This window comes from Domibacillus epiphyticus, assembly GCF_001975785.1.
Classification (GTDB): Bacteria; Bacillota; Bacilli; order Bacillales; family Domibacillaceae; genus Domibacillus; species Domibacillus epiphyticus.
Genome location: NZ_MSFI01000014.1, coordinates 1 through 57,671 on the forward strand (window position 1 = coordinate 1; position 57,671 = coordinate 57,671).

Below are 57,671 nucleotides of genomic sequence, written 5' to 3' on the forward strand. Positions count from 1 at the left end.
AAAAACGATTAGGGATTTAAAAACGTAAGTTTTTCAGTGCCCTCTGCATTGCGCTGTCTCTTTCTTTTTGATTAAAAAAGGCAAGATACCGACATGAAGAAAAAAAGTTTTTATCGAATGTTCCGTATAAGAGAACTCAAAAAACAGACAGGGTTATTCCCCTTTTATAATGTGTTTATAACAAAAACATAATTATATAGTGATGAAGGAGTGGGTGTTATGTTAAAGAAAGAGGATAATGAAAAGCTTTGCCGGACTGATGCGGGGACACCAATGGGGGGAGTGTTCAGACGTTACTGGATTCCAGCATTATTGTCAGAAGAGGTGCCTGAAAAAGATTGCCCCCCTATAAACGTGAAATTGTTAGGCGAAGAGCTGGTAGCTTTCCGCGATTCAGAAGGAAAAGTAGCCATTATAGATGCTTATTGCCCCCACAGACGGGCCAAGTTATTTTGGGGTCGTAATGAAGAATGTGGTCTAAGATGTGTATATCACGGATGGAAGTTTGACCGGGATGGTAAATGTGTTGACATGCCGAATGAGCCGGAGGAAAGCAGATTTAAACATAAAGTACAATTGACAGCTTATCCAACATGGGAGAAATCAGGGATTGTGTGGACGTATATGGGACCGAAAGAGGAACAGCCGAGCATTCCGGACTATGAATGGCTGCGTGCACCTGAAACTCACTTTCAAGTCTCTAAAACTTATGAAGGATGCAATTGGCTGCAAGCATTAGAAGGTGGTATTGACACGTCACACTCATCGTTTGCCCATAACAACAATATTCAAGATAAAAACTCAATGAGGAGCCGGGCGACAAATCCAAAATTGGAAGTAGATAAAACTGAATACGGTTTCAAATATGTAGGAATTCGTGATTTAAAGGAAGACGGAAATTATATAAGAGCTTACCAGTTTATTATGCCGGCTCAGCAAATGCGCGGGCAAATGATGAAATGGCATGATGGGAGCCGGGAGGAATATCCGACAATCAGAGGCCATTTCTGGGTCCCTATTGATGATGAAAGTGTGTGGGTATGGAATTTTAAATATACAAGTGAACCATCAATTCCACTGGATCCTGAGTTTTCCATGCAGCAGGAAATTCTTTTCGGACGTGGTCCAGATGATATGCTGCCCGGATATCGTCTGAAGCGGAATCCATCAAATGACTTTTTAATCGATCGAGAGCTTCAACGAACGAAGACGTTTACGGGTATTTCAGGCATCAATACGCAAGATTATGCACTTCAGGAAACGATGGAAAAACCATTTCCAGACCGCACGAAAGAACGGTTAGGAACAGCTGACTTAGCCATCATTGCCGCCCGGCAAATGCTGCTGGAAGCCACAAGGGATATCGAAGCGGGTCGTAAATTAAAAGGATCAGATCCGGAAGCGTATCGGAATGTACGGGCTTGCGATCAATTTCTCCCGAAAGGCGTGGATTGGAGAGAAGGATTAAAGGATGAGATGCTGGCAAAATTTTAAGATAGAATTGTAATGCATCCCTTTATGTATAGAACTGTAAAAACGCAATTCGTTAACCAAAAGAGGTGGAATGTGTGGCGATTTGGGATGAAATATTGGGTGAAGAAGATAAAAAAAGATTTCTGAAGTCTAACATGGGTGGAACAAGGGGCTTTGGGAAAGCACCAGCACTGTTAATTGTGGATATGACGTATGGCTTTACCGATAGCAAATTTCGTCTAGGTCATTCAGAAAGCGGATATCCGGCCGTAGAAGCTACTTCTCGCCTTTTGGAAAGATCAAGGAGAAAAATGATTCCTATCTTTTTCACCATTCCATTTTCTGAATCCCATCCGTCAGGAATTGGACTGTGGAAAGGCGGGGAGAGAAAAACAGATGAAGAAAATACAATTGTTACCCAACTTAAACCACGTGACAATGAGGTCGTCTTACAGAAAAGAAGACCAAGCGCATTTTTTGGAACAAGCCTGGTTGATATGCTTATTTTCCATGGTATTGACAGCTTAATCATTACTGGTTTAACAACAAGCGGATGTGTTCGTGCCAGTGTTGTGGATGCATTTTCTTATAATTATAAAGTGATTGTTCCAGAAGAATGTGTTGGAGACCGCAGTCAGATTTCTCATAAAACTAGTTTAATGGATATTCACATGAAATACGGCGACGTAATAAAAATGGATGACATAATGGAATGGATGGATCAAAACCTTTTGTAATATAACAATGATTTCAAACCAATGAGAGTCTGAGATTACTTCAGAAAGTGGGAGGATTAAAGGATGGACTTTCTAAAGTATGGTCTTTTATGGAAAGGTTTTGCTGCCAGTTTATTGTTCGTAATCCTGATTGGCCTCATGGGCTGTACACAACAAGCAGATGTTTCGACATCGGAAAGTGAAGTCAGTAAAAACGCAGGGAAAAAAATGCCCGCTGAAATAGAACAAGTGCATATAGGTTTACCATCAAAGCAAAACATGAGCTATATTCCTTTTCTTGTAGCTGATAAGAAAGGGATTTATAAAAAATATAATTTGGATGTGAAATTTACGTACGTCCAAGGTGGTGTCCTTGCGTTGAGGGGCTTGCAAACGGGTGATTTTGACCTCATTTCCTCTCTTCCGGAATCTGTCATTACAGGCGTGGCAGAAGGAGCCAACGTAAAAATTATCGGTACATTGGATAACCAATCCATGTATTCGATATACGTTTCCAAAGATATTCAGAAGATTAGTGATTTAAAGGGAAATAATGCTGCTGGAATGGTAACGGGGAACGGAACGAATATTCAATTGGAGTATTGGTTGAAGAAAAAGGGATTTGTACCAAACAAAGATGTTAGAATTGTCAATGCCGGTGATAATGCTGAACGGCTCCTGGCGCTTCAGCAAGGTCAGGCATCGGTAACTATTCTAAGTCCTCCGACTGATTTAAAAGCGGATGAGTTAGGGCTTAAACGTTATCTAATGAGGGATGAACTTAAAACATATAACCATAATATGATTTCCGCTAATGGGAACTTAATTAAAACAAAACCTGAGGTTATTTACGCATTTATGTCTGCACATTCTGAAGCGGTGAAGTATGTAAAAAATGAAACAAACCGGGATGAAATCATCAGCATAATCATGAATGACATGCAAATGAGCAAATCTAATGCTGAAAAGTCTTTCGATTTTGTACTGCCAGCATTGGCTGATAAAGGAAAGATGAACATAGAAGGTGTTGAGTGGGCGATCGATACAGTAAAAGAAGCGGAAATATCAGACAAAGATGTAACGATCGATCAATTGATAGATGAAAGGTTTTATGCCGAATAACGAAGCAAAAAGGATTAATAGCGCATTTAGACCTTTGCGGGTATGCCGACGCAAAGGTTATTTTTTTATAAAGTAACGGACTGTTGTTCTGTATAAAAGAACGAAATGGACTACTATCCTATATAAGTATGTAAAATAAAATCAATAAACGTTGACTTGATCAAATTCAGGTATTTTAACAGGGAGGTAATGGTACATGATGCCATCAAAGCTACAAGTTCCAGATTATTTATACGGGAAAACTATCGCCATTTTAGGCTATAGCAGTGAAGGGAAGGAATACGCCCGATTGCTTCGTGAACAACAAATTCCGGTTGTGATCGGTTTAAGACCTGTCGACGATACATGGACGGAGGCTGAGCGGGATGGATTTGAAGTGAAAACGCTGTGGGAAGCAGTAGAATCGGCTAGTATTATTCAAGTTTGGTAAAGGTGAATACCTAAAATGGGAGAATTATACGCATTGTTGGCCGCTTTCTCTTTTGCTTGTGCGAATGTGATGGTGAAAAAAGGAGCAAAGTCCAAAACGGATGATAATGGTGCTTTTTTATCCGTCTTGATCACCCTGTTTCTTGCTGGATTTTTCGTTATCTGGAGAGGGTTATTTCATGGCTGGGTACCCTTAAATATAGAAGGAATATGGTGGTTTGTATTAGCTGGTATTTTGACTGCTTTTATGGGACGAACGCTTTTATATACATCTATCCAGCATTTAGGTTCTGTTAGGGCATCGGCCATCAAACGTTTAAACCCTCTTTTTGCTGTTATTTTAGGGATATTATTTCTTCACGAGTCATTAAACATTTGGATTATCGCCGGGATTGTATTAATCTTTTGCAGTTCAGCTGTTCTAATGTATGAATCCTTGTTGGCAGCTAAAAGAAAGAAAAAAGAGACTGATGATTTACAGATCCCGGCTCTTCAAGAGGCTGCATTAGATGAGGCAGATCAAAAACAACATAAATGGTTCGAAAAGATAAAGATACTCGCGGGTTTTGGATATTTGTATGGGATCATTTCGGCACTGTCCTATGCAGTTGGATATGTAGTCAGAAAAGAAGGGCTGGAGGAAATACCTGACCCTTATATTGGGACATTGATCGGCGCGTTTGTCGGAATGATTGTATTTTTTATTCTTTCCTTATTTCAGAAGAGGTACAGGCGGTCAATACAGTCAACATTTAAACGTTTTCGCCCGTGGCTGTTTGGTGCAGGAATAGCCACTTCATTCGGCCAAATTCTTTATTTTGCTGCATTAACGCAGAGTGGAGTTTCTCAAGTCGCCGTGATTGCTTCAACCGATGTCATCTTTACATTGTTTTTGTCGTCTATCGTCTTCAAAACACAGGAAGGTGTTACCAGTACTGTCATTTTTGCGTCTATAGCAGCGATGGCAGGGGCAGGGTTAATCGCAATAGGTTAAAAAAAGCATAAGCAGGGGGAAGAATATGCACGATCAGTCTCTTAAGACGTTGAAGAAACAGCTGGCCGCAGCCATCCGAATGATGGAAAAAGAAAAACATATTGATTTTAATGGACACATGAGCGCGAGAGTACCAAAAACGGATTTCATTCTTATTAATTCCGCTTCAGCGAGTCGGAGCTCGTTAACAGAAGAAGATATTATTATGACTGATTTAAAGGGGGCAGTTGTTGAAGGTGAAGGGAGGCCGCCTAATGAAATTCCACTTCATACAAGAATTTACAATCAGAGAACAGATGTTCAATCCATTGCTCATACACATCCACGCTGGTCTACATTGTTTACGATCGCAAACATTCCGTTGCGTCCCGTTATTATGCAGGGGGCTGTACTTGGAGAAATCCCTGTATTTTCTAAATCTAAGTCGATAAGTGATCATACGATCGCTGATGAGTTGGCTGAAAAGCTATCAGAACACCACATCATTTTATTGAAAGCACATGGAGCCGTTATTACCGGCAGTACAATTGTGGAAACCTTTGTCAAAAGTATATTTTTAGAAGAAAATGCGAACAGGCAATATATGGCCAGTCAAATGGGGTATGCACAGTCTCTGGAAATAGAAGAAATACACCATTCAGCACAGTTTATTTGGAAGTCTAACAATATACAAAAAGTATGGGATTATTATTATAGTCATTTGTCTTTGACTTGATGATTAATAGCTTCAGATAAAAGTACCTCACTCTTTCTTTTCAATTCAGGCGGTTTGCTCAATGCAGGCTGCTTTTTCTGCATGTTATAATAAATGAGATATAGATGTATGAACACTATTCGTGGAGATGAAATTGTGTATTTATAATCCAAATAAGGGACGCGTGATCTTTCATATAGATGCGAATGCTTTTTTTGCGAGTGTAGAAATGGCAGAAGATCCATCACTCCAGAATAAGCCTGTTATTGTCGCTGGTAATCCTGCTGAAAGGAAGGGGATTGTGGTCGCAGCAAATTATTTATGCAAAAAACGCGGCGTATATACGACGATGCCTTTATGGAAAGCCCTAAAAATCGTACCGGAAGCCATTGTAAAAAAGCCAAATCACAAATTGTACAAAGCATATTCAGTAAAAATTTTTGATTTTTTGACAGCTATCTCTCCAATCATTGAGGTTGCGTCCATTGATGAAGCCTATGTAGATGTTACTCACTGCCAGTATTTAGGTTCACCAATCCACATAGCTCAATCCATTCAAAGGGACATTTTACATTTGTTTAACATCCCCGTATCGATCGGGATTGCACCCAATAAGTTTTTAGCAAAAATGGCAAGTGATATGCAAAAGCCCCTTGGAATAACCGTATTACGAAAACGTGACATTGAACGTGTTTTGTGGGACAAACCGGTTCAGGATACGTACGGCATCGGAAAAAAAACCGCAGAAAAACTGCATGAACATGGCATTGCCACGATCGGGGATCTGGCCAAAGCAGATGTGAAATGGGTGGAAAGTATTCTTGGATTCAGAGGCATTCATCTTCACGGCTGCGTAAATGGAACAGACGGCAGACCTGTAAATCCGGATGCGAATACTTCTTATAAAAGCATCGGAAACTCCACAACGTTTCCGGAAAATATTACAGCTCCAAGTACGATTTCAGACAAAATGAAACTCCTTTCCAGCATGGTCAGTGAGAGAATGAAACAGAAGAAAGTCGTCTCGCGTACAATTCAGATAATGATTCGATACGGCAATTTCAAAACGATTACGAGAAGCCAGACGATAGAGAAAGATATTTGGAACGAGGAAGACATTCTTTATCACGCTGAAAAGCTGTTTTATAAACATTGGAATGGAGATCCTGTCAGACTTATTGGCATTACAGCGCAAAACGTTATAAAAAAAAATGAAATGACGACTCAGTTAGACATTTTTTCATTTGCGGAAGAAGCGGGTAAAGTTGAACCTTTGATGACCGCCGTAGATGAGCTAAAACGAAAATTTGGCGAATCGATAATAAAAAAAGGGTCAGAATTGTGATTAATAGTGGAAAAAGTAAAAAGTCGTTTTAGCATTTGATGACAATTTACGCTTATCATGTCAACTTCTTGTTAATGGATCTGTTACTGTTCGTCCATTTATGACAACTGAAATCGCTGGGTTAAAGCCGGTCCGAGACCGGAAAATTAATTTGACGGGTTTGTTTCCTTTTAGGGAATTTATTGAAGGCTGCTTTCTCAATTATTTCTAAATGTAAATACGTTTTCTTAAAGGCTTCGGGTTTTCTCTCGGGGCTATTTGGCATTTGCATTTTTTTGATAGTGAAATTGTAATGAAACGTACACTTAGATGGGAGGCTGTAAATCGAAAAATTTCCAATCAATTATTGAGGTTTATTTTATCCCTTTTCAGTATAATGAGAGCAGGATGTTAAAGATTTGAAAGAAAATGAGGGCGTGAATAGAGATGAATTCAATTGAAACAGTAGCTGCATATTTAATAGAAAACGCTGAATCATTAGCTGGCCAAATCGTTGATGATATATTGTCTAAATTTCAATTTGATGTGCCGAAAGGGGAAATTGAGCAAGCAGTCACTGTTTATACTGAGTTTATTGAATACTTAGGAGAGGCGATTACAAGCGAGGATGAAAAAGTACCAAAAGGGCTTCTTGAATGGAGCAAAAAAAACGGTGAACGAGAAGCATCATTAATGGGAAGAATTTCAAGCGTTATTGAGCGCTATCCTGAAACCCGTCTTGTTTTTATAAAACGTATGACAGCGGTCACTATGGAGCATGGACTTGCTACAGGGGAAGTAGCAATGGTGAATAGACGCGCGAATTACATGCTTGATATTAGTATTACCGAGACAGTTCGTGCATTTGAACGATACACAGCAAACATCATAAAAGAAAGGCAGCGCGAAATAAATGAACTGTCAGCTCCCATTGTGCCAATCCAAGATGGGATTGCAGTTTTACCTTTGATTGGATCGATTGATTCAGACAGAGCGGATCACCTTTTAAATCATGTCGTTCCAAGGATCTCAGAACTGAAAATAGAATGTCTGATCATGGATTTTTCGGGGATCGTCACAATTGATACAGAGGTTGCTTCTCATCTTTTTGCCATCCATGACATTTTAGGTTTATTAGGCATAAACATTATTGCGACAGGTATCCGGCCTGATTTAGCATCACGGGTTGTAAGGGAAGGCATTGACTTTTCTACAGTCCAAACTTTTGCCACTGTAAAGCAAGCAATAGAAAACATGGCATGATTAATCGGTTAGAAAACAAATAAAAAGTATACAAATAGAATCGTATATATACAAATGCAGCCACTTGGCTGGTTTTCGTACTAAGAAGAATAGAAAACACCGATCGTCTTTAGATCGGTGTTTTCAGTATTATAAACATTAATCCATGACCAATCCGCCATCCACAACCAAATTTTGACCAGTAACGGCTCTGCTCCATGGGGAAGCAAAGAACAAAATAGAATACGCAACATCCTCAGGAGAAGTGACTTTCTGAAGGGGCGTACTTTCTTTAATAATCGAGAAAACAGCATCAGGTGTCGCCGCACTGGCATCTGTTTTTTCCAGTAGACCGCCCGATACCATATTTACTGTAATCCCATCTGCACCAAGCTCTTTTGCCATATTTCTTGTCAGCCCAAGAAGTGCGGCTTTGCTCGTATTGTAATCGTGGTATGCAACGACTGGATTTTGAAATAGGTTGGTGCCAATGTTAATAATTTTTCCGAAATGCGCCTCAGCCATGTCGTGTCTCCCAGCCTTTAGCGTGTTCAACGCACCTAAAATACTGCCTTCAAACTGGGTTTGGAAATCTGACCATTCAATAGTATCCAAATTCTTTTTCTGATCTCCATTAAACGTAAAATCAATTAGCGCATTGTTAACAATTGTCGTAATGGGCTGACCGAAATGTGCTCTTGCATGTTCAAACATCCTTTTCACTTCTTTTTCATTCCGCACATCGGCACGAATTGCAATCGATCTGTCCTTGCCGATACTTGAAACGACTTCATTTGCTTTCACTTCATTATTGACGTAGTTCACAACAACTTTCGCTCCCTCACGTCCAAATACTTTTGCTGTCGCTGCACCAAGTCCCCGGCTCGCTCCAGTTACCAATACAACTTGATCACGAATATCCATTATTAACATCTCCTTTATGCAGGGTAAACAAGATAACTATCGTATTTTTGAAGTATCCTGCGGGTTTTTCTATAAATGTTTTTGTTAATGAACTGAATGGAAGACATGGAATTGTTCTTGCCAATTTTATCATAATGAAATAAAAGCAAAAAGAAAATACACTGCCCATTCTGTAAAGCAAATTTGGAAGTTGAGACTAAGTTTACATTTTTAACCTTCGATCCATTTAGGCAAGCGCAAAACACGATATTTTAAAAAGCGGATTACCGCAGATTTATAGGTTTTTAAAAGGAGAAAAGTGATTACAGGTGCAGCATACATTCAGGTAATGCGGGATTTACAGTTCTTAAGCAGTTTTATTCGCCAATTAAAAATATAAAAATAACTGATTTAATTGACTCGGCCGCATACGGATTGGAACCGCTGAAAAGAAAGCTTCTCTCATTTCGTATTTTCCATACATTTGCTGAACTAATTCACCATTTATTAAAAAATGAAGCTTATTGTACCATTAATTGATAAAATGATTGAGATAACACCCTGAACATTAAGTTTATAAATAGAAGGGTGTTGACAGTATCATTTATATCCGTTATATTTAATCATGCGATGAGCTCGTTTGCGTAAGTCGGACGGACATTCCTTTTTGAGGAACATGTTGTGGAGCATGGTCTGGACGCCGCAAATTTCGAGAAAACACTCTGTCTTTGGGCAGAGTGTTTTTTATTTATCAGAAAAAATCCCCTGTGATCCAGGGGATTTTTTGTTTTGTCATACGTCCGTTTATTTCTGCATATCGTGGATTAAACGGACAAGCAATTCATTAATGAACTTCACGGTAAACGCCAATGACTTTTCCTAAAATGATCACGTTTGGAAGCAAAATCGGTTCCATTGAAGAGTTTTCGGGCTGCAGGCGAATGTGATCTGCTTCTTTAAAGAAACGTTTGACCGTCGCTTCATCATCTTCAGTCATCGCTACAACAATATCACCATTTTTTGCTGTTTGCTGCTGTCGTACCACGACATAGTCACCATTTAGGATGCCTGCTTCTCTCATACTTTCACCCACAATCTCGAGCATAAATACATGCTCATCAGGGGGGGCAAGGCGCTCAGGGAGAGGGAAGTACTCTTCAACGTTTTCAATGGCCGTAATCGGCAATCCCGCTGTAACCTTGCCGACAACCGGCACATTAACAGGATGCTGTTTTGGGACAGAACTGTCTGTGTCCAGGATTTCGATCGCGCGCGGTTTTGTTGGATCACGGCGAATGTAGTTTTTGCTTTCGAGTCTAGCAAGATGACCGTGTACTGTGGAACTTGAAGCGAGTCCAACGGCTTCACCTATTTCACGAACGGAAGGTGGATACCCTTTTCTGCGCACTTCTTCTTTAATGAAATCAAGAATGTCTTGCTGCCGTTTTGATAGTTTTGTCACATTCTACACCTCTCTTATTTTTTATTTACCTATAGTATAACATGTGTTCTAAATCTTAACAAACGTAAGTTCGAATTTTCTCTTGACTGAAACGAGCGTTCGCATTACAATGATAGTGTAACACGAACGAGTATTCGAGGAAAGGGTGTTCTTAGTGGAAAAAGCAAAAAATTATTCTTTTATCTTAACATTAGCGTTGTTGATATTATCAGCTTCCTTTTATTTTATTTTTAATGGCGTTAAAGAACCTTCGTACTATGAAATCAGTGTATCAAAAGGAGATACCCTATGGAGTTTGGCAGAAGAATATAAAGAACTCCACGATATGGACGAAATAGAGTTTATTAAGTGGGTACAGGATGAAAATGAATTGATTACAACGAAAATTTTGCCGGGTGAACAGCTCGTGATTCCTGTCCAGGCAATGAAACATGACAGCGGGCTTCAGCTTGCAGATGGAGATTGATAATTATGAAGAAAGCTGTTATTTACTGCCGCGTGAGTACGGAAAAAGAAGCACAGGAAACGTCGTTGGAGAGACAGGAAGACGAATTGCGCGATCTGGCAAAAGCAAGAGGATTCGAGACTGCAGCTGTTATTCGGGATAGAGCAAGTGGATATGATCTGGACAGACCCGGTATGCTTGAGCTTCTCGATATCGTAAAAAGCGAGGAAATAAGTGCAGTTTTAATTCAAGATGAAACGAGAATCGGCCGCGGGAATGCAAAGATTGCCCTCATTCATTGTTTATTTAAAGAAGGGGTATCTGTGTACAGTATTGCTGATGACGGGGAGCTGCAGATGTCAGAATCAGATTCTATGGTGCTTCAAATTGTCAGCATGGTAGAAGAATACCAGAGAAAGATTCATAATTTAAAGATAAAACGAGGAATGAAGCGCGCTGTAGAAAAAGGGTACCGACCTGAGAAAAATTTATCAAATCACGGCAATGAAAATGGACGGATACGGAAGGAAATCCCGATCAATGAAATTGTACGGCTTCGTGAAAATGGCTTAACTTATGATGAAATTGCAGCAACGTTACGTGGGTTTGGTTATGATATTTCCCGGGCAACCGTCCATCGCCGGTTCATGGAGTACATAGAAAAATAACATCAGACACATTCTTAATCAAACAGTGGCCGTTAAGGTTTATTAGCGAAGATATTTTACTTGTCATGATACTTTCTGTTGTGTACGATGACGGTAACTGTACAAATAGAGAGGAGCAATACATGATGTTATCATCTGAAAAGATTGCACGTATAAATGAATTGGCAAAAAAAGCGAAAGAAACATCTTTAACGGACGCTGAATTGAAAGAGCAGGCTGCACTTCGAAAGGAATATTTAGCAACATTTCGCTCATCCATGCGCCAAACGGTTGAATCTGTTCGGATTTTTGATCCGAACGGGGATGAAGTGACGCCGAAAAAAGTGCGTGATATTCAAAAGCGGAAAAAACTAAATTAAAGAATTGTGAGAAAAGAGACATTATGTAGATTGTCTCTTTTTTCACATTGTTCTGTATTTTTGTTGTATATTACGCAAAAGACATTTAATATAGAGTGGTAAATCCCCTTTTGAAAGGATGAATCTCATGTTTGACAAAACAGATCAGCTCGCGGTTACAACGATCCGCACGCTATCCATTGATGCAATTGAAAAAGCGAATTCCGGCCATCCGGGTTTGCCGATGGGTGCTGCTCCAATGGCTTATGCACTCTGGACGAAAGTAATGAACCACAATCCGAAAAATCCACAATGGTTTAACCGGGATCGATTCGTATTGTCTGCAGGTCACGGTTCCATGCTATTATATAGCTTGCTTCACCTTGCAGGATACAATCTGCCTCTGGATGAAATCAAAAATTTCCGTCAGTGGGGAAGCAAAACGCCAGGTCATCCGGAGTATAAACATACAGAAGGTGTAGAGGCGACAACTGGACCACTTGGGCAGGGTATCGCTATGGCTGTTGGAATGGCAATGGCAGAACGTCACCTTGCATCAGTATACAATAAAAATGGTCATGAAATTATTGGTCATCATACATATGCACTATGTGGTGATGGTGATTTAATGGAAGGTGTTGCTTCCGAAGCAGCGTCACTTGCGGCTCATTTGAAACTGAACCGTCTTGTCGTGTTGTATGATTCAAATGATATCTCACTTGATGGCGACCTTGACAAATCATTCTCTGAAAGTGTGGAAGGCCGCTTTAAAGCATATGGATGGAATTACATCCGCGTAGAAAATGGCAATGATCTTGAAGAAGTAACAAAAGCACTTGAAGAAGCGAAATCTGAAAACGACCGCCCGACAATCATTGAAGTAAAAACAGTGATTGGTTACGGTTCGCCAAACAAATCAGGAAAAGCTGCTTCACACGGGGCACCACTTGGCGAGGATGAAATGAAATTAACGAAAGAATACTACAAGTGGACGTTTGATCAAGATTTCCATGTGCCGGATCAAGTATATAGCCGATTTGAGGAAGCAACTGTCAATCGCGGTGCACAGGCACAGGCGGAGTGGGACAAAATGTTCGCTTCCTACAAGGAAAGTCATCCCGAACTCGCAGCTCAGTTGGAAAAAGCCATAAATGGTGAGCTTCCTGAGGGCTGGGAAGCAGAACTTCCTGTCTATGAAGAAGGAACAGCAGATGCGACCCGTAACACTTCAGGTGAAACATTAAATGCGATCGCAAAAGCGGTGCCGACTTTTATTGGCGGTTCTGCCGATCTTGCGGGTTCAAACAAAACAACTATTAAAAATACCGGTGATTTTATGCCGGGTAGTTATGAAGGACGCAACATCTGGTTTGGTGTACGCGAATTTGCAATGGGCGCAGCGATGAATGGTATGGCGCTTCATGGTGGTATGCAAGTATTTGGCGGAACATTTTTCGTCTTCTCGGATTACTTGCGCCCGGCAATTCGTTTAGCTGCATTAATGGGGCTGCCTGTGACTTACGTGTTTACACACGACAGTATTGCTGTAGGAGAAGATGGACCGACACATGAACCTGTTGAGCAATTGTCTTCCTTCCGTTCTATGCCGAACTTGTCTGTCATTCGCCCGGCTGATGGAAATGAAACAGCTGCAGCCTGGAAACTTGCTCTATCCAGCAAATCAACTCCGACAGCACTCGTCTTGACACGTCAAAATTTAGCGGTTCTTCCAGGTTCAAAAGAACTTGCCCATAAAGGTGTTGAAAAAGGTGCATACACAGTTGTGAAAGCAGAAAAAACACCGGATGTTCTTTTGCTTGCGAGCGGTTCTGAAGTAGGCCTTGCAGTGGAGGCACAAAAAGCGCTTCTAGCTGAAGGGATTCATGCAAATGTTGTCAGCATGCCATCATTTGACCGGTTTGAACAGCAGGATGCAGCGTATAAAGAATCTGTGCTCCCTAAAACAGTTAAGAAACGTTTTGCAATTGAAATGGGTTCTTCATTCGGTTGGCATCGTTATACAGGAGATGAAGGCGACATTCTGGCAATCGATCAGTTCGGTGCTTCTGCTCCAGGAGAAATTGTCATGAAAGAATACGGATTTACAGCAGAAAATGTTGTAGCGCGTGTAAAAGCTCTTCTTGAGAAATAATGAAAACAAAAAAGTCCGGAACGAAGTGTTCCGGACTTTTTTCGGTATGTTTCAACAAAAAGTTGCTTGCCCTTATTGTATATTTGAAGCCGGTTTAGTAAACTTTGTATAGAGAACTTGAAGGAGGAACACGTTTATGTTTTGGTATGTGCTTACGGCTGTACTGGCACTCGCTGCCGGCGTTGCCATCGGATTTTTCATCGCACGCCGTTACATGATGGATTATTTGAAAAAAAATCCACCAATTAACGAGCAAATGCTGCGTATGATGATGATGCAAATGGGAATGAAACCATCACAAAAGAAAATTAATCAAATGATGGCACAAATGAACAAAATGGAGAAGAAGTAATTTGTCTTTAAACCTTGATGTATCAAGGGTTTAAGCCATATTACAGAAAAATTATCTGCTTATATTGCAGTTGAAATTATAAAATAGATGAATTTTTCTTATCCATAATCACTGCATATTTGGTTAATTTTTTATAAAACAAGAAAACCGCCTTTTTCTATTGAAAAATTCAGTAGAGAGGGCGGTTTTTTTGTGTTCCTAGAGGATGTTTTTAAGGAGTATGACTTTCACTGTGTTGCTAAGGGTTATTCACCTAAAACCATGAAGAATAAGCGCCAAGAGTATAAACAGGTGCTTTTGTTTCTGAAAACAAAGCGTGGTATTGACCAACTAGAAAGTGTTCATACGGATGATTTGAGGGCTTATATCCGATACAAACAACAAAGGGGGCTTATGCCGCAGTCAATTCAAACGATGGCAAAAGCAATAATGGCATTCTTCAACTGGTGCGTTCAAGAAGAATATTTGAAGGAAAGTCCAATGAAGAAAGTTGAGTTGCCAAAAGTGCCTATGAAGGTTCTAGAAGGATTTAATGAAAATGAGGTCTATAAGATGATAAACGCCTTTGATTATTCTTCCTACAATGAAGCAAGAAATAAAGCGATTATTGCAATGATGGCTGATTGCGGGCTTAGAGCAATGGAGATACGTACATTGCCTTTCAAAAATGTAGGAGAGACAACAATTTTAATTCATGGTAAAGGGAGCAAAGATCGTGTTGCCTTCATCAGTCCGGCATTGAAGAAGATACTCATCAAATATGAGCGGATTAGAAAGGAATTTGTAGAAAACAAGTTGCTTAGCGAGGACACATATTTTCTTTCTTATAAATTGCAGGGGTTGGCACATTTGTCACTAGACAATATTGTTAAAGAAGCAGGCAAGAGAGCAGACGTGAATAAAAAAAGGATAAGTCCTCATATGTTCCGCCATTACTTTGCTTTAACTACACTGTTAAATGGATGCGATATTTACTCACTATCACGTTTACTAGGGCATTCTTCACTCACGGTCACCCAAACGTATTTGCAGTCGCTGACAGACGAAAAATTAGGGGAACAAGCGAAGATAAACAGCCCCTTAATGAACATAAACAAAAAAAGAGTATAAAAAAAGAAGGATGATGCGCTAACATCATCCCTTCCGGTTTTATTTAGCCATAGCCATACAACTAAATAATGAAATACCTTGTGTCCCCATTATAAAATTTTTAAAAATATAATGCAAGGGGCTTAGTTTCCTATTGTCTTTTTTAGTGATTTTGATGTATTTTGTAAAATCATCCCCTTTGAACCATTGGTGTATAAGGGTTTTTCCTTAATACAATAGGAAGGGTATTTCAGTCGAGGTTGCCGATAAATCGACTATAAATAAACATCGTCAGGTAATGACCCTGCCAACGCAAATAAAAGGGGATAGGATACAGACGGACTTTCCTTGTTTAGTCCAGTATCTGAATGGAGAGGGCTGCCATTAAGTGCTGATCGAAGGAAGGATAGGAGTAGATATACTCACAAGCCAATTCGCATACCACTGTTCAGGGCTATCTGAAAACAGTAGGATTGGTGGGAAGAATATTCCCCGACAAACAAGGGCTATACAATACGGATTCCATAGACCGATATACAATAGTATCGTTGCCTACTGTCATTTGATTGTTTTTTTTTATTCATCTGACAATAGGCAACAACTATGCAACCAAGCCGTTGTCCATGACGCTCAACCAATAGTGAAGGGCGTAAAACATAAAGTCAAGGGAATTGGATAATAAAATGTTCGATATTCTCGGTTGTCGAAGAGTAGCAATAAACGTTGAGGATAAAGCATTTTAAGGTCACTTCAAAATTTACTAGTTATAGATAATTGTTTGAAATAGAAATCCATGCTACCTAAATAGAAACCCTTGATAACACTAGACATACCAACACTTCTGATACTTTGGCTTTCTGCTTGTTGTTAATGGTAGAGAGTAAAAAACGTGGACAATTGAACCATTCCTAAACCCTTAATACATAAGCATTTTTTAAAAATAGGACTACTGAAAAATATCAGAAACCTTGATATATCAACGTTTTCAGGACTTTTTATGGTTGATTGCTTAATGTCCTCTAAAGGAAGAAAAACTAATTTACAAGTATAAAGAGTTGATTAATATACCTATATAGGGTATGTAATTGTTGCTACCAAAATAAAGTGGCTTCAACCCGCATTCCAATAAGGTCAAGCCGATATTTGAAAGTCGTTTTTTGCTGTCATTCCAAAATGTGAATGTTGAATAGGTTGGTACTATTGGGTTTTAGAGGTGCAGGGGGTATACGAAAAAAGACGTTTGCTCGATCACCGTTAAAGGAAGAAAAAGAAAAAAATCGCAAAAATTCCGCATAAGTGTATAAATTGAAATTTATTTTAGAGAATAAACGTTGATTTATCAATGGTTTGGAGAATTGAGATAATCGTCTATTAGGGAAGGGCAATATCTAACCATTTAGAACTTATTTATCAGAATAGAATAACCCTGTCATTTCAATCGCTATGGCTGCACAATTATCTAAAATAAAAAAACGTCCATTTTGAACAAATTCTTGTCAGAAAAAGTGGATTTAAGCCTGTCAGATCAACGTTTAAATTGTTCCCAATAGGGAGGGCGAAAATGTCCACATGGTTTAGGATGATATTTATCAGTATGAGTAACACTAGGCATATCAACAACAAAATACCTATATAGGGTATATTAAGAAGGTAACAAAATTAAAACTGTTTTCGCCTTGATACTATTAAGTTTTATAATAATAGAACGAATTTAGGGACAAGAAACAATGACCTTAAACGTTGGTATAATAAGGTTTAGGGGTATATGGGAAAGGTCAATTTCTTAATATCCTCTAAAGGAAGAATAGAAATGTCCAAGTTTAGAAAAACGCTGTAACCCTTGACACATAAGGGTTTGTAGCGATTCTGTTTCTGCTTGTTGTTAATGGTAGAGAAATGGTAGCGAAAATTAAATCGTTTTAACGTTGATTTAATAAGGTTTTGATAATTACAGAATTACATCACGCCTTAGAAACCTTGCTATAACAACGTTTGTATCACTTTTCATGGATTCTCTACAAAGGAAGAAAATGTGGACAAATGGTATTTATCAGTATGGATAACGCTAGGTACAGAAATGTCCAAGTTTTAATACGTCTTCAACACTTGATACAAGTACATTGACTCAATATTTGAAATTACTGATAATCGTCAAAACACTATTATATCAACGTTTATAGGTACTTTTTGATGAAAAAGTTGGATAACCGTTAAAGGAAGAAAGCATAGAGGAATGTAAACATTTTTAAAACGGCTGAAACCCTTGATACGCAAGGGTTTGTGGCAATTCCGATTATGTTTGTTGTTAATGGTAGAAGAGTGAACGTGTATAAATAGAAAATGGTTTTAACGTTGATTTAATAAGGTTTTAATGATTACAGATTTACATCACGCCTTAGAAACCTTGCTATAACAACGTTTGTATCACTTTTCATGGATTCTCTACAAAGGAAGAAAAGCAAAATGTTAAGGGTTTAGGGGTTTATTTATCAGTATGGATAAAACCATACATAGTAAGCATTCGTGAGTGATGATTTTTCTGAGTTGAAATACTACCGTTTCGAAAAACGCTGAAACCATTGCTACATCAACGTTTTCAGCACGTTGGGTCTAAAATTATATATGGAAGAAGAAATGATAATTTTCATTGAGCGCCTATCACAGGATAGACATTGAATGAAGGTTCTCATAATACCTTCAAACTCCAATAATAATTTTTAGTTATAATTGTGTTAATCAGGCGTACTACACTATTACGCTTGCTAGTATTAAAACTCCAATTGAAGTCAATCACAATTGACTTCCACATTTTATCGGGCGGGTTCTATGCTCACTCTATTTTTTTATTCATAATTTGTAGGTAATAAAATTGAACAGATAGGAGGTCTAAGAATGGACTTCACACAGATACCGCCTGAAATGTGGGCGCAGCCAGCCATATTTATTGTGCTGTTTGTATACTTGTTAAGGTATGTGATGACTGAAAGTAAAGAGCGTGAAAATCGTTTAATGGTTCAAATTGAGAAACAGAATGAGACAAATGAAAAGATTGTATCATCGTTACAGTCACTTGAAAAAGACATTGCTGAGATCAAGGCCAAAGGGGAATAGTTTATGTCCGTTTTTATATTCATTTTTCTAAGCAATTAGCCATGTACAGTAAATTCTAATTGAAAGAAGGGGATAACACTTGAACCAAATTTCAATCCTGTATTTATGATTACTACAATAGAAAAATCGACTAAAAACGATGAATGGCGTATAAGCCCTCTAATGGCTCGAATAAGCGTAATTAACAAAGAGGGTTACAAAGGTATGACCATAATATTAGAAAGCAAGCAAACGCCTATAAAATGTGGGTGTTTTTATTTTGCTTAAATACCTGCCGGTAGATTGAACGAATTAAGTTTCGAGTTTATCGGCAGGCAAAAATTCTAAAGGAGGGACATTTATATGTCACAGGAAAATCAAGAAGTTGTTCAGGAAGAAGTAACAGAAACAGTAGCAAAAGCCGATTATGATTCTTTGGTGGCTGAATTGGAAGAAGTGAAAGGTAAACTTCCTGTTGAAAAATCAGAGTCAGAAGTAGCAAATGAAGCAAAAGCACAGGAACTTTTTCAGAAAGAAATTAGTTTAACTTTACGTGAAAATGGACTTGAAGCATTTACTGATGTAATTAGTGTTAAGGATAGTACTGATCTTAGTACTAAGATTGACACTCTAAACAAAATTGTAAATGAGATTAAGGTCAATATGGGCTACGTACCAGCAGATAATACCAAGCAAGACGAGTACTCGATTGCTGAATCAAAGAAAGACACGAAAGCCATGATCTCAACAAAGTTAGCCAATTTATTTAAGTAATAACCGGAATACATAAAAACTAAAAAATTATAAAGGGGATAAATAATAATGTTTAAATCAAATACTTTTACAACTACTGAACAAATTTCACTATCGAAAGAGATCGCTCTTGTAGGCATCGAATCAACTCCGTTTACATCTATGCTTATGGCAAAAGGTAATATCGAAAAGGCACTTAGCACTGTATATACTTGGAAAGCAAAGACGCTTAATACACTAGATGACATTTCTGCGGTAGAAGGTTCAGATGATATTACTTTCTTTGAATCTGCTCGTGCTGAATTATCAAATATTTTGGAAATCTTCAAAGTTGGTGTTTCAATTTCAGGTACAGCAGAAGCAATGAAATCTACACAATTTGCCGCAGAGGTAAATGACCGTCTATTGGAACTAAAAGTGAATATGGAGAAGAAGTTCTTGCTTGGTACTAAAGCAGACGGCTCTACTACTCCTTTCAAACGTCAAATGGCAGGTTTGATTAACCAAGCAGACGCAGCCAATGCTGTTGGTGGTGCTGTATCAGAAACACTAATCAAACAAGCAATGCGTAACCTATGGAATCAGAATCTATCCGAGGGTACTGTATATTGTTTCGTAAATGCAGATGTTAAAGAAGCAATTGACGGAATCTATGCAGATAAATACGGCTACCAGCACGTTACAACTGATTTCGGTCTATTAGTTGATTCAATCAACACTAACTATGGACGTGTAAACTTCGTGCTGTCTAAGCATGTACCGGCTGATAAAGCGATTTTCTTTAATGATGCTTATGTGGATCTTGCTTACTTACGTGCGCCACACTTTGAACCACTTGCTAAATCTGGTGATTCAACTAAAGGACAAATTGTTGCTGAAGCAACTCTTAAAGTAGGTACACCTAAAGCAGTAGCAGTATTAACAGTGCCACAAGCATAATCAATGAATGAGAGAGGGACAGAAATGTCCTTCTCTTTTTTATTCATATTTTGTAACAAGGAGGATTCAAATGAATAGTCAGAAACAAGAATATTTCTTACTACGTAGACAAAAGAAAATTCGTATGATTGACCTTGCAAAATATATAGGTTGTTCACAATCTTTAATCAGCAAGTATGAGACAGGCGTTGCAATTATGTCAGAGAAAAAGATACAGAAGTATAGAGAATACATAGAGAAAAATTAAATTCAAAAATAAAATGTGGAGGTGAATTGTGAGGGTGTTTGGATTCGTTTACACCACTTCTTCCTTGTAGCGATGTGGACAGTAGGTTGATTTTAAAAATAAGGAAACTGAAATCAACTGAAAAATATTCCATGTGGTTTTAACAAGGAGGAAAGTGGTCAACTGTATGTTTGTTGATCGTTGCAAGTAGGATTTTTGAAAGGTGTTTCAAAGGAAGATTAGTGGGAGAGTTACAACTTTCACTAAAATTATGAAGAAAGAATTAAAAGAGAAATTCCCTAAATGGTGTGCAGATATGGAGCAGTATAAAAATACAACAATTTTACAAGGTGATTTGGATTCACTTCTGGGATGTGCTATTGAAAAGTTTGTTAAAGGTAATGAAATCAATTACTTTTACGATTTCAATAAATTATACGTGGCAGATCGTACTAATGAGAAGAAAGCCATTGGTATTGACCTTGCATTACATAAAGGTTCATCTTGGTGCAATCACGTTATCAGAATTAATCCTGATGACTATGTGAATCCTAAGACTGCAAATATTAATGCAATCAATAACATTTCTAGTAGAAATTATTTTGACAAGTATGCTGGAAGTACAGCATTGATGATGTGGTCATATTATGGTTTAAAATTACCTGATACAGAAGAAGGGAAAATGTTACTACTGTGCATTGATTCAGGGTTTCTTGGTCATTACGATTCAAGATTTAAAAGAGTACATAATAAATATCTTAAAGAAATGGGCTTTGAGGAGTTAATTGATTTATTGGAACACAAACAGAAATCTGATTTTGTGAAACTCCAACAGGACTATAAGACAAAAACAAATATTGTTGTGAATAATGAAGGTTATCTTACAACGTTACTGCCACTAGATAAATTATCGGTGGCTTTTGGTATTCCATTGGAATTGCCTACACAGAAATTCACATTAAAAAATAAATTTGAATCCGGTAAAGGCCATGTGGCTCATACAAAGTCGAAAGGTGAAATTGATGGACTTATTAGTTTTGCCCTGACCGGAAAATACGAATTCAAGTATACAGCAGTAAATTAAATAAGGAGGTACAGTACTATGACTGATAAAGATTTCTTCTTCGTGTACAACTATAAACTTTCAGCATTTCTGAAATATAAAGGAATTAGTTACATCACGAAAGCCATTAACCCACAGAACAATAAAATGTTTACGATGTACGTTAAATCTGATGAATTACAATCAGCAATTAACGAATATAAAGCAGCAAAACAAGAGGGCTAATTTTAGTCCTCTTTTTCTATTCCATGAAAATCTAAATGAAAATCAAAGGAGAAAATCTAAATGAAAAATATCAAACAATTTCTTAACTACAATGACCGAGAAAGTAAAATCTTTATGCCTAATGAAATCTTTACGGATATTCGAGACGAACGTATTAAGAAGGGTCATCGTCCATTCACTTTCTCATACTATTACTTAATCAATTATCTTTATAGAAATGCAAAATACGGTGATATGAAAACGAATATTACCACAAAAGATATGGTAGACGTATTAGGATTTTCACCTGAAAACAGACGATTAAGTTACATCATGAAAGATAACGGTGTACTTGACCAAATGAAATATACAGAAACGACACGGGATATTCCTGTATTGGCAGGTAACTTTAAAGATATGTATGGTCATCAAGAAGGGCTGGACTTTGAATACTATGAATATTACCCTGATATGGCTGACTACGTAAAAGGTTTTGCTAACTCCTACAAAATTAAAAAGCCTGTCCTTGCCTTTAATCGGCATATTAAAGACCCTGAATGGATTGAAACTTATCAGGAAGAAGATTATCGAGATGGCACATTCTATGAGGTTGAGAACACGACACTCATTCCTTTTGAAGTGTTTTTATTTTGCATGGAACACAAAGATATTGAATGTGATGGATTCTATCTATACTCCTATTTGAAAATGATGAATGACCGTTTTCCTAATGGATATAGAGTGGCATTAACACAATTATGTAATGACTTAGGTTTTAGCCGTGGGAATCTTGTCAATACACTAGATGCTTTAAAAAGACACAGAATGATTCAAGTTATCCATAATCAAAGTTTCTTTGCTGTTGGATTGAAGGAGGAAGACAGGATGCCAAACTCTTACATAATAAATGATTGGGAATACTTCAATGATAATGGAGATACCGAGTACGAAAAAATTAAATATATTGACCGGAAAAAGTATGAGGAAATCTTAGAGAAAGAAAAGAAGGAACAGGAAGAAAAGAATAAGAAAAAGAAAGCGTATGTTGCTTTGGAGGACTTACCTTATTAATAAATCCAATATGTTACCTATATGACTAATCTATAAGACAGTCATACCTATGACGAATCTTAGAAATTTCAATATGTTACTTATATGACTAATCTTTAATACGTATTATTTATACGGTTAATTATTCATTTATTAATATTAATCAATTGTATCTATAACTGTATTAAAGAATGGTCAAATAGGTTACATATTGGATTTTTCAAAAAATTAAAATCAAAGGGGATATTCAGATGTTAAATCTAAGCGAAAATATTAAATCAATTCAGGAATCACAACAGAAAGTACATGACAGTTTGGTGATTATGAAATATTTGAATGAGCGTAAACAGGAAAATCTTGACCGTATGAATGAGATTATTCAAAGAATGTTAGAACTCGATGAAGAACGTAAACGATTAATTGGAGGTGCTGAAAATGACAATCTATGAAGCATTAAGAAATATTCACTGGAAGAAGGCAGAATACTTTAAGTTTAAGTTTCCTGATGTCCGATACGACCAATCTGTACCAGTTAAATCAGAAGATGAATTAATGAAATCTTGTCATTTGAAAAGTATGAATAGTTTCTATGCTTGGGAGCGTACTGATGAATATAAATCACTTCTCATGTTGTACATGGCAAGTAAAGTATCAGATGACTTCATGGAAATTTACAATATTGTCATTGAGCAAGCCAAACAGGGTGATGATAAAGCGATTAAAACTTTCTTATCATTGCAGAAAGAAATTCGTGACAATGCAAAAGTGGCAGAAGGAGCATTAGGTAGCAAGAAGAAAAAGAAACAAGTCGAGGTCACTGAAAAAGAAGATGAACCTGATGAATTTGATGACTTGGATTTATCGTGAGGTGTTAGGCTATGGCAGTTAAAACGAAACAATCAGCATTGGATAAGGTTTTGGGTGATTTCCGATTATTTGCAAAGAATTTTGTTAAGATTATCGACAATAACGGTGATACTGTACCTTTTGTGTTAAATCATGAACAAGAAAATTTCACTAAGAATATGGGGAAATATAATATCATCTTAAAAGGCAGACAGATCGGCTTTACTACTTGGTCATTGGCTTATATGTTGTATTCAGCCGTAACAAAACCGGATACAAACTATTTGATAATGACACATCATAACAAGGTAACGCAGCAACTATTGAAAAGAATTAAGAAGATGTACAAGTCATTGCCACATGAAAGGTATCCTAACCTGTTTCCTAAGTTAGAAATGAATAATCGTGACGGATTGTATATGAGCAATGGAAGTGGGATTCAAGTTGCAACAGCCGGTGGAGAGGATTCAATTTCAGGTAATACTTTTGAGTTAATTCATTTATCAGAGATGGCAAAATATCCTGATGAAGCCCAAGATGAAATTATTGCCACGGCTATTCCTGCATTGGCTAAGAATCCAAACAGTAAAATTATTATCGAATCAACGGCAATGGGAATCAACTTGTATCAAGATATTTTTATGAAGGCATACCGAGGACAATCAACATGGAAACCCTTCTTCTATTCATGGCTGGCTAAGGCATATGCAAAGCAATTCCGTCACTCATTTGATGAAGCAGAAACTCATTTCAAATTACATAATAAAGGCGATAGGATGCAGCCTAAACATTTAGAAAAGGATGAAATAGAGTTAAGGGACAAATACGGTGCTAATTATCGTCAGTTAATGTTCAGACGGTATTACATAGAAACAAACAGTTTAGAGAAGTTTCAGCGTGAATTTCCTACTACACCTGATGAAGCCTTCCTTACCACAAATAAATCTGTATTTGATACACGCATGATTGTTGAACGATTGAATCATATTGTGCAGCCTTTACCTTATACAGAGGTTCAGGATGAACTACCGTCTACATTACATAAATACTTAAACAAGTCATTATTCATTTATCACTTACCTAAAAAGGGCGTTAAACATTACGGTGGCGTGGACGTTTCCAGTGGTTCAGGTGGAGATAATGATAATAGTACAATTGCAATTTACAATAAGGAAGGCCAGCAAATGGCATCCTTTTATAGTAATGAGATACCTGTCTATGAATTTGCCAGTGTGGTGAATGATTTAGGCAGGTTTTTTAATTATGCGTACATTTGCGTTGAGCGTAATAGTTACGGTACTCCATTACTGGAACGATTGAGGAAAGAATATGGCTATTTGAATTTATTGAAGCAGAAGATATTCGATCAAAAAGGAAAAAAGAAATTGCAATTGGGCTTCATGACCACTAATCAAACGAAAAGTATCATCGTATCTGATATGAAGGAAAACTTTGAGTGTGGGCTGATTAATATAGAGTGCTTCCAAACGTTAGAAGAAATGAAAATCTTTCAGGAGCAGAACGGCAAAACAGGTAATAAGCGTGGGAAAGGTATGCACGATGATTTAGTTATTGCAACGGCTATGGCAGTCCAGGCAATGAAGCAATGTAAATACTATGTTGATATTTAATGAAAGGGGATTTAATATGAATAAATTAGAGAAATACATTAAAGATAAATACGATGGTGCGCCTTATTGGTTTATTGAATACGTTCAGGAAGTACATAACCAAACAAAGGTAAATGAAATCTATGAGTTAAAGAATTACCTTGAAGGTCATCATAAGATATTACAACGGCAGTCGTATAAATATAATGGCAAAGATTTTACCCCACGTAAGATTGTATTGCAATATGCTAAGACATTGTTGTCATTCCAGAAGGCATATCTATTACAGAACCCTGTCACATTAACAGGTAATCAGCGTGTAGTAAAGGAATACCAAAAGGTACAGCGTAAAGCAAAGTATGACCGAATGAACATGAAGATTATTGACCGTCTGTTGAAGTACGGTGAAGTGTATGAGTATGTGTACGTGGACGCTGGACAGGTTAAGAGTAAGTTGATTGAAGGGGATCAGGGCTTTCCTTTATATAATGAAGAAGGAGATATGATTGCTTTTGTTCAGGCATTCGTTAGTGACGGCATTGAATACTATACAGTATTTGAGGATGATGTTGTAACTAAGTATGACAATGCAGGTGGAGAGATGAGAATGATTAGCCGTCATGCTAACCTTAGTGGCTTGCCTGTTGCTTATGTTAATGCAGGTGAATGGTCAGAGTTAGAAGGACGCAGTGAGTTACAGGATTGGATAGGACTACTGGACAACATGGAAGATTTATTAAGTAAGTTTACGGACAGTTTTTATAAACATCATAATCCTATTCCAGTCATTGTTGGTCAACAGTTAAAAGGTGAGGGATTACCTAAAGATGTAGTAGGTGGTGGCTTACAGTTAGATGATGGCAATGATTTTAAAATGGTCAGCAATCAATTGGATTATCAGTCATTTGAATCGGTGTATAAGACATTGCAGCAAGCATTATTGGATATTTCAAGTACGCCTGCCGTATCAATGAATAAGACGGACATTAGCAACTTGTCAGAGGTCAGTATTAAGTTACTGTATCAGTTGGCTTCGATTAAAGCAGGTATCAATGAACAATATGTGCGTGAAGGTATGGAGCAACGTTTTGAGAAAATCAGAACATTGTTAGAGTATAAGGGAATTAAGTTGAGCGATGATGAATTTGATACGTTGGATGTAACGTTCCAGTATGCGATGCCAAGTAATGATAAAGAGATTATTGAGAATCTGAAAACGTTGAAGGAAATTGGAAGTGTATCATTGGAAACTGTGCTTGAAAATAGTCCATATGTGAGTGATGTTCGGATGGAGATGGATAGATTGAGTGGGGATAATGTGAGAAATAGTGAGAAACAGGAAACAAGTGAGAATGCAATACTTTAACACTTTAGTGAGGTAAAGGATAATTCGGGATGAACCGTTGATATATATGGGATGATACTTGTTGATAATATATCAAAGTTTTCGCACCTGTTATATATGGACGGTCATTCATTTTTAAATTAGTGGTCTAAACGTTGTCCGTGGTAGACAGTAGCGTATCATATTTGGAATTCCTGTCCGTATGAAGCGTCAATCTACCAGTTATCGTTTATGCAGTCATTCAGATAAAAACTCGATTTTATTCCAATTTATGAATGACTGACTGCATTTTAATTCACAATCAATATACATTGGTAAATGGCTATATATCAATGTTATTAAGTTATATTGCATAAAGTTTGTGAAAAATATAGGTGGTCGGGTAATTATCATAAGTCGATGAATAGGCGATAAACGCTTATATATCAAGGGATCATGATCATTATAAGTTTACATAATGTATGTTCTAGGAAGTCGATTGATATGTACATGTGAATATATTATACAGAATAATGAATGATACAGAGCGATACGATACCCCTAATTGGAAAATAGATCACCTAACATCTCATTTTACACACCCACGAAAAAAATTAGTCATTATCGTACTCATCAATGATGGCTTCATAATAATTGCTGATGTGCTTTATTTTCTCTTCCTCTTTTTCTATTTTATTGGAAGTATAAACAGTGGGAGAAAATACGCGCCAACTAATTCGTGATCTTAATGTATCTGATACAATTCCTAAATAATCACTATCGGCTGTAAAGTGTTCTACCTCTTCCAAAGTAAGTTTGTAAATACAATCAGCAATAGAGGTCAACTCATTATTGAATCCTAAAGATGGTCTTGAAATCTTTAAGATTTTAACCACTAGGCCAGATTCAATATGTGGCTGCAATGCTGAATGAACTGTTTGTTCATAGTCGTGATAATCAACTTCTACTTTTACTGAAAAGACACCGGCTATTTCAATCATTTCCAATTCCCCCTCTTATTAATTATATTGTATAATTATAGAAAATGAAAGAGAGATGGATATGGAGAAATTAGATAAATTAGTATTTTCACGAGAGGAAACTTTAAATGAGCGATGAAACAGAAATATTTTCTGATACTGCTGAGATACTTAAACAAATTCAAGCGACAAGCGACCTGTTAGATAGTGCATTAAATCAACTTATTAAACCGATAGAAATCCAAACGACAATTGACCTCGTAGACAGTGCATTAAATCAATTCATTAAACCAATAGAAATTTTAGAGGAATATGACAATATACAAAGAAGTATAGCAGAAACAGAGGAAGACTTAAGAGTTTTTAAAGTGGAAATGGTTAAGATGAATTATCCCCCTCATACTTCCCTTAGTATAAAACAAATGAGAATGATTGCTCAACAATGTCGAAGTGACCGTACAGTAGTAGAAGAGTATATAAATGAATTTATGGTTAGATTCTATGACAGTAAAAGGATTCAAGAGATGGGAGTGGAGTGGGAGGAAAGAATATTCTTACAGGATCGTCTCCCTACACTGAGAAATGTAATCAAAGCATATAATCTGGGCATGTATGAGGTTATCCCAGCAGTAATTTTAGGACAATCCGAAGGTGTTCTTGCCGATGGTTTTGGTTACAGAGGACAAACAAGTGGGATAGTAAATGAAATCTTTTTAAAAAATTTGTTGAATAGAGAAACATCAAATTTCTCTTTTGACGATCAAATATACAAATACTACGATACAGTAGTTTTAGTTAAATTTGCGCATGGTAGAAAGATTGAAACAGATGTAAGTAGACATGGATTTGCACATGGAGGATATAAAGGGCCTGTTAGCCAAGAAGCAGCATTGAAATCTATCTTGCTCTTTGATTACATTTCTTACAGAATTGAAAAAATCAAAGAAGAACAGAAAGAAAAAGCAAATCTAGAAATTAAAAAAGTATTTGAAAGAAGACAAGCGAAAAAAGTGAATAATAAAAGGAGATAATTTCATTATTTGAAGGATTCCCTTTCCTTGTATCGAAAATAGTAGACAAAAGGAGGGGAATTAATGTTAAAGAGATCAATATCATATCTACTGCTGTCCTCCCTATCTTTAATTGGCTGCTCAAATGATAAAGCAATTGAAGTAGAAAGTAAGGAACAAGTTGAAGAAAATGATATTTCAACTGAAACAGAAGTTTTTAAAGAAGAATTGGAATTACAAGAATTAAGGGAGCAACCCGATGTAGTTATTCCAGAAGGAATAACTCTTGCTGAAACACAGTACAATATAATTAAGGTTATTGAAGAAAACAATTATACCGTTGAAGTATTATCAAATTTAGAAGGACTAAAAAAAGGGGATTATGAAACGAATTTTATACAAGAATTTGAAGAAAAAGAAATCCCATATAAATTTCTATGCAGTGAAGCGCCAGCAGATAAATATGATACATCTACTCCGTGTCACTTTATTGGCTATGCAAATGGCTTAATCCTTTTAAATGATTACTTGAAAATACATGAAGTCATCTACATTAAAGATTCAGAGGGAAATACAGTAAATCCTTCTGAATTGGAATATCTACAACAAGAAGTTGATAGAATTTCAGAAATTAAAACTGCTATTGCAGAAGATCGGTTTAAAAAAATGCAAGAAGAATGGAAGATAGAAGAAACTGAAAAAGAAATTACGGAACAGGAAGCAAAGAAAGTTTATATAGGCATGACACAAGCCGAAGTTTTAGAAAGATGGGGCAAACCTAAAGATATTAACCGAACAGTTTCCGCAAACGGTACTGGAGAACAGTGGGTATATCCTAATTATCAATATTTGTATTTTGAAGATGGAATATTAGTGACCATTCAAAATTGATAGAAATAACTATCATTTTTAGAAGGATTATCCTTTTCTGTGTCGAATTGAGTAGGCATAAGGGAGGTGGAAAAAATGAAACAAATTCAAGGAAGTCATGAATGTTTTAATTGTGACTCATTAATTAGATGGAACGGGAATATTTTTAATGGAAATCCACCAAGTGTGAGATTTACTGATATGAAAGAAATAAAAGTTTCTTTCGTTGATAAGGGTTTAATAGAAGCGACAGTTAATTGTCCAAAGTGTAAAAACAATAATACTTTTAGACACGAACTTTAACACCCTTCAATTGAGGGTGTATTTTTTATGCTCAAATTTAGAAAGGAATGATTTAATTGAACAATATACAACGCATAGAACTGGAAACGAAAGGTATCATCTTATCACAAAATGAACTATCTATTTACCTTGAAGAAGTGGGGCTGAATCCTACTGTTGAATATATGCCTTATAATGAATCAAATAAAGTTCAAATTTATCAAGCAGCATTATCTATATTAGAATCCGTTGCCAATAATCCAACGCTCATGAAATCAGTCAAATTAGATGATATGACGGTGTCAGATTTTGCTGACAGTATTCAGTCACGTATTGACCAGTTGGAACGGAAAGTAAGAACGATGAAACAAAATATCCAATCGGCTAATGAATCAAGTGTGTTCATGCTATTTGATAACTAAGGAGGTGCAGCAATGCAATTTGATACGACATTTTTATTTGAGGGCTTATCTGATACAATTCAGGTTAATGGAATAGATCAACGTGCCATTATTACGAATCCTCCATTATCCGAAAATGAAGAACGTCATTTACATACTGAATTTCTTGTGTCACAAGGGGATTTAATTATTTATGAGCAGGGGTCATATTTGTCTTTAACTGAAACAAATATTAAACGTCATTGTAAATATAAGACGCTTATTCGTCACTGTAATTTTATGATTGAAGTGGCAGGAGAAACTATAACTAGGCAAAAATTAGATGCAAGCGGGAACCCAATGTATGACGAAGACGGTAGGCCAGTTATGGAAACTGTTATAGGTGAACCTATTTTTATTCCGGCTATCATTGACAATAAGAAATCATCTATTGATGACGGTACACAGTTACGTGTACTGGATAATGAAATTTATGTAACTGTGCAGGATAATGAAGTAAACCGTGAAAAGTTTATTCTCAATGCTGAAATCAGCCCAACAGGCGATACATACAAAATAAACAATGTGAATAACACAAAGAGGGGCTTATTAATCCTTACGGCTGAACGTGTAGCAAGTTAGGAAATTTAATCACTTTTGAAGAGAATTAACTATTAATTGTTTACATGGATGCTAAACTCATGGTATATTTTCCAATAATAGAATAAGGCATTTTCTTAGATGGCTAAACCTCACTGTATCAATGCTGCGTATGATGATGATGCAAATGGGAATGAAACCATCACAAAAGAAAATTAATCAAATGATGGCACAAATGAACAAGCAGCAGGATAAATAAGTCCCTGCTGCGTAAGGGTTTGAACGGAATTTTTGCTGTTTTAATCTATTCTTCATTTGTTTAGATATCGTATAAGGTTAAACATTCATCACTATTTTCATGTCAGTCTGGTTTATTTCTTATGAAAATAACAACAACCACCTTTTCTTGTTGAAAAATGAACAAGGGAGGTGGTTTTTATTTTGACAATCGAATTAATATTTCAACGATTTAGTAAAACTAAAATCAGGAAGATTAACAATTTATTAGCATTAAATGAGTTAGATGTTTTATTTATCTGGTGGATTGGTTAAACTCCTCATAATATTTTTCTATCTGGACACTCTATAGAAAAAATAAACTCTTAAAGAATAAAGTCAGAGGGGAGGCGGGCTTAATGAAGGTTTTATCAATGATTCAGCCTTGGGCAAGCCTTTTTGTCCATAGGGAGGCCAAATATGAGACAAGATCATGGAGAACAAGTTATAGAGGGACACTGGCGATTCACACGAGTAAAAAAATGGATAAGGAGGCTAGCAGCCATGATACCATCCAGCTGCTGCTCGGTAAACATGGATACTCAAAGGAAAAACTTCCTACTGGCTTGATCATTGCAATATGTAATCTTGAAAATTGTTTAAAGGTAATGGAAAACAGTGGAACGTCAGCAATACTGGAAGATGGGCAAGTCGTATCAGGCAATGATTATTATTTAGGTGACTTTCGAGTCGGCGGCTATGCTTGGGAAGTGAAGGATATGCGATTGCTGGATGAATTTATTCCAGCGAAGGGAAAGCTTGGTTTATGGGAGCACGATGATTTATAAACATATGTGTAGTGTCCTAAAGGGTATGGGCGGAATGATTATGGTATATACGGTGTTTAGTAAACCGTATTACTAGTTAAAATTGCGTACATTTGTAGTACAGTAGTTGAAGTGAATGTCCTCGATATACATAAAGTCTAAAATATAAGACTAAACATTATGATATAAAATCCGATATAATAACAGAAAAGATTGGCATATATTCCTGTTTTGGACGGGTTTGTATGAAATTCAGCAAACAAGAAGGGTGTGATTGTATGGTAGTTAGATTTGGCGGGATTGCTTCTGGTATGGATACAGAGAGCATTGTTAAATCGTTAATGGATGCTGAACGTCTTCCATTAATGAAAATGGAAAGACAAAAGCAAGCATTAGAGTGGAAACAAGAAGATTACCGTGAAATGAACATGAAATTGAAGAATCTTTTCGATAGTGTGGATCCTCTTAGATTACAGGGTACTTTTAAAACTGGATCAGCTGAAGAAATAGAGGGAACAATTGATAAAATCAAGAAGTTTGTGGATACATATAACGAAGTAACCGCTGCGATCCATGGAGAATTAAACGAAGATCGTTTTCGTGATTATCAACCGCTTTCGAATGATCAAAGAGATGCCATGAGTGACAAACAAGCAGAACGCTGGGATGAGAAAGCGAGAAGCGGGATGCTGAAAAATGACCCTATATTACGCGGTATAGTGAATGAGATGCGTTCTGAGCTGACAGGCCCTCTCGAAGGAGCTTCAAATGCAAACTTCGATACTTTATCTAAAATTGGCATTTCGGTCAAAGGTTCATATCATGAAAACGGGAAACTAACACTAGATGTAGACAAGCTTCGTAGCGTACTGGGCACGACCGAGGGTGCAGACGCAGTAAAAGAGTTGTTTACAAAGGCCGATACGGGATTTGCTAAACAGGTTCTAGACACTGTGAATGATGGCATGAAAAAAATAAGTCAAACGGCGGGAAGTGCAGGTAGCCTTTCATTTAACAACACGATCGGCAAAGAAATGATCCGTTTGTCTAAGCAAATGGAAAAATTTAATGAACGCCTAGTTGGGATTGAAAATCGTTACTGGAGTCAATTTACTGCAATGGAAAAAGCAATGAGTCAAATGAATTCACAAAGTGCATGGCTGTATCAGCAATTCAGCAGGTAAACAAGAGTGGGGCTTATTTAAGGCCCCGCTTTTTTATAGTTCATATTTGAACTAAATGAGCGAGTTTATTTAGTTTGATAAATTTTCTGAAGTGGATTGTTTGTTCGGATCCGTACATATCAATAAAGACGGCCTCAGTAAGCTGAGACCGTCTTTTTATTTCAATTGAGCATTTTTTTGTTTTCGAATATGAAGTTCCTCATATAGATTTAATAGACGGTCCAGTTCCTGGCTGTACTTGATCGCAAGCTGTGAATTGAGTCCGTTGTCAAACGCAATGGCAAGAAGTTCAGTCCGCTTTTCTTCAATCGCGGACAACAGCGTTTCTTTATTCATAGCGGACCTTCCTTTCTACTCTGTAATACCTCTCTAATTTTAGTATACCCAATCATTTACTTATTTTCAAAAAATATTTGTCGATTTATGGACTTTTTCTGTTCACAGTATTTTCAGAATACGAATAATAGTCTTGTCTGTTACAATGAGTAAGGAAAGGATGTTGAAGATGACGGATGTAAATATTTTTCTGGCATTTGGCGCAGGATTCCTCAGCTTTATATCACCGTGCTGTCTGCCGCTCTATCCTGCCTTTTTATCGTATATTACCGGTATGAGTGTGAATGAACTGAAACATGACAATGCAATGCTGCAGCGGCGAAGCATGCTGCATACTCTTTTCTTCTTACTTGGTTTTTCACTTGTTTTTATCCTTCTCGGGTTTGGGTCATCCTTTATTGGACAACTATTAAAAGAGTGGGACGATCTCATACGGCAACTCGGTGCAATTTTTATTATTTTCTTCGGTCTTGTAGTTACAGGTATTTTGCAGCCGAGGTTTATGATGTCGGAAAAACGGGTGGAGTTTAAAAATCGTCCAAGTGGTTATCTTGGTTCCTCATTAATAGGTCTTGCTTTTGCGGCTGGCTGGACACCATGCACCGGCCCCATTTTGCTGGCGGTTATGAGTTTAGCTAGTACGAACCCTGATTCGGCAATGATATATATGATTGCTTATACGCTAGGATTTGCCATTCCGTTTTTTGTTTTGTCGTTCTTCATAGGACGGATGAAATGGATTCGTTCAAATAGTGCTAAGATTGTAAAAATCGGCGGTTATGTTATGATTATTATGGGTATAATCCTCTTTTTTGATTGGATGACGAAGATCATTATGATCTTAACGCCATTATTTGGAGGATTCACCGGTTTTTAACACGTTTGAAGGAATGATAAGAATGGATTGGATGGTTGCGGCATCATCAGTGGCTGCTGTTTTTATGGGCATCGGCGCACTAATTGTCAGAATGCGGGCAGCGAGAAAGCCAACATCAGCGAAGAAAATCATTATGCCGCCGCTATTTATGAGTACAGGTGCCCTTATGTTCTTATTTCCGGCATTTCGGGTCACGGGACTTGAATTATTGGAAGCAACAGCTGTTGGAATGATATTTTCCCTTTTATTAATTAAAACGTCTAATTTCGAAATTCGTCATGAATCGATTTATTTAAAACGTTCTAAAGCATTTCCGATCATTTTATTGTCATTGCTGATCATCCGCATTTTAGGCAAACTTGTATTGTCGACCACAATTGATATTGGTGAACTGGGGGGCATGTTTTTTATTTTAGCTTTTGCGATGATTGTCCCTTGGCGCATTGCGATGTACCGCCAATATACAAAATTAAAAAGACAGCTGCCTAACAAGACAACCGCTGCAGCACAATTAAAAACTCCGCTCACTTGAGCGGAGTTTTTTGAAATAAGTGGCTATATGGGGCTACATCAATGTTCATTTCATCAAGTTTTTTGCGTAAAAATTTATGATCGCGTTTCGGTGTGGCTAAAATATAACCGCGGATAATGAGATCAATTGAGATTCGGCGTGATTTCTCATTAAGCGCAAGTTCACCAATTTTCCCTGCAATTTTATGGCGTGCGACATCACGGAAAAGTTCTGGAACCGGGCTGACAAGCTCCTCTAACATCTCTTTTTCGTCTTTACCCCACAATTTCCGGGTTCGATCTACGTAATATTCTTCCCAATCCATATCAGATCTACCATCTTGCTTTGGCATTTTTTTTAAAAACTTGCGGAACATAAAAAAACCGCCGATCGCAAATAACGAAACGAGGACAACGGTCCAGACAACAATAAAATAAGAAAACCAGCCTTCAAGCATACTTCAAACCCCCGTAAGATTTTCTTCTATAAAAATAGTATAACAGAAAAGATCATCTGTTCATCCCTTTTCATTTCCTAAACGTTCCGTTATGATAAGAACGTATATACGAAAAGAGGTGGAAGATATGAAATTTATTCATACGGCCGACTGGCATCTTGGAAAAATCGTACACGGTGTTTCAATGATAGAAGACCAGCGTTTCGTTTTGAAAAAATTGATTAAGATTATTGAAATTGAAAAACCTGACGCCCTTGTCATTGCGGGAGATTTATATGATCGGTCCGTGCCGCCTGCTTCCGCTATCAATCTATTAAATCAAGTCCTATTTACTATAAATGTTGAAATGAACGTACCGGTTATCGCTATTTCAGGGAATCATGACAGCGCTGACCGTCTTGCGTTCGGTTCGACTTGGTTCAGGCAGAGCCATTTTTATCTGGCAGGAAAACTCGAAAAAGAAATGTATTGTCCTGTCATTAACGGGGTTCATTTCCACTGTCTTCCGTACGCAGAACCAGGTGTGGTCCGTCATTTATATGAAGATGAATCCATCCAATCACATCACGATGCAATGAAAGTTCTGACAGGAAGGCTAAGTGAGCAAATGGATCCTAACGCTTTTCACGTTGCAGTCGGCCATTCGTTTGTGACCGGTGGTGAAACTAGTGATTCAGAACGAATATTATCTGTCGGTGGTACAGGGAATGTGGGCGCAGAGTTGTTTAGTCCATTTCATTATACTGCTCTTGGCCACCTTCACAATCCGAATGCAATACGCCATGAAAAAGTACAGTACTCTGGATCGTTATTAAAGTATTCTTTTTCTGAAGCATCCCATACGAAAAGTATCTCTATTATCGAATTGGACGAGAAAGGGCAGCTGTCTGTTACGCAGGAACCGTTGACGCCTCTTCGTGATATGAAAGAAATAAAAGGCTTTTTTGATGAAATAATGGAGATGGATGAAGTGGATGACTATATAAAAGTAACATTGAAAGATGAAGGCGCAATCCTTGATCCAATGGCAAAATTAAAAATGAAGTTCCCAAATATTTTGCATCTTGAGAGGGCAGCATTAAAAGCGGGTTCTACTATTTCAGCGGCCGAGCTTAAGAAACAAAAAAATGAACTAGAATTGTTTGGCGAGTTTTACGAAGTGATGACCGGCCTTTCCTTTTCAGCAGAAAAAGAAGCATATATTGCTTCTGTTATGGATGATGTAAAAAAAGGTCGTGAGTACGCATGAAACCGGTCAAATTAACAATGACTGCATTTGGTCCATATGCAGGACGCCAGGAAATCGATTTTTCCCTGTTAGAAAATCGAAAAATGTTTGTGATCTCCGGGAAAACGGGTTCCGGGAAAACCACGATTTTTGATGCCATTAGCTTTGCCATGTACGGAAAACCGAGCGGCGATAATCGAAGCGCAGGGGACATGAGAAGCCAGTTTGCTGACCCAAAACAGGCAACGAAGGTGGAACTTTTATTTGAATTAAAAGGGAAACAATATGTCATTCGCAGAACTCCGCAGCAGGAAAAAATGAAAGCGCGTGGAGATGGAACGACGATGGCGAATGCGACAGCGGAGCTTCATGAACTGACTGAAGAAGGAAAGCTTGTTCTTCTAGCCGCTAATGTACGGGATACCGACGAAAAAATGAATGAATTAATCGGTCTTGAAGCAAATCAGTTTCGGCAGATTTTAATGATTCCGCAAGGTGAGTTCCAAAAGCTCCTAATGGCGAGTAGTCAGGATAAAGAGAAGATTCTGCAAAAACTCTTCCAAACGCTTTTTTATAAACAAGTCGAAGACCGTTTGAAAGAAAAAGCTGATGTGTTAAAGCAGGAAGCAGGAAAAGCAATTGATCAGCAAATAATACTTTTAAAGAGTATACCGCCTTATTCTGATCAAATGAGATTGCTGCTCGAGAAGGATGATGTAACGAAAGAAGCCATACTCGACCAGCTTGAGGCCGACCTTCTGCAGATGAACGATGAGTATTCCACCATGAAGGAAACCATGATGAATCTAAACAAAGAGCGGGATGATCAGGTCGCTGCCCGTGAACGGAGCATCGCGCTGAACGATCAATTTGACCGGCTGGAGCAAGCGCTCGAGATAAAGAACCAACTGGATAAACAGCAGGAATCCATGCAACAATTGAAAAAGAACATTGAACTCGGGGAAAAAGCGGAAAAGCTCATTTCGTACGAAGAAAGTGTACGTAAGGCGAAAAAAACGGCTGAACGAGCTCTTGAACGAAAGAATGAAGCCGTAGAAAATGAGAAGTCGGCGCGCCAGAGGTTTTTACAGGTAGATGCGGCGTTTAAAAGAGAACAAAATCGCCAGCCTGAACGGGACGAAACTATGCAGCGCTTTCAGTACTTAGAAGCAATGAAAGACGCTGTCCTTTCATTTAACGAAGCCATACAGAATGAGTCGAATTGCCGTGAAAAGCTTGAAAAGGCGAAGGCTGATGGAACCGAAATGGAAGAAAATCTTCAAAAACTTAATAGGGCACTTGTACAGTTGGAAAAGGACCTTGAACCGCTGCATTCCGCTGGTGAAAGATACATTGAAGCGGAGCATCTTGTTGAAAAAATCATGCAGCGGCTCGAGCAGTATAACGAAATAGTGAGTATAGAAAAAAGCCTAATTTTGTTAATGGAAAACGAAACAAAAGCGGAACGCACATATAAAGAAGTGGATCAGCAATGGGCAAAATCCAAAAATCAACTAAACACCCTGCGACAAGAGTTATATCAAGAGCAAGCGTCCATTTTGGCGGAGAATTTAACAACGGGTAAACCATGTGCGGTCTGCGGGTCTATTCATCATCCAAATCCAGCAGTTCAGAAATCTTCAACCGCCAGCCTGAAGTTAGTCGAGCAAACGGAGCGTGAAGCAGCATCTCTTGAGAAAAAAACACGTGATGCTGAAAGGGAATTAGCGGCCATCCGTTTTAAAATAGAGTCAGCGAAAACCGACATTGAAAAGTTGAAATCAAAGATCCCTGATGGCCAATCTGGATCAGATATCGAAGAAGCACTGGCACAGGCGAAAAAACAGCATGAAACAGCAGCAAATGACCGCTCAAAGAAACAGCTTTTGACGGACAGCTTGCAACATAAGAAACAAGAAAAGGAACTACTTTTAAAACAAGTAGAACAAAATCGACAGAAGCAGGCTGACGAGAATCATAAACAAATTGAAGCCAAAAGCATACTTGCTCAAATGAAAAAGACGATACCAGAGCCAATGCGCGATGTTCAAGTCTTTTTACAGTCATTTGAGGAATTAAAGAATCAAGTGGAACAAAACCAGCGATTGTTTAATGAAACACAATCCGCATTCCATGAATGGAGTACAGTCTTGCAATCAGCTGTTGCCGTCGTGAATGAGAGAGAACAGGCGGCTATTGAGTCAAACAGGTCGTTAAACGAAGCAACCGCATCACTAACCGAAAGACTTAAAGCACTAGGTTTTATTGATATACACGCGTATGAAGAAGCCAAATCGTACGTACATGAGCTTTCACGAATGAAGGAGTCGGCTGAACGTTATGATCAAGAGCAGCAAATGATTCGTATGCGTATCGACGAATTGAATAAAGTGACAGCAGAATTGGAACGTGTTGATATCAATGAACTGGACAGCGCGATTGATTCATTAAATTTAAAGTTGGGCGAATGGACGAATAAAGCTGCTGCACTCGCCTCTCAGGTGAATGAATCAAAACGACTTAGGGAAGCGGTTCAGCGTTTATCTGAACAAATCTTGCGCGTGGAGGAAGAGTATCGCCTGACGGGGCATTTGTATGATGTCGCGCATGGAAAAAACGAATTAAAAGTTACTTTCGAGCGCTATGTGCTGGCATCTTTTCTGGAAGATATATTGTCATCGGCGAATACACGCCTTGCAGGGATGACAAATGGAAGATTCCGCCTTTTACGACAGGTAGAGCGTTCAAAAGGAAATGCACAGAGCGGCCTTGAATTATTGGCGTTTGATCAATATACAGGTCAGAGCAGGCATGTAAAAACGCTATCCGGAGGAGAAAGCTTTAAAGCAGCTCTTGCACTAGCTTTAGGGCTTGCAGAAGTGGTGCAGAATTACGCAGGAGGGGTATCGCTCGAGACGATGTTTGTAGACGAAGGATTTGGAACGCTGGACCCTGAGTCACTTGACCAGGCGATTGAAACACTTATGGATATTCAATCAGACGGAAGACTTGTCGGAATTATTTCCCATGTACCGGAGTTAAAAGAACGGATTGACGCCCGACTGGAAGTGAAACAGTTCGATACCGGAAGCAAGGCGATGTTCGTGTTCTCAGGAAAGGAATAAAACAATCGTTCATAAATTTTTCATGAGGAAAATGCAAAACGTGATTGAGAAATGAGCGGGTTTCCTCTAGGATTAAAATATAAAAGCTGCATGGAGGGAATACTTTTGAAATTACTTTGTAAAATGGCGCTTGCTGTTGTAACCATGATCGTTTTATCTGCCTGCAGCAGCAATTTTCAAGCCAATATGGATGTGGAAGTCGATGACTTTACACATGTGAATCAAAACGGGAATGAAGTAAGTTTGGGTGATTTAAAAGGAAAAGTATGGATCGCGAATTTTATTTTTACAAATTGTACAACGGTTTGCCCGCCAATGACTCATAATATGAGTGAACTCCAGGATTTATTGAATAAAGAAGGAGTAAAAGAATACCGTATTATTTCATTTAGTGTTGATCCAAAAAGAGATACACCGAAAGTATTGAAGGAGTATATTTCCAAATATGAAGCGGATGAGTCGAATTGGGACTTATTAACGGGTTATGATAGTGACTATATTCGCGAATTTGCGAAAGGAAGCTTTCAAACGCTAGCGGTGCCAGATCCAAACTCCGATCAATTCATGCATGGGACGAGCTTTTATTTAGTGGATAAAGAAGGCACCGTTGTGAAAAGTTACAGCGGAAATACAGATGTGCCATTTGATGAAATCGTCCTTGATATGAAGCACTTATCAAAAGAAACATAATGGAAAGCCTCGATTGCAAAAATCGGGGCTTTTACCTTAATAATCATCCAATAATTTTAAAAACAAGTCTTGACTTTTTAGAAATTTACGAAAATTTAATATATTTTACTTGCGGAAATTCCCTTGTTTGTGTAAGATAAGAGTACAGATTTTTTCTGAATATTCAATAAGGGGTGATTTTATGAACTACGGATTCTACAAATTTGGGTCAACTAACAGCGTTAAGTGTGAATGCGGCTGGGAAGGACAGCGTGCGGAATTAAGACGGGCGATGGTCGTTCTCGAACAGACAAAGTGCGGCTCCATTTTTGATGCCGAAGATGTTTATATTTGCCCTAGCTGTGAATCCCGAAAGTATTAAACCTCTCCATTTAGACCGGCCTTCGAATTTCATTTACTTTCCAGTGTAGTCTTCAGCGACAGCCAGCAGCCAATTGCCCTAGATGACCATGTGCGGGATCTTATAATGATCCCGCTTTTCCAATTCTTTTTTACAATGGCATTTCCTCGATTTATAATAGAAGTATTCAAAGGCAGTGGAGGAGTAAAATGTCAAACGCAGGAAATCACTATTTCAACCTTGAGTATGAATCAATTGAGATGCTGGCGGACCGCATTAGTGAAGCGCTTCATTGCCCAATCACAATTGAAGATGCGAATCACCAAATTATTGCTTACAGCCGGCATGAAGGGGAAATTGATCCTGTTCGGATTGCAACTATTATGAGACGGCGTGTACCTGAACACGTCATAAATAGTCTATGGAAAAGTGGAGCGATCCCGAAACTATTTGAATCGGACGAACCGGTGATCATTCCGGCTATTGATCAAGTGGCACTAGGCGAACGGGTAGCTATCTCTGTCAGAAAGCAAGATAAAGTCATCGGTTTCATTTGGGCACAATCCAAAGCGATTTTTACAGATGAGCAAATGTCCATTTTAAAAGAAGCTGCAAGAGCAGTAAAACATCAGCTTTTACAGCATGAAAAACAGAAGCGTGCAGCTGAAGAAAGTCATCAAGAATTCTTTTGGAAGTTATTAACCGGTCATTTTAATGGAAAAAATGAAATTGATCAGGCCAATAGAGTTTACGGGCTTCCATTGTCCGGTGATCTGATTACTGTAATTTTTGACTTTGGTAGAACAATTGATCAAACATTGGAACGGCAAATTGATTATCTTGTTGAAACGCTGCAGCAAGTTTCATGTATTACCAGAACGTATGATGGTGAGCATCTTATTTTACTAATTCGTTTTTCTGAAAAATCCGAAACGGATGTATTGGATGATTATGTTAATGATTTTATAAAAAAAACAACGGAACGTCTTCAAGTTCGTCCAATTGGAGCAGGTGGGAGCGCCGTGAACAATCCACTGGATGTGAAGAGAAGTTATCAAGAAGCGTTGTATGTGCTGCGCATGAAGAGACTTTTTCCGACTGTTCATATACCCAGCTGTTATGAAAAGCTTGGCATATTTCAAGCAATTGAAGAGTTTCGTGCTGTTCGAAAAGGTAAACAAAATAAAACTGTGGAAAAACTGAAGGAATATGACCATATCCATAATGCGAATATGCTGGAAACGATTTATACGTTTTTAGCTTTTGATGGCAATATGAATGAAGCTGCAGCTGTACTGCATGTTCATCCAAATACTTTAGCGTATCGCTTAAAACGAATTTCGGAAATTTCAGGGTTGAATTTGAAAGATATGAACGATAAAACATTGTTATATATTGATTTATTAATCATGCATTTAGAGGATTCGCTTTTGTAGAGAGAAACATCCACTCTCAATTTTTGATTCTAAATTATGTTAGTTTTTAAATTTATTGTTCATGCATTGGAGACATACTTTTGACAAGGTCTGTGAAGGGCAATTATTTTTGTCAATAATAGCTTCAATTGGTTTTATTTGTACGATATTTTTCATTCATTGATTTTTACTGGTGACGCAATGTTTTCTCAAATACTATGATTTCAATCGTATTTAACACAGGCATAATAACTCAGAAGTATATTCAAAAAATAGTTTAAAGAAAACGTTATAGAATTATCATTTATTTTTTATCTAGTATTACCAATATCATAGAACAGTATTTACTTATGTTTGGAACCTTTTGAGTCTTTGCAATTATTTTCCCTGAGTTTTTTTAAGACTAAAGCGTTAGAAGAAAAGAACACCGGACGTATAACTTTCAGCCGGTGTTCTTTTTTCTATATTCTTCGGTTATTGATTTTTAAGCACATCTTTAATGGAATCAGATGTGCCAATAACGATTTTAGGTTTTTTCGCTGGATCCAGCCATTTCATTAAGACCGTTAGATGGGATTCGCTGAGAGCGATGCATCCGGCTGTTGGGGTTGAACTACTGCGCCAACGATGAATAAAAATAGCACTTCCTGCGTTTTTTACAATCGGTTTTTCGTTATAACGGATAATAATGGCATGTTTGTATAACGAGTGATTTAAGCGTTCAAAAGATTTCCAGCGTGTGGCTGGATTACCCCGATAATAAATCCATTTATTGTAATCTTTTGAAAGTGAATCATCCACCCAGTAATGAAACTTATTCGTGACAGTATATTTAGATTTTACTCCGGCCGGCTTTGCTGCAAAGCCGAACATGTCACCAATTAAATACATACCTGTTGGCGTAGCGCCATCACCTTCCTTCTTGGTAAATGACAGTCCGCTTTTCCCTGTTACAGCTGGCGAAACCCGCTTTAATACCCACTTGCTTCCTACTTTCTCATACAGTTTAACGGTTGCTTTCACGGATGAAGTGCTTCCTTCTGCAATCATCACTTGCTTGCTGTCAGTCACGTTTGAAAGATAAGCTGCGTACGGATCAACCGCCGCTTCAGGTGTTTGAGGCAATATAGTCGCTATTACGAGTAAAAGTGCGAAGAAGATTGAAAAAAAATAACGCATCATGGATTCTCCTTTTTATTATTTAAAAAGCAGACGGAATAGTCCGTCTGCTCCGTATACTTATTTTAACCCAGTATTGGCTTTCACCGCTACCTCTGCATACTTGCGTTCATCAGCTTTTGCTGAAACAAGAGAACCGATGTAACCCGCAATGAATCCAGCTGGAACTGAAACAACTGCAGGGTTTGTTAATGGAAATAGTGGATCGCCAACAAAAATTGCGGTTCCTTCAGGCCCCCATACGTTTGGGCTCACCGCAACGAGAATAAGAGCTGAAAGAAGCCCTGTCAACATCGCTGAAACAGCACCTGTTGTGTTAAATCGTTTCCAGTATATTGTGTAAATAATAACAGGCAAGTTTGCGCTTGCTGCGATACAGAAAGCGAGAGAAACAAGGAACGCAACATTCATTGTTTGAGCAAAGAGTGCAAGAATAATCGATAAAGCAGATACACCTATGGAAGCATAGCGGGCAGCTTTCATTTGCTCTTTTTCAGTCACTTGTCCTTTTTTAATAATTTGGGCATAAATATCATGAGCGAACGCTGATGCACCAGATAGTACGAGACCGGCAACAACGGCTAAGATTGTGGCAAAAGCGACAGCGGAAACGAATGACATCAGCAAATCGCCGCCAAGTGCCTTCGCGAGTAGTGGAGCAGCCATATTTCCAGCTGCGTTTGCTTCAATAATATCTTCAGAGCCAACGAAAGCAGCGGCACCGAATCCTAGGAAAATCGTTAAAATGTAGAATATACCAACGATCCATGTTGCATAAACGACAGAGCTGCGTGCTGTTTTCGCATCTTTAACGGTGAAGAAGCGCATTAAAATGTGCGGAAGACCAGCTGTTCCAAATACTAGTGCGATCATCATAGACATTGTATCAATGCCGTTTGTATATTTCACACCTGGATTTAAATAATCTGCCCCTGCAGGTGTAACCGTTTTCATTTCAGAGAACATTTTTAAAATATTAAAGTCAAACTTTAATAAAACGAGAAATGAAATAATGATGGTCCCGACCATTAGTAAAACCGCTTTAATGATTTGAACCCAGCTTGTGGCGGCCATCCCGCCAAATAATACATAGGTTGTCATCATAATTCCGACAAGCAGTACAGCTATCCAGTAATCAATACCGAGTAAAAGTTGTATAAGTGCTCCTGCGCCAACAAGCTGGGCAATCATGTAGAAAAGAACAATTGTCAGCGTACTGATCGCAGCTGTCGCCCGAATTTTTTGCTGATCGAATCGAGCTGTGATCATGTCAGCGAGCGTATATTTACCAAGATTTCGAAGAGGTTCGGCAACAATATACAAAACCACTAAATACGCAACTAAGTACCCGAGACTATAGAAGAATCCGTCAAATCCATTTAACGCGATTGCACCGGCGATACCTAGAAAGGAAGCCGCCGACAGGTAGTCACCTGCAATGGCAATTCCGTTCTGCCATCCCGTTAGGCCGCCCCCAGCTGTATAAAACTCACTTGCTGAGTTTGTCCGTTTAGAGGCCCAATAGGTTACATAGAGAGTCAATCCAACGATTGCAGCGAAGAAAAAGAGACCGAGAACACTCATTTAACGATCACTCCCTTCGTTTTTGTTGTGTAATTTTAAAATGGATTCTGATTCTACATCAAATTCATTCGCTTTTTTAACATATATCATACAAAGTGACCAAGTCATGATGAATTGAGCAAAAGCAAATACCCAAACCCAAGTAATGTCTCCAATTGCCGGTTTGTTTAGTACTGTTGAAAATGAAGTTAAAAAAGGCAGTGTGAAGTAAAACAAAAGAAAAAAGACGGTGATGGGAAGCAAGAACTTGTTTTTCTTTTTGACCAGTGACTTGAACTCCGGACTAGCCGCAATTGCCTCATAATCATGCTGCTGCGGTGGTAAAGTGTTAAGCGCTTTCTGTTCCATAAAAGACCTCCCCTTGGTCGTTTTCAATTCTGTATTCGCTTTCAATTTACAGAATTGTAACTCTATTCTAAGAAAAGTATGAATATTTGGCAACTCCTTTTGACAAAAAAGTGAACAATTTAATAAAAGTAGACTTTATAAGGAAATAATAGTCTTTCATTTTTCTTTATATTCTATTTCGTGTACAATTCAAAATAAAGAATAAAATGGAGCGGATCTTTATGGAAATTAAATCGATTGGCGCTGCTGTCAGTTCATTGACAGGTATGCGGCTTCGCATTGTTCATTCAATATTGCACCATATTCATGCACGCGACTTAATTACTCTTAAAGCAAAAAGCCGGTTTTCAAAGGATGAAATGACCCCTTTTTTTCAGGCAATCGTAAAAGAAGCGGAAAAACAAAATGAACTGCCAAATTCAGAGCTGCAGCTGGATGTGTTCATTGCCTTATCGAAATTGTTAAAACTTCCTGCAGCGCGTTTAAACGAAATGGAAAGAGTAGCCTCAAGGTCAGATGAAATCGTTAACAAATGGTTTGAAAAGGCTGTGAAGAAAGATAAATACCTTTTTGAAAGATGGGAGAATTCACTTTTATCAAATAAACTGGAATTTTTACTCCATAATGAAAATGTGCAGAGAATAGAACGTTTACTTAAAAATGAAAAAGCAGATGAAGGAAAAGAGCCCCTTTTATTCATTATCCAACGTTACTGGGAAGAAATGCCTGAGTATAAGCGGGTGCAAATTTTTGAGCATCTTCAAGTTAATCGAGAAGCATCATTTAAGGGAATTGTTGAGGAAAAAGGGCTGGATTCTTTCCTTTTTGAAATGGGGACAAGAATGGGGCTGTCGATGTATGAAAATGTTGTTCTGCGCAGTATCGGTAATAATGTGCCTGACACTTACCCCGGATATATATGGACGCTTCATCCGAATTCTCTTTTTACAGCAGATGTGGCGCTGAAAAGTCTTGTTTCAGGAAGCTGGCTGGTACCTGCAGCAATGATGCTTATGTACATGCCGACAGAAGATGAAGTGAAGGATACCAATCCTGCTATTATTCCGAAAGAATGGATGAAAAGAGAGGGAAACTACCGCGAGTTAATACGGCAAATCAATGAGGTAAAGCTAGATCAAAAGGAAGAAGAAAAGAACATTCATTTAATTCGACAGGATCTTGAAAATGCCCTCAGTGCAGAAGAGAGAGCACGTTCAGTGTACAGGAACTTACGCGACCGTTTGATTGCCTTTTTAAAAACAGACTCAGCTCGTCCATATTTGGGTGATATTAGTGTGTCCAATACGCGTATTCGAGAAAAGCTGCTCCGGATTCAGTCTAAAATGGAGGCAAACCAATCAAAAAAAGGATTGTTGAAGTCCACCGGTGCTTGGCTGACAAATACGTATCTGCAAACAGAAAGAAACAGTCTGGAAAAGAAATTGCAAATCTCCTTTGAAAAAATGGCCGATGCTGTGATGGAAAAATATCCATATTATGAAGCGGATTTAATTTCTGAAATGCAGGCTGCCTATTCTACAGCAAATGGCTGGCAGTTTGAAATTGAGCGGTTAAAGAAAAAAGAAGCGGAAATGGTCATTTCGTTGTCAGAAATGAAAAGCAAAGAGCTTAAACTGCGTCAAGAAGCCGCCGAATCTGCTTCCAGAACGCCTGGTTTAAAACAGCTTTGCACTGACAATGTACCTGAAAAGAGCCCTATTGCATAATGGGGCTCTTTTCTTTTGGTATGGTTTTTAGGTGTCTCATATGACATGTTGAGTATTCAGCAGCGTTCCCGTTTTCTTTTATCATGTATTAATGATACTTTGATTTTTACCGGGGTATACTGAAAAGCGGAAAGAAAAACGAAAATAGAGTGTTCACCCATCATTTAATGGCGGAATGAAATGATTTCGCTTGAAGTTTTTACGTGTCTTTTCTATGATAGATAAAGACGTTCAATGAAGGAGCTCATTATGGTTAAACGACGTAAATTACGAAAAAAGGGAATAGATGCTTTACCATTGTTTTTTATTGTCATAGGGTTGTTTTTGCTGATTCTGTTTGCTCTTAGTGACTCAACGACAAAACTGATTGAATCAAAGGACATTCCGGAAGAATTTATCCCGATTTATAAAAAGGCTGCGGATGAGTACGGGGTACCGTGGGAGCTTCTTGCTGCTCATCACCGTGTTGAAACCAAATTCTCTACAATGGATCCAATGATTTCACCTGTTGGTGCAGAGGGACCGATGCAGTTTATGCCATGTACATTTGTTGGATGGCAGCATCCGACTTGCAGTGGGCTCGGTAAAGGAGATATACCGGAAGAAGAAAAAATTGACCCCGAAGTGATTAAGAAATATGGTGGGTATGGTGTAGATGCAAATGGAGACGGCAAAGCGGACCCTTTCGATATTGAAGATGCGGTGTTCAGTGCAGCAAAATACTTACAGTCAAACGGTGCCGCAGATGGTGACTTGGAGCGAGCTATTTTTGCCTATAATAAAAGCGATCAATACGTGTCGGATATACTATATTATGTAGATGAGTATTCAAAACAGGAAGAGGAATAATAGCTGAAGTGGTTAATCAAAAGAATACCAAGCATAAAAAAGCGTATTTGCCAAACCTGGCAAATACGCTTTTTTTATTGTTCTTTTTTATTGTAGTAATTAAGAAGTAAGCCCGAACTAAAGGGGAATTTTTTCAGTTAATGATTGAATATGTTTTTGTTTGATGACAGTCCCTAAAATTCAGTAGAAGATTTATGCAACAATGAAATAAATTCTTTTTCCACTTCCAGATCTAGCGGACAAATAAATTTTTTATAAGAATGTAAGTTTTTATTAATTATAGAAAGACAAAAACTGTCTCCGGTTTATTTATTATTTAGACAACAGCATAAAGCCTTTTTTAATAAAAAAGAAACAGTGTTTTTAGCATTAAATTATTTTTTTGGGCAACATTATACCTTGAAATTCTTTTGACAATTTTATGGAGAATGGGGGGGGAAAACCAATTTGGGTACATACGAGGTTGGTGAAGTTTTAACGATAGCGACGAGAATTAAGAGAATTGAAAGTTGAACGAATGAATTTAGATGTTGAAGAATAAGTCTTAAGTCTATCGGAAGGTGATTACAATCATTGAATTTTACAGAAAATCAACAGATGAAGTATTGAGAACATTGGGAGTTACTAAAGATGGATTAAATGCTCACGATGTGGAGGGCAGACGAACTGAATTCGGTTTTAATGAGTTAGAGGAAGCCAAACGGAGAAGCACCGTCCAGGTATTTTTTGGCCAGTTCAGAGATTTCTTGGTTATCATCCTGTTGGCAGCAGCCATCATTTCTGCTTTTTTAGGAAAATTTGAAAGTGCGATTGTTATCCTGGTTGTCGTTATTCTCAATGCAATCCTGGGTACGGTCCAGCATGTAAAGGCCGAGCAGTCGTTAAAAAGTCTTAAGGCTCTGTCTGCACCTACAGCAAAAGTATTAAGGGACGGACAAAAAATTGAGATACCATCGAGAGAAATAATCGTAGGGGATATCTTATTTCTAGACGCAGGCGATTACGTCAGTGCCGATGGCAGAGTGATCGAGAATTACAGCTTACAGGTAAATGAGAGTTCCCTGACAGGTGAATCACTAAGTTCAAACAAGTCGACAGAACCGATTGACGAAGAGAATGTTCCACTTGGAGACAGGAATAATATGGTGTTTTCAGGGAGTTTTGTAACATATGGGAGAGCAGTTGTGTTAGTGACCCAAATTGGGATGAAAACAGAAATTGGCAAGATCGCCAATTTATTAGAGAGTGCCCAGGACAAAAAAACACCTTTGCAGCAGAATTTAGACAATTTCGGCAAAAAGCTGGCTATTGTTATCGTTGCCATATCGTTAATTATTTTTGCCCTTGATTTATTCAGAGGCCGTGAAATTGTTGACTCATTCATGTTCGCAGTGTCTCTAGCTGTTGCAGCCATCCCGGAAGCACTCAGCTCGATAGTAACAATTGTGCTGGCGTTTGGGACACAGAAAATGGCGAAGGAAAATGCCATTATCAGAAAGCTTCATGCAGTCGAAAGCTTGGGAAGCATATCAGTTATATGTTCTGATAAAACTGGAACGCTGACTAAAAATAAAATGACCGTTCAAAAGGTTTATGTCCTTGATAGGGTGCTGGATTACAACAAGTTGGATCCAGATAATCCTGTGGAGAAGGATGTGATTTTAAAGTCGCTGCTGTGTAATGACGCAATCACCACAGAAGAAAAGGAAATTGGTGATCCAACTGAAATTGCCTTAGTTAACTTAGGGAAAGTCTATAACCTTGATGAACAAGCAATCAGGGACAATTATCCGAGGCTGCAGGAAATCCCATTTGATTCGGACAGGAAGCTGATGAGTACTGTCAACAGGTTTAACGACAATGTTTTCATGATTACAAAAGGAGCCCTGGATGTCCTTTTATCGAGGGTTATAAAAATTGAAACTGCTAATGGTGTCAGAGATATTACAGATGAAGACAAGAACAATATCGAAAAAGTAAATCGGGATTTTTCAGTTCAGGGTTTAAGGGTGCTGGCATTTGCTTATAAGGAAATAGATGAAAATAAACAGGTAAACCTGGAGGATGAGAACAACTTGATCTTTGCAGGGCTGACAGCGATGATGGATCCACCAAGGGAAGAATCCCGTGGGGCTGTGGAGAGCTGTATCAATGCAGGCATCAAACCAGTCATGATCACCGGGGATCATAGAATAACGGCAAGTGCGATTGCCGGACAAATTGGGATTTTAAAGGATGAAACGGAAGCAGTGGAGGGCTTTGAGCTTGAAAAATTAAGTGACGAAGAACTGAAAGACAAAGTTGAGAGTATTTCTGTATATGCGAGAGTATCGCCAGAACACAAGATTAGGATCGTCAGGGCATGGCAGGAAAAGGGGAACGTTGTCGCCATGACAGGGGATGGAGTTAATGATGGCCCAGCGTTAAAACAGGCGGATATAGGGATTGCCATGGGGATAACTGGGACAGAGGTAGCAAAGGACGCTTCATCCATGGTGCTTACAGATGATAATTTCTCGACGATTGTCAAAGCGATCGCCAACGGACGAAGCATATATGAAAACATCAGGAATTCGATAAGGTTTCTTCTAGCAGGAAATACGGCAGGAATCTTGTCGGTTCTATATGCTTCAATTGGAGCTTTGCCCGTTCCCTTTGCGCCTGTCCATCTTTTATTCATTAACCTCCTTACCGACAGCCTGCCTGCAATAGCTATAGGGCTGGAGCCTCATAATAAAAATATCATGAAAGAAAAACCAAGGAATGTAAAGACGCCGTTATTAAACAAAAAGTTTGCGACCAGGGTCATCATTGAAGGCTTCCTAATCGCCATCGTCACACTTATTGCTTTTCATATAGGATTGTCGACAGGAGATGCTGGGACGGCAAGCACCATGGCATTTGCTACTCTATGCCTGGCCAGGTTGATGCATGGCTTTAATGCGAGATCGACGAAATCCCTTTTCAGAATCGGAATATTTACCAATAAATATGTATGGTATGCGGTTATTCTGGGAATCGTTTTGCTTCACCTCGTCTTGATGGTTGATATGCTTAGGGACGTATTTGAAGTTGCGGTCCTAAGTTATGATCAGCTTTTGTATATTTACGTTTTAGCCTTGATGCCCCTAATCATTATCCAGCTGTATAGATTATTTTTTGTCAGAAGTTGAACGTTTCTTTGCCCTCAGATGCATTATTTGGGGGCAATTATTTGTTTAGCCCCTGTTCTTTGATAGCTTCCTAAATTTCCCGCATGTTCTCTAGCTGATCTGAATGAAGGGGTAACCGCTTTACCGTTCAATGAGTACCTTGTTATGGTATTATGACAGGGCTTTTAATGTGTAAAAATTTGTGACACTATAATATTGTGTTAATATAGTATCTACTGCACAGGAAAGGCGGACTAGAAATGAAAGAAAGTTTTTTCCATTTAAAAAATGAAAATAATAGCGCACACATATTTTATAAATTTTCAGAAGAGGAAAATTACATCCAGAATGTTACTTCTTATATTGTCGATGGAATCGAGCAAGGTGAGCACATTTTGTTCATAGAAAATGATCGATTATTCCTTTTGATATATAAGAGGCTTGAAGCAACTTTAAAGCCAGATCAGCTAACTAAAATTCAGCATATTAACAACTTTAATTATTACTTTTCAAACGGTAGTTTCCATCCTCCGACTATATTTAATTATTTATCTAAAATATTAGAATCGTACTCTGAAAACAATATTCCCTTCAGAATATGGGCTCATGTGGAGTGGGGAGAAAAATATGAAGTATTGAATATAATAAAAGAATTTGAAAATGAAGCTGACATTGCAGTAAATGAATTACAATTAATGTTAGTTTGTGCTTATGATGCAGAAAGAATACCCGATTCTCTTGAGGAGGCATTGATGAAGTGCCACGAACATATCATGACAAATGATGAAATTCTTCCTTCTAATCTATACATAAATAAAAAGATATAAAATACATAATTTTTTCCGCAATTTTAGCTTTACAAGAGCGCCCTGTAAACATGATTCAGGGCTTTTTTGCGTTTATTCAAAATGATGTCCTTTTTGCTAACTGAGCGTCACAAATGTCATTGATACAGGCAATTCCATTACAACCACCTTTTCGGAACATTGGTGTTAATAAGATGTTCAAATATAAGAACGGATATTCCTGCAAGCAAAAGTAAAATCAAAAAAAAAAGAGCCCTATTAAGGACTCTAAACGTCCACCAATCGTCCCCCAAAATGATAGAGACTCTACTGGAGGATACAAAGCAGGAATTTGATCTGCTTCTTAAATACCTTCGTAAAACAAGGCTTTATTGGAAAATTTATGGTATTCTACAATCACTGTTCTTTTTTATTGTAGTAGTTAACAGCGTATTGGGCGCCTTCATTAACCATTTTATTATCGGCGATATCCTCAGGATGAGGATTTCCTGCTTTGTGAATTGGAAATGCATCATCAGAAGGAGTTGTCTCACCGTTGAATTTTTGCTTCGCTTTCGTCATCCAGCCATCAAATTTTGAACGATTTTCATCTTTTGAAAGCCACCACGCGGCTGCACTTGCACCTACAAGCAGATATCCAAGACCTCCGCTTTTTTGTATCGCACCTTTTTTATTTACATTCATATTCATATTTATCCTCCTTCATTTTGCCTTTAAAGGCATTTACTTAAAAATAGTTTACCCGCCCTTATAAATTCAAAACATTGGTAAATAAAAGAAATAGTTATTAAAAAACAAAAAAGGGTATACTAATAAAAATATGAATGGGGGAGGACTTGAATGAAATGGAACATACATTCCACTCTTCGCAATGGAAATGGAAAGAGTTTGATATACATGCTGATTCTCAGGCAAAAGAGCTTGCCGAAAAACATATCACATGTAAAAGATGGGTAAAGGATGTAAAGACGAATCATACCAATTCGCTTGATATGTACACTGGAACACCGGGTGGGGAAATAATATGGGGGTCAATTGTTTATAAGCAGGATTTGGATGAAAAAGACAATAGCTGTGTCTTTCATTTTTATTTAACTCGTAATGAACTAATCACAGCCAATTTGGATTTAAAAGAACTTGAACATGCTGATGGAAAAGAAATGAGAGGGAAAATGCACTTTTCAGAAACGTCTATTGAAGGGTTCCTTGTCCTTCTAGGAGAAATTATGGCGCATTTTTTAAAAGAAATCGACAAATTCGAAGTACGGCTTCGCGATTTATTATGGGATATAAGAGAGCGTAATAATACGAAAATTTTAGATAAAACAGCAAACACAGATCACGAGCTTTTGAACTGGAAAAACTTAATTATTCCTATGAAAGAAATACATATGGCTGTGGAAGAGGCATTTGGTGATGAAGTGTTGGAAGGACCGGAATATAAACGTACGAAAAGGAGGATTTCACGCGCCAGCGAATTAATTCGTGAATACGAAGAGGAGATTAATGCTCTTTTAGATCTAGAAAATGTCGTTTCTTCTCACCGCGGAAATGAAATTATGAAAACATTGACCGTCATTACAACGTTATTTACACCAGTCATGGCGCTGGGTGCAATCTGGGGAATGAATTTTAACCATATGCCTGAATTGGAATGGAAGTTTGGCTATTTATTTTCTGGTTTGCTCATTGCTGCTTGTACGTTTTTTCTTTACATTTTTTTGAAGAAAAAAGGGTGGATGGGTGATATTTTAGCCGTACGTACAAAGAAGTCGTTTTTTAAGTGATTAGTTTTACTTATGGATGGTGATTAACTTCTTGATATTTACTTATATTGATCGTTGTAATAAGATAATAGGTGTGGAAAATTAGAACATAATGAAAGAACTAATTTTTCGGATGTCTTACATATTCATTATTTTAGAGGGGGAACCGAAATGGCGAAAAATGATGTGTTTAATGCCCGCGCAAGCTTTGATTTGAATGGTAAGCGCTATAATTATTATCGTCTGGCAGCATTAGAAGAAGCGGGAACGGCAAAAGTTTCACGCCTGCCATATTCAATTAAAGTGTTACTTGAATCAGTACTTCGACAATATGATGGCTATGTTATCAAAAAAGATCACGTTGAAAACTTGGCAAAATGGGGAGTGGATGCTGATAAAGAAGCAGAAGTTCCATTCAAGCCATCACGTGTTATTTTGCAGGATTTCACAGGTGTTCCGGTTGTCGTTGACCTTGCTTCACTTCGAAAAGCAATGGCCGACATCGGCGGTGATCCACAAGTAATCAATCCGGAAATTCCGGTTGACCTTGTTATTGACCACTCTGTTCAGGTAGATGCTTACGGCACGCAGGAAGCGCTTGACCGTAATATGGAACTTGAATTTGACCGCAATGCAGAGCGCTATGAGTTTTTAAGCTGGGCGCAAAAAGCATTTGATAACTATCGCGCGGTTCCACCGGCTACGGGAATTGTTCACCAGGTTAACCTTGAGTACCTCGCAAATGTTGTTCATGCTGTTGAAACAACAGAAGGCGAGTTTGAAACTTACCCTGATACACTCGTCGGTACGGACTCTCATACAACAATGATTAACGGCATCGGTGTCCTCGGATGGGGAGTCGGCGGTATTGAGGCAGAAGCAGGAATGCTTGGACAGCCTTCTTATTTCCCGATTCCTGAAGTAGTAGGTGTTAAATTAACAGGCGAACTTCCTGATGGTGCAACGGCAACTGACCTAGCGTTGAAAGTAACACAAGTTCTCCGCCTGCAGGGCGTTGTCGGAAAATTCGTCGAATTCTTCGGGCCTGGTGTTTCGTCACTTCCGCTTGCGGACCGTGCAACGATTGCAAATATGGCACCAGAATACGGTGCGACATGCGGTTTCTTCCCGGTTGATGCGGAAGCCCTTGACTATATGCGTTTAACTGGCCGTGATGAAGAGCATATCCAAGTGGTTGAACAATATTTAAAAGAAAACGACATGTTCTTTACACCAGCAAACGAAGATCCAATATACACAACTGTAGTAGAACTAAACCTTGCTGAAATTGAGCCAAACTTGTCTGGTCCTAAACGTCCGCAAGATTTAATTCCACTTTCTCAAATGAAAAAATCATTCCAGGATGCGATCAGCGCGCCTCAGGGCAACCATGGATTTGGTTTAACAGCAGACGAACTTGACCGTTCTGCAACTGTTACTTTTAATGACGGTACAACTGCTGAAATGAAGACAGGTGCAATTGGAATTGCAGCCATTACGTCTTGTACTAATACTTCAAACCCTTACGTTCTTTTAGCTGCAGGCCTTGTGGCGAAAAAAGCCGTTGAACTTGGTCTTGAAGTGCCGAAATATGTGAAAACATCACTCGCGCCTGGTTCGAAAGTAGTTACAGGCTACCTTCGCGACTCTGGTTTACTTCCGTACATGGAAAAAATTGGATTCAATGTCGTCGGCTACGGCTGTACAACTTGTATTGGTAACTCCGGTCCAATGAAAGAAGAGATCGAAAAAGCAATTATTGACTCCGATCTTCTCGTTACATCTGTTTTGTCAGGGAACCGTAACTTTGAAGGCCGTATCCATCCGCTTGTAAAAGGTAACTACCTTGCGTCACCACCGCTGGTTGTTGCGTATGCACTTGCAGGTAACGTAAACGTAGATCTTCAAAATGAGCCGATCGGCAAAGGAAAAGACGGTCAGGATGTTTTCTTTAAAGACATCTGGCCTGGAACAGAGGAAGTAAAAGAAGCAGTAAAACGCACTGTTACACCAGAATTGTTCCGTAAAGAATATGAGCAAGTATTTAACAGCAACGCAAAATGGAATCAAATTCAAACTAGTAACGAAGCTCTTTACAGCTGGGATGATGATTCAACATACATTGCGAATCCAACGTTCTTCCAGAATCTATCGCCAAATCCTGAACCAATTCAAGCACTTACTGGCTTGCGTGTAATGGGCAAATTCGGTGATTCTGTTACTACCGATCATATTTCACCAGCAGGTGCAATTGGCAAAGATACTCCGGCTGGCTTATACCTTCGTTCGAAAGGTGTTGAGCCTCGTGATTTCAACTCCTATGGTTCACGCCGCGGTAACCATGAAGTCATGATGCGCGGAACATTTGCGAATATTCGTATTCGAAATCAAATTGCCCCGGGTACAGAAGGCGGCTACACAACTTTCTGGCCAACAGGTGAAGTAATGCCAATTTATGATGCTTGCATGAAGTATCAAGAGCAAGGTACAGGCCTTGTTGTTCTTGCTGGCAAAGATTATGGTATGGGTTCATCACGTGACTGGGCAGCGAAAGGAACAAATCTGCTTGGAGTGAAAACGGTTATCGCAGAAAGTTATGAGCGTATTCACCGTTCTAACCTTGTTATGATGGGGGTTCTGCCACTCCAGTTTAAACTTGGTGAAAACGCAGCAACACTGGGTTTGACGGGTGAAGAAACGATTGAAGTGGCCATTTCAAATGACGTGAAACCACGTGAAGTCGTAACCGTTACAGCGACAGATAAAAATGGCAAGAAAACAGAGTTCCAGGCTCTTGTGCGCTTTGACTCTGAAGTTGACGTTGATTACTATCGTCATGGCGGTATTTTGCAAATGGTCCTTCGTGGAAAATTACAAGGTGTCAATGCGAAATAATGAAGAAGGTTGGAAAGCCGGCTCCAATTAATGGAGCCGGCTTTCTTTATGAATAATTATTTGAATATTTTGTATTAAAACATTATTTATGGGAATGATAACATTTAATCAGAAAGGAGTGAAAATGATGCGTAAAATTCAGAAAAAAACATTAACAGAGCTTATAAAACAAAATAAAGAGGAACTCCTTGCTGATGCAGCTGCGATGGAAATACTCGAAGAAAGGCTTGAATCGAAATTTATAGCCTATGCTGACGAAGGAAAATAAGCCGGTATTCGTACCGGAATTTATACATAATCCAGCTAGTTTATAGCATAATCGAAGTTGCTATTGTATGTTGAATATAGTTTAATTGAACATAGAACTGAATAAATATTATAAGTGCTCGATACATATGTGGAGAGATAATAGGGAATCCGGTGAAAATCCGGAGCAGCCCCCGCTACTGTAAAAGCAGTTTGTTATGACAAATATGCTTAAGTCAGGATACCTGCTTATAATATCCGTTTCTGTATTCTTCGGTGGGAGGAAAAGGATTTTAAAAACACATTTAAGTTCTTTAAATTTGTCTTGAAACCTTAACTTCTTTCGTTAAGGTTTTTTTATTTAGGACTTAAAATTAGAAAGGATGCTGCTTAAAATGATGAATAGACTTCAAGGCATACATATACCGAATTTAGATGAAAAAATGGGCATGAATGCAGAGAAATATGTAAATTCACTGACGAAACCTCCGGGTAGCCTTGGTAGATTAGAAGAAGTAGTGATAGAACTAGCGAAAATGACGGGAGAGGCATTTCCAGAAATCTCGCCGCCCGGGGTTATTGTATTTGCAGCTGATCACGGGATCACTTCTGAAGGGGTTTCTGCTTTCCCGCAGGAAGTAACATGTCAAATGGTTCGGAATTTTTTAAACGGGGGAGCTGCTATTAATGTATTCAGCAGATCTATTAATGCCCGCTTAAGCATTGTGGATATCGGTGTGTCTTCTGATATCGAGGATGAAAATCTTGTAAAGAAAAAAGTTCGATATGGAACAGCAAATTTTTTAAACGAAGATGCTATGTCCCCCGATGAAGCAGTAAAAGCAATTGAAATAGGCTTCGAACTGGGACAAAAAATGATAAATGATGGTGCGAAATGTCTAATTCTAGGTGAAATGGGAATTGGGAATACAACAACGAGCAGCGCTGTTGCCGCAGCGATTAGCGGAAAAAATATCGATAGTCTTGTTGGAATCGGTACTGGAATTGAGAAAAATAAAATACCATATAAACAACAAGTTATTATGAACGCACTTAAAAGAAGAAAACCAGCCGCAGATGATCCAATTGATGTTTTATCGAAAGTCGGAGGACTTGAAATTGCTGGAATGGCTGGTGCAATGCTTGCTGCAGCAAGTAACAGAACACCGATACTCATTGATGGGTTCATTTGTGCCACTGCCGCTTTAGTAGCGAAATTAATTTCTAATCAGGTGACTGACTACATGATTTTAGGACACCGTTCCGTTGAGCCAGGACATACA

At 38.2% G+C, this 57,671-nt stretch carries 56 protein-coding genes, 1 pseudogene and 1 riboswitch (1 of these 58 running past the window's edge); of the genes and pseudogenes, 48 read left to right on the top strand and 9 right to left on the bottom strand.

Annotated features, from left to right (window positions below; translation table 11 throughout):
- The first annotated feature begins 219 nt into the window (after positions 1-219).
- From BTO28_RS09615 to BTO28_RS09650, 8 genes are all read left to right on the top strand, one after another.
- Positions 220-1,494: a Rieske 2Fe-2S domain-containing protein gene (locus BTO28_RS09615; RefSeq protein WP_076765692.1), complete on the top strand. Its 1,275-nt coding sequence runs from the start codon at positions 220-222 to the stop codon at positions 1,492-1,494.
- A gap of 95 nt (positions 1,495-1,589) precedes the next feature.
- Positions 1,590-2,210 carry an isochorismatase family protein gene (locus tag BTO28_RS09620; RefSeq protein ID WP_233129861.1) on the top strand — a complete coding sequence of 207 codons (621 nt, stop codon included), beginning with the start codon at positions 1,590-1,592 and terminating at the stop codon, positions 2,208-2,210.
- Between the two features lie 63 nt (positions 2,211-2,273).
- Positions 2,274-3,311: an ABC transporter substrate-binding protein gene (locus BTO28_RS09625; protein WP_076765696.1), complete on the top strand. Its 1,038-nt coding sequence runs from the start codon at positions 2,274-2,276 to the stop codon at positions 3,309-3,311.
- 196 nt (positions 3,312-3,507) lie between these two features.
- A complete protein-coding gene (locus BTO28_RS09630; protein WP_076765698.1) occupies positions 3,508-3,741 on the top strand; it encodes a Rossmann-fold NAD(P)-binding domain-containing protein in 234 nt (77 codons plus the stop codon).
- A 15-nt stretch (positions 3,742-3,756) separates the two neighbouring features.
- Positions 3,757-4,734: a DMT family transporter gene (locus BTO28_RS09635; protein ID WP_076765700.1), complete on the top strand. Its 978-nt coding sequence runs from the start codon at positions 3,757-3,759 to the stop codon at positions 4,732-4,734.
- 25 nt (positions 4,735-4,759) lie between these two features.
- Positions 4,760-5,449 carry a class II aldolase/adducin family protein gene (locus tag BTO28_RS09640; RefSeq protein WP_076765702.1) on the top strand — a complete coding sequence of 230 codons (690 nt, stop codon included), beginning with the start codon at positions 4,760-4,762 and terminating at the stop codon, positions 5,447-5,449.
- Positions 5,450-5,582: 133 nt separating this feature from the next.
- Positions 5,583-6,773: a DNA polymerase IV gene (locus BTO28_RS09645; RefSeq protein WP_408606654.1), complete on the top strand. Its 1,191-nt coding sequence runs from the start codon at positions 5,583-5,585 to the stop codon at positions 6,771-6,773.
- Between the two features lie 426 nt (positions 6,774-7,199).
- Complete coding sequence (locus BTO28_RS09650; RefSeq protein WP_076765705.1) at positions 7,200-8,015, top strand: STAS domain-containing protein; 816 nt, start codon at positions 7,200-7,202, stop codon at positions 8,013-8,015.
- Positions 8,016-8,153: 138 nt separating this feature from the next.
- Here BTO28_RS09650 and BTO28_RS09655 read toward each other — a convergent pair whose 3' ends face one another.
- Both BTO28_RS09655 and lexA read right to left on the bottom strand, forming a co-directional pair.
- A complete protein-coding gene (locus tag BTO28_RS09655; protein WP_076765707.1) occupies positions 8,154-8,918 on the bottom strand; it encodes a 3-oxoacyl-ACP reductase in 765 nt (254 codons plus the stop codon).
- An 823-nt stretch (positions 8,919-9,741) separates the two neighbouring features.
- Positions 9,742-10,359 carry a transcriptional repressor LexA gene (lexA, locus tag BTO28_RS09660; protein WP_076765709.1) on the bottom strand — a complete coding sequence of 206 codons (618 nt, stop codon included), beginning with the start codon at positions 10,357-10,359 and terminating at the stop codon, positions 9,742-9,744.
- A gap of 154 nt (positions 10,360-10,513) precedes the next feature.
- Between lexA and yneA the strand changes: the two genes are divergently transcribed.
- The 17 genes from yneA (at position 10,514) to BTO28_RS09745 (ending at position 26,550) form a co-directional block, all read left to right on the top strand.
- On the top strand, positions 10,514-10,825 hold the full coding sequence (gene yneA, locus BTO28_RS09665) for a cell division suppressor protein YneA (RefSeq protein ID WP_076765711.1): 312 nt from the start codon (positions 10,514-10,516) through the stop codon (positions 10,823-10,825).
- A 5-nt stretch (positions 10,826-10,830) separates the two neighbouring features.
- On the top strand, positions 10,831-11,472 hold the full coding sequence (locus tag BTO28_RS09670; RefSeq protein ID WP_076765713.1) for a YneB family resolvase-like protein: 642 nt from the start codon (positions 10,831-10,833) through the stop codon (positions 11,470-11,472).
- Positions 11,473-11,597: 125 nt separating this feature from the next.
- Positions 11,598-11,831, top strand: a complete 234-nt coding sequence (locus tag BTO28_RS09675) for a DUF896 domain-containing protein (protein WP_076765716.1) — start codon at positions 11,598-11,600, stop codon at positions 11,829-11,831.
- 127 nt (positions 11,832-11,958) lie between these two features.
- Entirely contained in the window at positions 11,959-13,962 is a 2,004-nt protein-coding gene (tkt, locus tag BTO28_RS09680; protein ID WP_076765718.1) for a transketolase, read from the top strand.
- A 136-nt stretch (positions 13,963-14,098) separates the two neighbouring features.
- Positions 14,099-14,314: a YneF family protein gene (locus tag BTO28_RS09685; protein ID WP_076765720.1), complete on the top strand. Its 216-nt coding sequence runs from the start codon at positions 14,099-14,101 to the stop codon at positions 14,312-14,314.
- 192 nt (positions 14,315-14,506) lie between these two features.
- A complete protein-coding gene (locus tag BTO28_RS09690) occupies positions 14,507-15,424 on the top strand; it encodes a tyrosine-type recombinase/integrase (protein WP_076765723.1) in 918 nt (305 codons plus the stop codon).
- A 2,871-nt stretch (positions 15,425-18,295) separates the two neighbouring features.
- On the top strand, positions 18,296-18,514 hold the full coding sequence (locus BTO28_RS09695; protein ID WP_076765726.1) for a BhlA/UviB family holin-like peptide: 219 nt from the start codon (positions 18,296-18,298) through the stop codon (positions 18,512-18,514).
- A gap of 342 nt (positions 18,515-18,856) precedes the next feature.
- Positions 18,857-19,267, top strand: coding sequence for a hypothetical protein (locus BTO28_RS09700; protein ID WP_076765728.1), 411 nt, complete (start codon positions 18,857-18,859; stop codon positions 19,265-19,267).
- Positions 19,268-19,315: 48 nt separating this feature from the next.
- Positions 19,316-20,185, top strand: coding sequence for an SU10 major capsid protein (locus tag BTO28_RS09705; RefSeq protein WP_076765730.1), 870 nt, complete (start codon positions 19,316-19,318; stop codon positions 20,183-20,185).
- 70 nt (positions 20,186-20,255) lie between these two features.
- Positions 20,256-20,432 (top strand): helix-turn-helix domain-containing protein, encoded by a 177-nt coding sequence (locus BTO28_RS09710; protein ID WP_076765732.1) that lies wholly within the window; start codon positions 20,256-20,258, stop codon positions 20,430-20,432.
- A 295-nt stretch (positions 20,433-20,727) separates the two neighbouring features.
- Entirely contained in the window at positions 20,728-21,495 is a 768-nt protein-coding gene (locus BTO28_RS09715; protein ID WP_233129862.1) for a hypothetical protein, read from the top strand.
- A gap of 18 nt (positions 21,496-21,513) precedes the next feature.
- Entirely contained in the window at positions 21,514-21,699 is a 186-nt protein-coding gene (locus BTO28_RS09720) for a hypothetical protein (protein WP_076765736.1), read from the top strand.
- A 60-nt stretch (positions 21,700-21,759) separates the two neighbouring features.
- The gene (locus tag BTO28_RS09725) at positions 21,760-22,749 is read left to right on the top strand and encodes a hypothetical protein (RefSeq protein ID WP_076765738.1); all 990 of its coding nucleotides are present in this window, start codon (positions 21,760-21,762) and stop codon (positions 22,747-22,749) included.
- A 230-nt stretch (positions 22,750-22,979) separates the two neighbouring features.
- The gene (locus BTO28_RS09730) at positions 22,980-23,177 is read left to right on the top strand and encodes a hypothetical protein (protein ID WP_076765740.1); all 198 of its coding nucleotides are present in this window, start codon (positions 22,980-22,982) and stop codon (positions 23,175-23,177) included.
- Complete coding sequence (locus BTO28_RS09735) at positions 23,164-23,595, top strand: hypothetical protein (protein WP_076765741.1); 432 nt, start codon at positions 23,164-23,166, stop codon at positions 23,593-23,595. The genes BTO28_RS09730 and BTO28_RS09735 overlap by 14 nt, the downstream gene beginning before the upstream one ends.
- Positions 23,596-23,606: 11 nt before the next feature.
- Positions 23,607-25,205: a DNA packaging protein gene (locus tag BTO28_RS09740; protein WP_076765743.1), complete on the top strand. Its 1,599-nt coding sequence runs from the start codon at positions 23,607-23,609 to the stop codon at positions 25,203-25,205.
- A gap of 16 nt (positions 25,206-25,221) precedes the next feature.
- Positions 25,222-26,550 (top strand): phage portal protein, encoded by a 1,329-nt coding sequence (locus tag BTO28_RS09745; protein WP_076765745.1) that lies wholly within the window; start codon positions 25,222-25,224, stop codon positions 26,548-26,550.
- Positions 26,551-27,122: 572 nt separating this feature from the next.
- On the opposite strand, the gene BTO28_RS09750 is transcribed toward BTO28_RS09745, so the two are convergent.
- Positions 27,123-27,509 (bottom strand): hypothetical protein, encoded by a 387-nt coding sequence (locus BTO28_RS09750; protein WP_076765747.1) that lies wholly within the window; start codon positions 27,507-27,509, stop codon positions 27,123-27,125.
- 107 nt (positions 27,510-27,616) lie between these two features.
- Between BTO28_RS09750 and BTO28_RS09755 the strand changes: the two genes are divergently transcribed.
- The 8 genes and pseudogenes from BTO28_RS09755 (at position 27,617) to fliD (ending at position 32,857) form a co-directional block, all read left to right on the top strand.
- Entirely contained in the window at positions 27,617-28,519 is a 903-nt protein-coding gene (locus BTO28_RS09755) for a hypothetical protein (RefSeq protein ID WP_076765749.1), read from the top strand.
- A gap of 63 nt (positions 28,520-28,582) precedes the next feature.
- Positions 28,583-29,389, top strand: a complete 807-nt coding sequence (locus BTO28_RS09760; protein WP_076765751.1) for a hypothetical protein — start codon at positions 28,583-28,585, stop codon at positions 29,387-29,389.
- Positions 29,390-29,464: 75 nt separating this feature from the next.
- Positions 29,465-29,671: a hypothetical protein gene (locus BTO28_RS09765; protein ID WP_076765754.1), complete on the top strand. Its 207-nt coding sequence runs from the start codon at positions 29,465-29,467 to the stop codon at positions 29,669-29,671.
- Positions 29,672-29,727: 56 nt separating this feature from the next.
- Positions 29,728-30,072, top strand: a complete 345-nt coding sequence (locus BTO28_RS09770) for a hypothetical protein (protein ID WP_076765756.1) — start codon at positions 29,728-29,730, stop codon at positions 30,070-30,072.
- Between the two features lie 12 nt (positions 30,073-30,084).
- On the top strand, positions 30,085-30,672 hold the full coding sequence (locus tag BTO28_RS09775) for a hypothetical protein (protein ID WP_076765758.1): 588 nt from the start codon (positions 30,085-30,087) through the stop codon (positions 30,670-30,672).
- Between the two features lie 121 nt (positions 30,673-30,793).
- Positions 30,794-30,889, top strand: a pseudogene (locus tag BTO28_RS16915) (YneF family protein); the annotation flags it as partial.
- A gap of 376 nt (positions 30,890-31,265) precedes the next feature.
- Complete coding sequence (locus BTO28_RS09785) at positions 31,266-31,694, top strand: ASCH domain-containing protein (protein ID WP_076765763.1); 429 nt, start codon at positions 31,266-31,268, stop codon at positions 31,692-31,694.
- Between the two features lie 224 nt (positions 31,695-31,918).
- A complete protein-coding gene (gene fliD, locus BTO28_RS09790) occupies positions 31,919-32,857 on the top strand; it encodes a flagellar filament capping protein FliD (RefSeq protein ID WP_083711451.1) in 939 nt (312 codons plus the stop codon).
- A 156-nt stretch (positions 32,858-33,013) separates the two neighbouring features.
- Here the strand turns inward: fliD and BTO28_RS09795 are convergent, their stop codons facing one another.
- Positions 33,014-33,193, bottom strand: a complete 180-nt coding sequence (locus tag BTO28_RS09795; RefSeq protein WP_076765767.1) for an aspartyl-phosphate phosphatase Spo0E family protein — start codon at positions 33,191-33,193, stop codon at positions 33,014-33,016.
- Between the two features lie 169 nt (positions 33,194-33,362).
- Between BTO28_RS09795 and BTO28_RS09800 the strand changes: the two genes are divergently transcribed.
- Both BTO28_RS09800 and BTO28_RS09805 read left to right on the top strand, forming a co-directional pair.
- Complete coding sequence (locus BTO28_RS09800) at positions 33,363-34,070, top strand: cytochrome c biogenesis CcdA family protein (protein ID WP_076765769.1); 708 nt, start codon at positions 33,363-33,365, stop codon at positions 34,068-34,070.
- Positions 34,071-34,101: 31 nt separating this feature from the next.
- A complete protein-coding gene (locus BTO28_RS09805; protein WP_408606655.1) occupies positions 34,102-34,602 on the top strand; it encodes a CcdC family protein in 501 nt (166 codons plus the stop codon).
- On the opposite strand, the gene BTO28_RS09810 is transcribed toward BTO28_RS09805, so the two are convergent.
- Positions 34,595-35,038: a DUF2621 domain-containing protein gene (locus BTO28_RS09810; RefSeq protein ID WP_076765772.1), complete on the bottom strand. Its 444-nt coding sequence runs from the start codon at positions 35,036-35,038 to the stop codon at positions 34,595-34,597. The two genes, BTO28_RS09805 and BTO28_RS09810, sit on opposite strands and share 8 nt — an antisense overlap.
- Before the next feature lie 127 nt (positions 35,039-35,165).
- Between BTO28_RS09810 and BTO28_RS09815 the strand changes: the two genes are divergently transcribed.
- The 5 genes from BTO28_RS09815 (at position 35,166) to BTO28_RS09835 (ending at position 41,857) form a co-directional block, all read left to right on the top strand.
- Positions 35,166-36,287, top strand: coding sequence for an exonuclease SbcCD subunit D (locus tag BTO28_RS09815; RefSeq protein ID WP_076765774.1), 1,122 nt, complete (start codon positions 35,166-35,168; stop codon positions 36,285-36,287).
- Positions 36,284-39,391 (top strand): AAA family ATPase, encoded by a 3,108-nt coding sequence (locus tag BTO28_RS09820; protein ID WP_076765776.1) that lies wholly within the window; start codon positions 36,284-36,286, stop codon positions 39,389-39,391. The genes BTO28_RS09815 and BTO28_RS09820 overlap by 4 nt, the downstream gene beginning before the upstream one ends.
- Before the next feature lie 90 nt (positions 39,392-39,481).
- Positions 39,482-40,081: an SCO family protein gene (locus tag BTO28_RS09825; protein WP_083711453.1), complete on the top strand. Its 600-nt coding sequence runs from the start codon at positions 39,482-39,484 to the stop codon at positions 40,079-40,081.
- Between the two features lie 181 nt (positions 40,082-40,262).
- The gene (locus BTO28_RS09830) at positions 40,263-40,442 is read left to right on the top strand and encodes a hypothetical protein (protein ID WP_076765778.1); all 180 of its coding nucleotides are present in this window, start codon (positions 40,263-40,265) and stop codon (positions 40,440-40,442) included.
- Between the two features lie 188 nt (positions 40,443-40,630).
- Positions 40,631-41,857 (top strand): PucR family transcriptional regulator, encoded by a 1,227-nt coding sequence (locus tag BTO28_RS09835; protein ID WP_076765780.1) that lies wholly within the window; start codon positions 40,631-40,633, stop codon positions 41,855-41,857.
- 453 nt (positions 41,858-42,310) lie between these two features.
- Here BTO28_RS09835 and BTO28_RS09840 read toward each other — a convergent pair whose 3' ends face one another.
- The 3 genes from BTO28_RS09840 to BTO28_RS09850 are packed head-to-tail and all read right to left on the bottom strand — an operon-like array spanning position 42,311 to position 44,947.
- Positions 42,311-43,015, bottom strand: coding sequence for a L,D-transpeptidase family protein (locus BTO28_RS09840; protein ID WP_233129863.1), 705 nt, complete (start codon positions 43,013-43,015; stop codon positions 42,311-42,313).
- A gap of 60 nt (positions 43,016-43,075) precedes the next feature.
- Positions 43,076-44,599 (bottom strand): solute symporter family protein, encoded by a 1,524-nt coding sequence (locus tag BTO28_RS09845; protein WP_076765782.1) that lies wholly within the window; start codon positions 44,597-44,599, stop codon positions 43,076-43,078.
- Positions 44,600-44,947 carry a DUF485 domain-containing protein gene (locus BTO28_RS09850; RefSeq protein ID WP_076765784.1) on the bottom strand — a complete coding sequence of 116 codons (348 nt, stop codon included), beginning with the start codon at positions 44,945-44,947 and terminating at the stop codon, positions 44,600-44,602. It lies immediately after the preceding gene.
- Between the two features lie 221 nt (positions 44,948-45,168).
- Here BTO28_RS09850 and BTO28_RS09855 point away from each other — a divergent pair, with 221 nt between their 5' ends.
- The 4 genes from BTO28_RS09855 (at position 45,169) to BTO28_RS09870 (ending at position 51,502) form a co-directional block, all read left to right on the top strand.
- Positions 45,169-46,674, top strand: coding sequence for a hypothetical protein (locus tag BTO28_RS09855; RefSeq protein ID WP_076765786.1), 1,506 nt, complete (start codon positions 45,169-45,171; stop codon positions 46,672-46,674).
- A 249-nt stretch (positions 46,675-46,923) separates the two neighbouring features.
- On the top strand, positions 46,924-47,523 hold the full coding sequence (locus BTO28_RS09860) for a lytic transglycosylase domain-containing protein (protein WP_076765788.1): 600 nt from the start codon (positions 46,924-46,926) through the stop codon (positions 47,521-47,523).
- Positions 47,524-48,092: 569 nt separating this feature from the next.
- Entirely contained in the window at positions 48,093-50,696 is a 2,604-nt protein-coding gene (locus BTO28_RS09865; RefSeq protein WP_076765846.1) for a calcium-translocating P-type ATPase, PMCA-type, read from the top strand.
- Between the two features lie 239 nt (positions 50,697-50,935).
- Positions 50,936-51,502: an MEDS domain-containing protein gene (locus BTO28_RS09870; protein ID WP_076765790.1), complete on the top strand. Its 567-nt coding sequence runs from the start codon at positions 50,936-50,938 to the stop codon at positions 51,500-51,502.
- A gap of 375 nt (positions 51,503-51,877) precedes the next feature.
- Here BTO28_RS09870 and BTO28_RS09875 read toward each other — a convergent pair whose 3' ends face one another.
- Positions 51,878-52,171, bottom strand: coding sequence for a hypothetical protein (locus BTO28_RS09875; protein WP_233129864.1), 294 nt, complete (start codon positions 52,169-52,171; stop codon positions 51,878-51,880).
- A gap of 155 nt (positions 52,172-52,326) precedes the next feature.
- Between BTO28_RS09875 and BTO28_RS09880 the strand changes: the two genes are divergently transcribed.
- The 4 genes from BTO28_RS09880 to cobT all read left to right on the top strand — a co-directional run.
- Complete coding sequence (locus BTO28_RS09880; RefSeq protein ID WP_076765792.1) at positions 52,327-53,268, top strand: magnesium transporter CorA family protein; 942 nt, start codon at positions 52,327-52,329, stop codon at positions 53,266-53,268.
- A gap of 150 nt (positions 53,269-53,418) precedes the next feature.
- Positions 53,419-56,142, top strand: a complete 2,724-nt coding sequence (gene acnA, locus BTO28_RS09885) for an aconitate hydratase AcnA (protein ID WP_076765794.1) — start codon at positions 53,419-53,421, stop codon at positions 56,140-56,142.
- Between the two features lie 127 nt (positions 56,143-56,269).
- Positions 56,270-56,410: an FbpB family small basic protein gene (locus BTO28_RS09890; protein ID WP_083711457.1), complete on the top strand. Its 141-nt coding sequence runs from the start codon at positions 56,270-56,272 to the stop codon at positions 56,408-56,410.
- A 95-nt stretch (positions 56,411-56,505) separates the two neighbouring features.
- Positions 56,506-56,655: riboswitch (cobalamin riboswitch) on the top strand.
- A 128-nt stretch (positions 56,656-56,783) separates the two neighbouring features.
- On the top strand, positions 56,784-57,671 hold the 5' portion of the coding sequence (gene cobT, locus BTO28_RS09895) for a nicotinate-nucleotide--dimethylbenzimidazole phosphoribosyltransferase (RefSeq protein WP_083711459.1). Its footprint extends 162 nt past the window's final position; 888 of the gene's 1,050 nt are visible here — the first part of the coding sequence; the start codon lies at positions 56,784-56,786; its stop codon lies off the right edge, out of view.

What these genes read in the sequence shown, in the direction of transcription:
- BTO28_RS09615 (WP_076765692.1), top strand. Translation starts at nt 220, where the DNA reads ATGTTAAAGAAAGAGGATAATGAAAAGCTTTGCCGGACTGATGCGGGG.
- BTO28_RS09625 (WP_076765696.1), top strand. Translation starts at nt 2,274, where the DNA reads ATGGACTTTCTAAAGTATGGTCTTTTATGGAAAGGTTTTGCTGCCAGT.
- BTO28_RS09630 (WP_076765698.1), top strand. Translation starts at nt 3,508, where the DNA reads ATGATGCCATCAAAGCTACAAGTTCCAGATTATTTATACGGGAAAACT.
- BTO28_RS09635 (WP_076765700.1), top strand. Translation starts at nt 3,757, where the DNA reads ATGGGAGAATTATACGCATTGTTGGCCGCTTTCTCTTTTGCTTGTGCG.
- BTO28_RS09640 (WP_076765702.1), top strand. Translation starts at nt 4,760, where the DNA reads ATGCACGATCAGTCTCTTAAGACGTTGAAGAAACAGCTGGCCGCAGCC.
- BTO28_RS09650 (WP_076765705.1), top strand. Translation starts at nt 7,200, where the DNA reads ATGAATTCAATTGAAACAGTAGCTGCATATTTAATAGAAAACGCTGAA.
- BTO28_RS09655 (WP_076765707.1), bottom strand. Translation starts at nt 8,918, where the DNA reads ATGGATATTCGTGATCAAGTTGTATTGGTAACTGGAGCGAGCCGGGGA.
- BTO28_RS09670 (WP_076765713.1), top strand. Translation starts at nt 10,831, where the DNA reads ATGAAGAAAGCTGTTATTTACTGCCGCGTGAGTACGGAAAAAGAAGCA.
- BTO28_RS09675 (WP_076765716.1), top strand. Translation starts at nt 11,598, where the DNA reads ATGTTATCATCTGAAAAGATTGCACGTATAAATGAATTGGCAAAAAAA.
- tkt (WP_076765718.1), top strand. Translation starts at nt 11,959, where the DNA reads ATGTTTGACAAAACAGATCAGCTCGCGGTTACAACGATCCGCACGCTA.
- BTO28_RS09685 (WP_076765720.1), top strand. Translation starts at nt 14,099, where the DNA reads ATGTTTTGGTATGTGCTTACGGCTGTACTGGCACTCGCTGCCGGCGTT.
- BTO28_RS09695 (WP_076765726.1), top strand. Translation starts at nt 18,296, where the DNA reads ATGGACTTCACACAGATACCGCCTGAAATGTGGGCGCAGCCAGCCATA.
- BTO28_RS09700 (WP_076765728.1), top strand. Translation starts at nt 18,857, where the DNA reads ATGTCACAGGAAAATCAAGAAGTTGTTCAGGAAGAAGTAACAGAAACA.
- BTO28_RS09705 (WP_076765730.1), top strand. Translation starts at nt 19,316, where the DNA reads ATGTTTAAATCAAATACTTTTACAACTACTGAACAAATTTCACTATCG.
- BTO28_RS09710 (WP_076765732.1), top strand. Translation starts at nt 20,256, where the DNA reads ATGAATAGTCAGAAACAAGAATATTTCTTACTACGTAGACAAAAGAAA.
- BTO28_RS09715 (WP_233129862.1), top strand. Translation starts at nt 20,728, where the DNA reads ATGGAGCAGTATAAAAATACAACAATTTTACAAGGTGATTTGGATTCA.
- BTO28_RS09720 (WP_076765736.1), top strand. Translation starts at nt 21,514, where the DNA reads ATGACTGATAAAGATTTCTTCTTCGTGTACAACTATAAACTTTCAGCA.
- BTO28_RS09725 (WP_076765738.1), top strand. Translation starts at nt 21,760, where the DNA reads ATGAAAAATATCAAACAATTTCTTAACTACAATGACCGAGAAAGTAAA.
- BTO28_RS09730 (WP_076765740.1), top strand. Translation starts at nt 22,980, where the DNA reads ATGTTAAATCTAAGCGAAAATATTAAATCAATTCAGGAATCACAACAG.
- BTO28_RS09735 (WP_076765741.1), top strand. Translation starts at nt 23,164, where the DNA reads ATGACAATCTATGAAGCATTAAGAAATATTCACTGGAAGAAGGCAGAA.
- BTO28_RS09740 (WP_076765743.1), top strand. Translation starts at nt 23,607, where the DNA reads ATGGCAGTTAAAACGAAACAATCAGCATTGGATAAGGTTTTGGGTGAT.
- BTO28_RS09745 (WP_076765745.1), top strand. Translation starts at nt 25,222, where the DNA reads ATGAATAAATTAGAGAAATACATTAAAGATAAATACGATGGTGCGCCT.
- BTO28_RS09750 (WP_076765747.1), bottom strand. Translation starts at nt 27,509, where the DNA reads ATGATTGAAATAGCCGGTGTCTTTTCAGTAAAAGTAGAAGTTGATTAT.
- BTO28_RS09755 (WP_076765749.1), top strand. Translation starts at nt 27,617, where the DNA reads ATGAGCGATGAAACAGAAATATTTTCTGATACTGCTGAGATACTTAAA.
- BTO28_RS09760 (WP_076765751.1), top strand. Translation starts at nt 28,583, where the DNA reads ATGTTAAAGAGATCAATATCATATCTACTGCTGTCCTCCCTATCTTTA.
- BTO28_RS09765 (WP_076765754.1), top strand. Translation starts at nt 29,465, where the DNA reads ATGAAACAAATTCAAGGAAGTCATGAATGTTTTAATTGTGACTCATTA.
- BTO28_RS09775 (WP_076765758.1), top strand. Translation starts at nt 30,085, where the DNA reads ATGCAATTTGATACGACATTTTTATTTGAGGGCTTATCTGATACAATT.
- BTO28_RS09785 (WP_076765763.1), top strand. Translation starts at nt 31,266, where the DNA reads ATGAAGGTTTTATCAATGATTCAGCCTTGGGCAAGCCTTTTTGTCCAT.
- fliD (WP_083711451.1), top strand. Translation starts at nt 31,919, where the DNA reads ATGAAATTCAGCAAACAAGAAGGGTGTGATTGTATGGTAGTTAGATTT.
- BTO28_RS09795 (WP_076765767.1), bottom strand. Translation starts at nt 33,193, where the DNA reads ATGAATAAAGAAACGCTGTTGTCCGCGATTGAAGAAAAGCGGACTGAA.
- BTO28_RS09800 (WP_076765769.1), top strand. Translation starts at nt 33,363, where the DNA reads ATGACGGATGTAAATATTTTTCTGGCATTTGGCGCAGGATTCCTCAGC.
- BTO28_RS09805 (WP_408606655.1), top strand. Translation starts at nt 34,102, where the DNA reads ATGGTTGCGGCATCATCAGTGGCTGCTGTTTTTATGGGCATCGGCGCA.
- BTO28_RS09810 (WP_076765772.1), bottom strand. Translation starts at nt 35,038, where the DNA reads ATGCTTGAAGGCTGGTTTTCTTATTTTATTGTTGTCTGGACCGTTGTC.
- BTO28_RS09815 (WP_076765774.1), top strand. Translation starts at nt 35,166, where the DNA reads ATGAAATTTATTCATACGGCCGACTGGCATCTTGGAAAAATCGTACAC.
- BTO28_RS09820 (WP_076765776.1), top strand. Translation starts at nt 36,284, where the DNA reads ATGAAACCGGTCAAATTAACAATGACTGCATTTGGTCCATATGCAGGA.
- BTO28_RS09825 (WP_083711453.1), top strand. Translation starts at nt 39,482, where the DNA reads ATGGAGGGAATACTTTTGAAATTACTTTGTAAAATGGCGCTTGCTGTT.
- BTO28_RS09830 (WP_076765778.1), top strand. Translation starts at nt 40,263, where the DNA reads ATGAACTACGGATTCTACAAATTTGGGTCAACTAACAGCGTTAAGTGT.
- BTO28_RS09835 (WP_076765780.1), top strand. Translation starts at nt 40,631, where the DNA reads ATGTCAAACGCAGGAAATCACTATTTCAACCTTGAGTATGAATCAATT.
- BTO28_RS09840 (WP_233129863.1), bottom strand. Translation starts at nt 43,015, where the DNA reads ATGCGTTATTTTTTTTCAATCTTCTTCGCACTTTTACTCGTAATAGCG.
- BTO28_RS09845 (WP_076765782.1), bottom strand. Translation starts at nt 44,599, where the DNA reads ATGAGTGTTCTCGGTCTCTTTTTCTTCGCTGCAATCGTTGGATTGACT.
- BTO28_RS09850 (WP_076765784.1), bottom strand. Translation starts at nt 44,947, where the DNA reads ATGGAACAGAAAGCGCTTAACACTTTACCACCGCAGCAGCATGATTAT.
- BTO28_RS09855 (WP_076765786.1), top strand. Translation starts at nt 45,169, where the DNA reads ATGGAAATTAAATCGATTGGCGCTGCTGTCAGTTCATTGACAGGTATG.
- BTO28_RS09860 (WP_076765788.1), top strand. Translation starts at nt 46,924, where the DNA reads ATGGTTAAACGACGTAAATTACGAAAAAAGGGAATAGATGCTTTACCA.
- BTO28_RS09870 (WP_076765790.1), top strand. Translation starts at nt 50,936, where the DNA reads ATGAAAGAAAGTTTTTTCCATTTAAAAAATGAAAATAATAGCGCACAC.
- BTO28_RS09875 (WP_233129864.1), bottom strand. Translation starts at nt 52,171, where the DNA reads ATGAATATGAATGTAAATAAAAAAGGTGCGATACAAAAAAGCGGAGGT.
- BTO28_RS09880 (WP_076765792.1), top strand. Translation starts at nt 52,327, where the DNA reads ATGGAACATACATTCCACTCTTCGCAATGGAAATGGAAAGAGTTTGAT.
- acnA (WP_076765794.1), top strand. Translation starts at nt 53,419, where the DNA reads ATGGCGAAAAATGATGTGTTTAATGCCCGCGCAAGCTTTGATTTGAAT.
- BTO28_RS09890 (WP_083711457.1), top strand. Translation starts at nt 56,270, where the DNA reads ATGCGTAAAATTCAGAAAAAAACATTAACAGAGCTTATAAAACAAAAT.